Source organism: Rothia sp. HMSC064D08 (genome assembly GCF_001809525.1).
Taxonomy (GTDB): Bacteria; Actinomycetota; Actinomycetes; order Actinomycetales; family Micrococcaceae; genus Rothia; species Rothia dentocariosa.
Window position 1 is genome coordinate 145,275 of the sequence record NZ_KV797887.1, and the last position, 41,270, is coordinate 186,544.

Genomic DNA, 41,270 nt, shown 5'->3' on the forward strand with positions numbered 1-41,270 from the left:
GAGCTGCCGAATGGGGATATTATCTTCCCCACGATGGTTGAGAAGAATGACGGTCTGGAATCTAACCTGTGGCTCAACCGTCTGGTGAATACAGCTAAGACACCGGAACCCGAACAGCCGAAACCTGCTGATCCGACCACGGAACCCACCCCTGAGCCTACCAAACCCGCTGACCCTGCTCCAACCCCTGAACCGAGTAAATCAGCTGACCCGGCCCCGACGGTCCCCGCACCGGAACCGTCGAAGCCTACCGAGCCAGAGCCCAGTAAGCCTGCCGAACCTGAGCCGAGTAAACCGGCAGAGCCCGCTCAGTCGTTCTCGGATGTGCACGAAGGCGATATGTTCTACCGCGAGATTACCTGGCTCGCCGGGCAGAACATCACAACCGGCTGGGTCGATGGCACGTTCCGCCCGCACGAAAGCATCGAACGTGAGGCTATTGCGGCGTTCTTCTATCGTATGTCCGGATCGCCCGAGGTACAGCTGCCGAAGGATTCCCCCTTTACCGACGTGAAGGAAGGCGACCCCTTCTACAAGGAAATCATCTGGTTCCAGCAGCAAGGTATTACAACCGGCTGGCCCGATAAGACTTTCCGTCCTCACGACCCCGTCAGCCGCGAGGCTATGGCCGCATTCTTCTACCGTTACTCTGGGAAACCACCGGTTGAAGTGCAGAATGCGCCTTTCAAGGATGTTCCCGAACAGAACATGTTCTACCGTGAAATTGCCTGGCTGCATGACAGCAAGATTACGACCGGCTGGGATGACGGAACTTTCCGTCCCCACGAGAGCATCAGTCGTGAGGCTATGGCGGCGTTCCTGTACCGTTACGCACACCGTGGCTAATCCGTAACCGTGCGGCTCCCCGCGCACCGCATCGTTCGGTGGGTGGGGAGCTTTGCTCTGTCCGAAAACCCTAAGCGGTCATGCCATAATCTTCGCGAATGCGGCGGCGCACATCCCGGCGTTCCCGCTTGAATTTGGTGCAGGCGTCTTTGGGGTTTTCGCATTCCCACAGGTCCCATTCACTCACATCAAGCCCCATCATGGCGACTTCCAGCAGGCCCAGCATATTGAGGAACTGCGCGGTATTAATCCTAAAATCACCGGAACCCGGGCGGCTCTCGGTGGCGAAAGCATACCCTTCCAAGGGCAGCACCCGCGGCGCCCAATGCTTATACCAGGCATCGCCGTAACGGGGGCTGCAATACATATGCGTCAGCGCCAGTTTGGTGCCCTGAATCCGCTCGAAACGAAGACCAATCTCAAGCTGATCGTGCGGGAAAACCATTAGGATAGCGTTCTGCGCCGCCCGGCGTAATTCGCGAAGATTTTGCTGAAATCCGGCCTCGCCATAACGATGCTGAGCGAGCATCCGGGTGCAGGAATTTGACGCTGGGGCAACCTGCAGACAAACACGCTCGGCAATGAGCTGTTCTAAATCGCGGCGAATGGCCTCTATATTGAAGGTTTCGTGGTGTACGAGCGTTCCCGTGGACATGAGGAACTGATGATCGGCGCTAACAATATCCTCGGCGGTTGCAACGATGCGGGATGCGCTCAGGGGGTGCTGTGCCATAGGTGCTGATCCTCTCGATGGGGTGCCGCCCCGTGAAAGTGCGGGGTATTTTTCTGATACCTCGACGGTACCTGGGCACCCTGACACTTTAACCGTGCCGAGCCGCCAAGAGAGGTTTTATACAGCATATATTCCAGATAGGGAATGTAGAATATATACTCTGACAAGTTTATATACCGTTTTTGGAATATAGCTATGTGGGTTGATAAAGAGATGGAAAAACCCACATGTATTTATGGGTGCAGGGCGGCGACGAATCCAAGCTCACCTCTGAGACGCTGTGGGAAAGCCTGAAGGCGGTCAAGGAGAAGCACGCTCATAAGGTAGATTCCGATATGTTCTACCTGAACGCGGGCATTACCGCGGCCCTGGGCGTGATCGAGGAAATCGACAAAAATATCTAGTATGCGCATCACAACGACAGCACCCTTGCCCGGAATTCTCCAGGGATTCCGGGCAAGGGTGCGGTCGTACTGGTTCACAGTGTGTAGTATGCGGATGCGTTCGTTTTTCACCCCACAACGATATTCAAGGCATACTATAAAAAAGTGTGTTCTCATGGTTAATACATGCCATTAACCACGCCTTGGAGGATGTCCATGAGCACTCTAGAAGAAAAAGCGCAGCATGTTGCCGATGCGCTCAATAAAGACCACGTCAAGCAGGCGGTACGCATCACGGCAACTGCCTCTAAGACCCCGCTGCCAAAGACCGCCTCAAAATTTGGGGGCATTCCTTATGTACCTATGGGTGCTTCGGCGCCGACAAACTCCAGTGGTCAGCCCTTGGGGATGATCGCGCAGATTAACTGTGCAGAGCTGCCGCCGAATGATATCTATCCAAAAACTGGCATGGTGCAATTCTGGATAGACCCGAAGGACGAGGCGTGGGGGTTCGATGCCGCGAAGCCTGCATCTCAGGAGAACTGGCGGGTTATCTATTACAAGAACGTGGGCAGGCCAGACCCGAACACGATTCTTCCTGCCGTGGATCCCAAGGACAACTGGCCCGTTGAACCCACACAGACCGAGTTTGCGCTTTCGTTCGAGGTGATCGAGCAGGGTATTACCGGCGCCGCCAACTACTACTATGAAGATTTCGCGCGCGTGTGGAATAAGATGTACCCCGAAGCGCAGCTTGAAAGCTACCAGGAGGCGCAGGGTGCCGCCCTCACAATTGAGGAAAACGACGAATTCTCGAAGATCGGCGGATACCCCTACTTTGTGCAGAGCGACCCCCGGTTCTTCAACGAGGCTCTGCAGGGGCATACCGTGAACCTGCTGACCATTGTTTCTGAGGTGGACTGGGCAGAACCCCATGACGGTTCACCTAAGCTCATGTGGTGCGGCGGAGGCGCGGCAAACTGGCTGATAACGCCCGAACAGCTGGCGGCGGGCGACTTCTCGAACGTGATCTTTGAGTGGTCGAGCAGCTAACCGGCTCGCTCGATAATTCTTATACAGGGGGTTGTGGTGTACTCAAGCTACTTGATACACCACCAACCCCCTGAATTTTTGGGGCGCCTAGAGTCATGCTCCGAGTCATGCAGCGTGTGGCCTCCCAAAAAATACACCGTTGAATAAGCGCACGAGTGACGAAGTTTTGAGCACGGCACCGCAAAATGTGTTCTGATGGTTGTAGCACTGAACCAACCACCCGGAGGAACACATGAATACCACCGAGCAGAATGCAGCTAAAAACACCGAAGCGCAGGTGCGTCGAGTCCTCGACGTTATGAATCAGGGAAAACTCAAGCAGGCTATCAGGATTACGGCAACCCCATCGCAGCAGCCGCTGCCGAAGACCGCCTCTAAGTTCGGGGGAGTGCCGTACCTGCCTGTGGGAGAATCCGCGCCGACGAACGCATCCGGTCAGCCCCTAGGCATGATCGCGCAGATTAACTGTGCGCAGCTGCCGCAAAATAATATTTACCCGAAGAGCGGTATGCTTCAATTTTGGATTGACCCTCACGACACCGTGTGGGGGTATGACTATAACAAGCCTGCGGTTCAAGAGAACTGGCGGGTGATCTACTACGAGAGCGTGGGTGAGCCGAATCCGGATGCGCCGCTGCCGGTGATCGACTGGGACACGATCGGTTGGCCTATCGAACCGGAGAGCGTGGAATTTGCGCTCTCGTTCAGCCTAGTCGAGCAGGGAGTTACCGGTACTGCGCACTACTACTATCCCGATTTTGCACGAGTGTGGGACGAGCTGTATCCCGAGGATAAATTGCCCACGGGAGACGACGAGCGGGCGAGGATTCAGCGGACGGACGCCGTTGAGGAGCTTACTCTCCCGTATGAGGAGAGTGATGAGTACTCTCGGATTGGCGGTTACCCCTACTTTATTCAGAATGACCCGCGGGATTTCGACGAGAACCTGCAGGGGCACACGGTGAACCTGCTGACCATTGTTTCTGAGGCGGACTGGGAATCGGAGGAAGAGACCCCGGAACTTCTCTGGGGTGATGCGGGTTCCGCAAACTGGCTGATAACGCCCGAGCAACTGGCGGCGGGTGACTTCTCAAACGTGATCTTTGAGTGGTCGAGTTGCTAACCAAGAAATATATACGCTGGTGACACAATTGCTTGCATGTTCTAATTCCCCGTCATAATCCGACACAAACGACATAATGCTACGCGCACTTGGCGCATCCGGGGACCGTGGCACAGTATAGGGTTGAGTACCTCTGTTCCTCGACCTTGGCGCATCATTCGGCTGCGCTAAGCCAACCAGGAGTCATGCATGGCTGAACATACTTTCGGATTCCGCACCCGCGCACTGCACGCGGGCGGCACCCCGGACGCTGAACACGGCGCCCGCGCGGTCCCTATCTACCAGACCACCTCATTCGTTTTCAAAGACACCGACGATGCCGCCAACCTCTTCTCCCTGCAGAAATACGGCAACGTCTACTCGCGCCTATCGAACCCGACCGTTGCCGCGCTGGAAGAGCGCATCGCATCCCTAGAGGGCGGTATCGGGGCGGTGGCGACCGCATCCGGCATGGCCGCCGAGTTCATCACCTTCGCCGCGCTCTGCCAGGCGGGCGACCATATTGTGGCATCTTCCCAGCTGTACGGTGGAACAGTCACCCAGCTGGATGTCTCCCTGCGCCGGTTCGGCATCGAAACCACTTTCGTGGAAGGCACCGACCCTGCGGATTACAAGGCGGCGCTGACCGAGAACACCAAGGCAATCTACACGGAGGTTGTCGCCAACCCCTCCGGCGAGATCGCAGACCTTGAAGGGCTCGCCGCTGTAGCCCATGAGGCGGGAATCCCCCTCGTCGTAGACGCTACCATCTCAACCCCGTACCTGATTCGCCCACTGGAACACGGGGCCGACATCGTGATTCACTCCGCCACCAAATTCCTGGGCGGGCACGGAACCACCCTCGGCGGCGTGGTTGTTGAGAGCGGACGGTTCAATTGGGCGAACGGCAACTTCCCGCTCATGACCGAGCCGGTGCCTTCGTACAATAACGTCTCGTGGTGGGGAAACTTCGGCGAATACGGGTTCCTCACAAAACTGCGCTCCGAGCAGCTGCGCGACTTCGGTCCCGCACTCTCACCGCAGTCGGCATTCAACCTGCTTCAGGGTGTCGAAACCCTCCCGCAGCGCATGGATGCGCACCTCGCCAACGCGAAAAAGGTCGTGGATTGGCTGGTTGAGGATGCGCGCATCGCCTACGTAAACTACGCAGGCTTGCCGGGGCATGCGCACCACGAACGCGCGAAAAAACTGTTGCCGCTGGGCGTTGGGTCTGTGTTCTCCTTCGGGGTGAAGGGCACCGATAAGGCGAGCGGCCGCGTGGTTGGCGGCGAGTTCATTAGCGCGCTCGTGCTGGCATCGCATCTGGCGAATATTGGTGACTCGCGCACTCTGGTGCTGCATCCGGGTTCGACCACGCATCAGCAGCTTTCCAGCGAGCAGCTTGCCGCGGCGGGCGTGGGTGAAGACCTGATCCGTATTTCGGTTGGGCTTGAGGATGTTGAAGACATTATCTGGGACCTTGACCAGGCACTCACCCACGCGACTGGCCTGAACCACGCGGGTGAACGTGTGGGCGAATCCAGCGCCGATAAGCTCGTTGCGGCGCAAGAGGCTCTCGCCGCCGAAGAGGCTGACCCGCAGCAGGGCGTCGCCTGCGCACTGCCGAATAGCGCCGCAGCTTCGGGCGCCTCAGAGCCCAAGGATGCACCCGCGAAGGAGGGCAACTAATGACTGAGAAACGTACCTGGGTAGGCCCGAGCGCCCCCGAGCGGCTGAACATTCTGCGCAATACCCGCACTATCGCGATTGTGGGGATGAGCGATAAGATTTCGCGCGCCTCAAACTTTGTGGCAACTTACCTGCTGTCTTCATCGCCGTATACAGTGTATTTTGTGAACCCGATTCTTGCGGCGAAAGGCAAGCCCGTACTGGGGCAGCCGGTGTACGCCTCGCTTCAGGACCTACCAGAAGTGCCCGATCTCGTCGAGATTTTCCGCCGCAATGAAGACCTCCCGGGCGTGGTTCAGGAGGCGGTTGATTTGGGCGCGAAGACCGTGTGGATGCAGCTGGGCTCGTGGAATGAGGAAGCTGCCGCTATCGGTGAGGCAGCTGGGCTGAACGTGGTCATGGATCGATGCGTGAAGATCGAGCACGCGCGCTTCCACGGCGGCCTGCACCTTGCGGGCTTCAATACCGGCGTGATTTCCTCGAAGCGCCAGGTCACGGCGTAGTACTTCGGGTCTGCGGCTGAAAGCTGAGTTCCGGGAGCGTTTTCTTCATTCGGGAGCAGTTAAACTGCTCCCGAATGAAGAAAACGCTCCCGGTTTTTTGATAGTGTGAGCTTCCTGCTCCATAAGAGGCAGCAAAGGTATGTATCTTCCCTCTGTCGTGAATAACCTGATGCCCCCGCAGCTCATCGTATACACTGGAATACATAGTAAAAAGAATGGTTATTGCGTATAGGAGTGTTGATGATGAGCCGCAGTATCCGCGCCGAGATTACTATCCAGGCGGAACCACAGCGTGTTTGGGAAATCCTGACCCGGTTTGAAGAGTATCCCACGTGGAACCCCTTTATTATTCGGGCGCAAGGTGTGCCGCGCACCGGAGAACGCCTTACACTCACAATGAAACCGGGCAAGCGCCCTATGACCTTCCGCCCCACCGTGCTGGAAGCATCCGAAAATCAGAGTCTTGAATGGCTGGGTCGCCTTGGAATCCCGGGAATTTTTGACGGTCAGCACCGCTTTGAACTGAACCCCTTGCCCGGCGGCGGTACTCACCTGATACAGTCCGAAATCTTCAGTGGTCTGCTTGTGCCCCTCATGCCTAAACTTCTTGACAATACTCGAGAAGGTTTTCGCCGTCTGAATGAGGCACTGGCGCATCGAGCCGAAGAAAATTAATCGTCAGAAACACAAAATTATATATTTATATTGTTTCCACCCGAAAATCTAAATCGGGTTAACCACTTGACAGCTTAAAACCCTACCCTTAGGGATAGGTTTACGGGTATGCTAATACGAGTGCCTTGCGACAGGGGGCTTTCGCGGCGGTCGCAGGGTACTTTTGTGGCGGTGGGGTGCTTGGCACACATGAGCATCCCGCCGCCTTTATCGTTTCTTTCCGAACAGCGTTGAGGAACCTCTCAAGGCGGAGTAGCAGACCCGTTACTTACCGCGTTGCTCCCGTTCACGATGCAGCTGATCGCGGTACGCCTGAATCTGGTCCTCTGTAATCACATCCAGCTGATTTGTGAGCGGCGTGCCCGGTGCCCAGCCTTCGTTTTCAAGATGTTCATGGTCGCGGCGGAATACATCCAGCAGACGCGGGCGCTGAACCTTCAGCGTGGTGGGCATCGGCAGTCGCCAGTCGCGCCACCGCGCCACAATACCCAACACCGTGCAGGTGAGCACAGACATAGCGATCGCCACATGAGGGCGTTCCAGCATCCTGAAACAAATTGCCGTTTCGGCGGCGCCCACGAACGCTACCGTGGCGTAAAGCGAGTTCCCGCCGAAGATAGCGGGGATGCGGTTCACCATAATATCGCGGATAACCCCGCCGCCAACCGCCGTTGTCACCCCCAGCGCGATTGCTGGAAGCCAGTGCAGCCCCAGGGTAAGGGATTTGATGGTGCCGGTAGCCGCCCAACAGCCCATGCCCAGAAAGTCTACGACCACAAGGGCGCGGGTGGCCCAGTTCGAGCTCAAATCCAGCACATACGCCAACGCCGCCGAGGTAATAGCGCCCATCCAGTACCAGCCGTCGGTAAGCGCTATTGGAAGCCCCACATTCAGCAGGATGTCACGAATCATGCCGCCGCCCATGCTGCAGACGACCGCCAGTAGCAAGAAGCCCACCATGTCGAACCGCAGGGCGCGCGCCACTGCTCCGCCGAGCAGGCCATTAGCCACTACGGCTGCAATATCTACGATTCGGAACAGCGTCTCGGGCTCGATATTGAACACGGTCGGCCTCCTTTCGACGGCTCAGGAGTAGAGGAGTGCGGCCCGCAGTTTTAGGCGCAACGTCTGCTATCTTACCGCGTGTGCTGCCGCTACGATACCCGCAGGTTTGTGGCGTGCCGCATACGCCAGATCTGTGCGAGACAATGGAGGAAAGTAAACGCAGGTTGAAAGTGCTGAGAGGAACGCAATGGCGGTTTCACGTGAGCAGGTTTTTGAGGTTCTTCAGCGGGTGCATCCGGTGCTAGAGCAGGGCCTGCCTGGATGGTCGGTGCGCCCAAATATTACGGGAACCGGCGCGGTGGGGCTGTATCTTGACGGTCCCGAGCTGCCGCTGATGGGCGTGAATCTGGCGGGTGAGCCCGTGGCACGGCATCTGTGCGGAACGGTTCAGAGTGCCGACCGTGGGCTTCCCGACGAGCTGGGTCAGGTGCGGTATCAGTACATTCTGGGTGTGAGCGTGACCGAGCGTGACGAGGAATATCCCGAATTAACCGACCTGCCCAAGACGGGGGAGCCCAGCTGGGTTAATGCTCTGCGGGTGCTGGATCAGCAGGTTCTCGCTAAACGCCGGGATGAATTTTTCATTAGCCGCGGCGGTTATGTGCCCGGCCGTCGGGCTTTGGGGAAACGCCGTGTGGCGCTGCGGCGCGAGTTCTTCCCCGGCAAACCCTGGCTGGGTCTGGGCACGATTGACTGGTGCGCGGGTGTGCGTTCCACTCCTGTCTACGCCGGTGAGCTGGATGCGCTCGTCGCCGCCGCGGTGCGCCTCGCCTCCACCTGGGATGCGGCGCTCCGGTCGGTCTAAAATTCACCTGACAAGTGGTTTTATGCGTGACGTGCTCACGTTATACATAAGATTCACGAGTTAGGCATATTACCCACAGAGGGCAGTGGGCGAGCCTTCCAGCACCCATAACTTTCACCCACGCGAATAACCCCCCAAAGCGCCCTTAGATCCTCGGGAAGAGGGGAGTAGAATCAAAGAGGTGCCTCTCGCAGGATCTTCTCAACGTTCAGAGGAACCTCTGACAGCAAGCAAACATCACACAGACACAACCAAGAATTCAGGTTTTCGTGACAACGCATTCACAGGGTGCGGTGGAGAATCCGCGCCGCATGCTTTTTCTCTACACAACACTCAGTGCGCTCATGGCCTGCTCGGCTATCTCGACCGACCTTTACCTGCCGGGCCTGCCGAGCATCGAATCGCAGATGGGCGGCAATATCGAGCTGACGATCACGGGATTCCTCATTGGGTTCGCGATCGCGCAGCTGATTTGGGGGCCTGTCAGCGACCGCATCGGGCGTAAAATTCCGCTGATGCTGGGCATGGCGATCTTTGCCGTCGGTTCTGCCGGATGCGCGCTCGCCTCAACCACAACCGAATTGGTACTCTGGCGCCTGGTGCAGGCGGTCGGTGCGTGCGTGGGGCCCATGCTTGCGCGCGCTATCGTGCGTGATATGTACCAGGGCGTGCGTGCGGCACAGGTACTTTCTACTCTTGTGCTTATTATGGCGATTGCGCCGATTGCCGGGCCGCTTCTTGGCGGGTTCCTGGTGGTCTCGGGCGGGTGGCGGCTGACTTTCTGGGCTATTGTGACCATCAGTGCCATTATTCTGCTTTTGGTCTTTTTCCTGCCCGAGAGCCTGCCTGAGAATAAACGTGAAAGCAGTACGGTACTTGCGGCGTTTAGAAGTTATCCGCTTCTGCTGCGCCGCCGCACTTTTATGCGGTACGTGCTGTGCGTGTGTTTCTTTTACGTGGCGATTTACGCTTTTATCACGGCATCGTCGAGCGTGTATATCACGAGGTTCGGGGTTGATCCGCGCTATTACGGTCTGCTTTTCGGCGTGAATATTATCGGGGTGATGGTGCTCAGCAGTTTCAATCGACGATTTGTGCAGCGCTATAGTCTGGATTTTCTGCTGCGTATTTCGACTGCGGTTGCCGGGGCGGCTTCTATACTCGCCGTGATAACTGTTGCTGCGGATGTGGGTGGTCTGTGGGGTGTAGCGGTTCCGGTGTTCCTGGTGTTTAGTATGAACGGCATCGTTGCCGCCTGTACGAACGCCGCCGCCCTAAATTCTGTGGAACCTGCCATCGCCGGTTCCGCTGCGGCACTCTTAGGGTCGTTCCAATATGGAAGCGGTATTATTTCCTCGCTCCTGCTCGCGGTGATTCCGGGGGAGAGGACGATTCTGATGGTCTCTATTATCTGTGCGTTCGTCCTGCTCTCGGCGGTGATGGGCTTCCCGAAAGCACCCGCAGAAAAAGCCTAAGGAACAACCTCAGAGGCAGGAAGCGGCTTAGAATTTATTGTCCTACTCGCATCTGCATCTGAACTTGCGTAGGTAAAACTCTGGGTATAGCCCGGTGCCTCAGGGATTGAGAGTAAGAGGGAGCAGCTGATTCAACTGCCCCCTATTCACTTTAAGTTAAGCTGCCGCTAGCCCCTTAACAAGTAGTTCGCGGGCAACTTCAGAGGTGCTTTGTCCTCGTTGAGATGCTAGGTCTCGGATAGTATTGTTAAGGGGTATTCGGATTTTATGGTGGAAAAGGGCTTATAAATCACCCTTCTCCAAATTCTTAATAAGTGTGGAAAAATCGACACCTAAGTTGTCTGTAATGTCGTGATCATTCACTTCATACCAATTGAAAGTATCGTATAACATAGCTTTATTGAAAGCACTTGAATTAAATCGTGGCTTACGCTTTTTATGGAGCTTCTCATTGAAAAGGATTTTGGCTCGTAAGGCATCAAACGAGTAACCTCTACCCATTCGCTCTACCTGCCTAATAATGCTGTTAATTGACTCCGTATAAGCATTAGTGAGCCTTTTATCAAAGTAGTTGAATATTTCAACATGCCAGTTGTCTACGGCTCTCACGAGGTCTTTATATGCGTCTTTAGAGTTGCTGGACATACAACGGTGTCTCCATTGACTATAACGAAGATGACCTTCATCTGGATCAGGAGTATCCCATATCCAGTAAAACTCTTCTTTGAGTTCATAGGCTTCTTTTAAAGCAGGAAGATTACCTAACCAAGTATCTAAGAGGAATGATTCACGTTCATTTAGATCGTGTTTACGCTTTAGAAGGATAAACCTTTCACGCATAAGGGTACGTCTTTCTTTTTGGCTCATATGGGCTTTCAAAGACTTTCTGACGTTATCTAAGGCTTGATTAGCCATTCTAACTACATGAAACTTATCTACGACAACTTTAGCGTGTGGAAGGATAGTGTTCACTGCGTCTTTGTAGGGCTTCCACATATCCATTGTGACTTACTCAATGTAAGTCCTGTCACTGATTTCTGAAAGACGTTGGATGACTGTTTCCTTGTTACGGTTAGGCTTGATGTCATAAATAGTCCTGCGTTCAATATTAGTCAATACAAGCCGAGGTCTACGGATAATATGTATCTCGTCTATCCCAAGCCACTTAGGAGTTTCAAACTGGTATTCACGTTCTTTGAGTGCCACATAGTCCTTAAAAACGTTCCTAATGGTTTTCTCGTCAACACCAACGCTTTCTGCGACTTCTACAAAGGTCTTAGACATGGATTGCTCTTGAATGGACTTTAAAAGCCTTTTGGTCATACTACGCTTTTCATCTACAGATATTAGGCGTTCCCAGAAGGTAGATCCGCATTCACGACACTTGTATCGTCTACGGTTCAATTGTAAGCCCACTCGCTTTAAACGAATGGGCAAATCCATAATTAGTTGATTTCTTGAACTGTGTTTGTACAACTTGTCAAAACCACATTCAGGACAACGTTCAGGTGGTCCGACTGCTTCAACTTTAAACATCATATCGGTTTCATTTTCTTGTGGCGGTTCTATTGTTTTAATGTCTGGTAGGGATAATAAGTCTGACATATTATTCATCCTTTATTACTCTGCGGTGTTAAGGTATCAATTATAGATTTGATGTCGAAATCATCAGTGTTAAATTATTTTTGTGACCACAAATTCACTTAGAAAATCCCTTAAAGCATTAGCTGGTTCACTTGAATAGGGAGTTGTAAAAAAGTTCCCTTAGCCTGCACAACAAGATAATTTCGAAATATCTTTATCGAACGTAAGTGCAACTAATTTTAGCCCTTCAGCCATTGTTAAATATGGTGCTAGGGTTTCTGTTAAATCTTCTATCGTTAAGCCAAATTTAACAGCTAATGATGCTGCATAGATGACATCTCCTGCATTTTCAGATACAATATGAACCCCTAATACTTTTAGTGTTTCTGCATCTGCTACTAGTTTAAATACACCGGTTGTTTCACGGTTTACAATTGCTCTTGGAACAGCATCTAAAGGTAATACAGATGTCTTCACATCATACCCTTTCTCTTTTGCTTGTTCTTCTGTTAAACCAACCGTTGCAACCGTCGGATTCGTAAACGTAACAGCAGGAACTACCGATAAATCTATTTTTTTGTTTAATCCACCAATAGCATTATCAGTAATAATTCCACCTTCATAGGCTGCTACATATACAAATTGTGGTCCTAAAGTCACATCTCCTGCTGCATAAATCTTTTCATTACTTGTTTGACCAAAATCATTGATCAGGATTTCATTATTTTTTCCAGTTTCAACACCTGCTGCACTTAAATTTAAAGAATCCGTATTTGGTTTTCTTCCAGTGGCAACAAGTAACTGATCTGATTCAATGACTTCTCTACTGCCATTTACTGTTACGTAAACCCTTTTTATCTCTCCACTTTGTTCAACACGCTCAAAAGTTGCCCCTTTGACAAGGTTTATACCCTGTTCAATTAACGCTTTTTCAACTGACTCTGAAATCTCAGGATCATACTCCTTTAAAAGTCGCTCACTTCTTTGCATAAGCGTTATTTCTGAACCTAAATGATGAAATAGTTGTCCAAGCTCCATTCCAATGTATCCTGAACCAATTACAGTTAATCGTTTTGGTATTTTCTTTAACTCAAGAAGTGTTGTACTAGTTAAATAGTCCATTTTTTCAAGTCCTGAAATTTGGGGCAACGAAGGCGATGCACCTGTTGCAATTAAAAAGCGTTTTGCAGATAACTTTGCCCCATTGACCTCAACCGTACTAGCATCAACGAATTTTGCTTCACCTTTAATTAAATCAAAATTATATTCATCAATTAAATCCATATATTTTTGATTCCGAAGTTCGCTCACCAATTTATCCTTTTGCGTGATTAAACTAGCTAAATCCACTTCTCCAGCGGATGTTTGTAAACCTATAAACGGATTGTCTTTTGATAAATGATTGATTTCCCCTGCCCTAAGAAGAGTTTTTGACGGAACACAGCCAATATTCACACAGGTTCCCCCAACCGTTCCACGCTCAATCATTCCAACTTTTGCACCGTATTCTATAGCTTTAATTGCCGAAGAAAAGGCAGCAGCACCAGAACCAATAATAAGAAGGTCATAATTGTCTTCATTAATTAACGCCACGTTTTCTAGTGATGATACTTCTTCAATTTCTCCGGCTTGGTAATTTGCTTCATCAATCGCCTTTATTGCACTTTCAACCTCAATATCATCGGGCAGTTCAAATACTGCTTCACCACGACGATAACTAGACTCAATATTTTTAGCACCTATCTTTTCAAGTGCTGATTCTACGTGTTTTTCACAACCCGTACAAGTCATTCCTGAAATGTTTACCTTAAATTTATTCATAAAAAATCTCCTTTCGTTAATTAATCTCTCATGTTAATGTTTCTATTATTGGACACGAATGTAATTGCTTTTCATCTGGACATCGTTGTTTTAAGTCGTCTAACATAGTTTCATATCTGCAAACTCACTAATGCGATAAATCATCTTATTTCACCCCCTGAATATTATAAACCATGTACCATAGTACACGGTCAAGTAAATTGGACTATTTTATTTTTTTCCCAAAGTATCACTCGTATGTGATTGATACTTTTATATAATACTATTGATTATCCTAACATCCCACCAGAAAATCCGATTTAAACACCAGTTGTTTTTAAACTATTAAGAAAGTAATTCCACTATATATTCCGAAGACCCTTGTTAAGTTCTTCAGGCAGTCGCATATGCAGTACTGGTGAGTGTTGAGATGCTTGTTCTTTCTGCTCTGAGAGCTTGCGGCGGCCGCGAGTCATCTTAACGAGCTCTGTATAATCATCAGTTCCTGTTGCCGCTTTGAGCATTGCCAAAGCAGACTGCCGAGCTTCTTCCCCGGTGAGTAGAGTATTAGGAACGGGGGTAAATTCTCCCCTTTTGGCTGCCTCCGCATTTCTTCAAAATATTTGTCATTGTATGCAGTCATAGGTCTTAGCCCCTTCCAGTTCTGTGGTGTGTGCTAGTTTCTAGAATACATACTTTGCGAGGGTTACGCATCCGTTATCCTGCACCGGGGTGAAGCCGAAGCGCCGATAGAGCTCAATGACGGGTGTGTCCACAATATCTGTAGTGATGAACCTCTGGCGAATGCTCTCCCGGTCAAAATCGGCGAGGATCTTTCCCAGTAGAGCCGAGCCGATACCGTGGTGCTGAGCCTGCGGGTGCACCAGTAGATCCTGGACATACGCAATGGTTTGTCCATCACCTACCGCACGTACCAGACCGATAAGCCGCTCGGCTCCTTCAGTCGTGTTCTCACGCGCCACATAGAGGTACCGCGACCCATCCAGCATAGGAACCAGCCGTTCGGGTGCGCGAGTGTAGGCGCTCCATCCCACCGCATCGTACAGCTCAACGAGCTCTTCGGTGCTCGGCAGGGAATTCTCGGCGTTCAAAATACTGTACTGCATACCCACATTATCCTACGCCCGCGCACTAAAAGGCTCTTCTCCCATTAGCTTGCGTCAAAGACGCCGGTTGGTTCGGGAGAAGAGCCTTTTAGACGAGATGTCTGCGCTGTGAGGCCAACGGGGCCTGTGTGTTTAGCCCAGGGCTTCGGCCAGCTGAATACCCTGTGCCACGCCGCCCATGGTTGCCGCAATGCGGATCAGGTCGTTAACCTGCTCCTTGGAGGCACCCTCCTCGCGGATGGTGTGCTCGTGGGCAGCCACGCAGTGCGAACAACCGTTCACGGCAGAAACTGCGAGCGCCAGCATCTCAAAGTCGAGCTTGTCGATACCGCCGTTTTTACCGATGATCTGCATGCGCAGGTTTGCACGCTGATCGTCGTAGGCGCCGTCGAGGAAGCCGCGGGTGCGGTAGAAGATGTTGTTCATCCCCATGATAGTTGCCGCGCCGAGTGCCGCATCGAAGGCGGTTTCGCTCAGGTGCTCTTTCGCTTCTGCTGCGATCTCAACGATAACGGAATCAACCTTGGTTGCCGCCGCAGTGGCCAGGATTGCGCCCCAGAGCTGCTGCTCGGTGAGCGAGGTGATGCGCGGCAGCGAAGACAGGTTCAGGTTCATGTCCTTCGCGTAGGAAGGCAGCGCGTTACGCAGGTTCTCAATGCTCATTACTTCATCTCCTTGAAGGCGTCGATGGTTTCTGCACCCTTCTTCCAGTTGCAGGCGCACAGTTCGTCGGACTGGAGCGCATCCAGCTGGCGGAGTACTTCGTCGGTGTTGCGGCCGACGGAATCTGCGGTAATGGATACCGACTGGATGGTGTTGTGCGGGTCGATGATGAAGGTTGCGCGGTCTGCCACGCCGTCCTTGTTGAGGACGCCCAGGGCGCTGGTGAGCTCGCGCTTGAGGTCGGATGCCATGACGATGGGCAGATCTACGAGCTCTTCGTGGGAGCGGCGCCATGCGTAGTGGGTGTATTCGTTATCCACGGATACGCCGATAACCTGGCAGTCGCGTGCCTCGAATTCATCGGCGAGCTTGCCGAATGCGGCGATTTCGGTGGGGCAGACGAAGGTGAAGTCCTTGGGCCAGAAGAATACGACGCGCCAGGTGTCTTCGTCCAGACCCTCGGAGGAAACGGTGGTGAAGTAATCTTCGGGCTTGTTTGCCTCAATCTCGGCGAGCTTGCCGGGAACAACGCCGGTCAGCTCGTAGGCGGGGAACTGGTCGCCAATAGTTAGCACAGCCATAGTGTTCTTCTTTCCTGATCTAGGTGGGTACCTCAAGGCTGGTTCGTGTGTGACTTCAGCGGTCTTGAGGCATTCTTCTGTTCTCCTCACAAGAGGAATCCTCCCCATTTTAATATGAGTAATTCATAATAATCAACCGTCCGTCGGTATGTTACAAGTGTTTTGAGACACACAATATGGCGATTGGGGAATTGCAGGCACAGCACGCCTCACAAAACAGCGCAGAAACTGGTAATGTCATGTCATGAGAATTCCGGAACTCATCACCGAAAAATTTACCCTCAGGTCACTGCGCGAATCCGACCTTGACGAACTGGTTCATATCTGCACAGACCCCGAAACCGTGCGATGGACCACCATCCCCCTGAACTATACGCGCGACGATGCGCGAACCTTCCTCAACTTCACCCAGCGTGCCGCAGCAGCCGGGCGTGAACTCACCTGGGCCATTGACTACAGCGGGGTGCTCGCAGGGGTTGTTACCCTGCGCCTGCCCGGAGGCTCCGCAAATGCGCCCGGAACACACGCAGACTTAGGGTTTTATACGGCTCCCCAGATGCGCGGGCGCGGCATCATGACAGATGCGGTACGCACAGTCCTCGGCTTTGGCTTCGATCCGCTCGGGTTTGCCCTAGACACCATCGGATGGACGGCGTTGGCGGGGAATACGGCATCCGAACGGGTGGCGGTGAAGGCCGGATTCACGAATATTATCAATGGGATTAGCACCAGCGCGGCCCGTCCCGACAAGTACGGCAACCGGGTGGCTGTCGCCGTGCGGCAGGCGATGATGACACGCGCCCAATTCGCCGAGATCTGGCGTGATTAAGGTGTTTGCGTGTGCGTCCTGGCTTCTCGCTTTTCCGCCGCTATCACTGCGTAAAAAGGCTCTTGATGTAAATAAAGCGTTGGAAATCCCGCTTTATTCGCATTAAGAGCCTTCTGATTACTGCATATTTTCGGCAGGGCGGCGTAGGAGCACCGCCCACAGCACAACCAACACTACGAGCGCCAATGCCGGAATTGAGGTCACAAACATAACCGGCTGCTCATCCGCCGCCCGCAGAAGCAGGGTATGCGCATCCACCCCCGGATACCTGCCGGTAAACGGGTAAAAATCGACACGCCGCCAGAAGCGCACCACGAGCTTTCCCCAGTCCAGAAGCGTATTAATCAGCATGAGGGAACTCAGGGCATAGCACAGATAACACAGGATGCGCCCCGCACGAGAACGCCACCGCGCCGCTAGCGGCAAGAAATCTACCGCCGCGCACACCATAAAAATCGGCAGAATCACGGCATGATGGAACCAGCTGATTGGTGAGATAAACACCGGCACAAGAACCGCCAACGAGATCTGCGATAGATAGAGGTTGTGCTGCTCCATCTTCCGCAGGGCGTACCCCACCACCGCAATGAGCGCGATTGCCGCGATCCCGTACAGCGCCTTCAGTACGGTACCATCCTGAAAGGTCATGCGCCCTAAAATACCCTGAATCGCCACGCTATTGCTCGATATTGGGTTGCCCACGCGTGACGGATCCCAGATGACGCTGCCCCAATAGGTGAGAGACTGCTGCGGAAGCACAGCAAATCCCGCTGCAATGGTTCCCGCAAACGAAACTCCCAGTGCAATAATGGATTTCCACTCTTTACGCACTAGAAAAAGAATTCCTATGGCGAGCGGAGTAAGTTTAATGCCCGCAGCAATACCAATAAAAACGCCGCGCGGAATCCTGGTACCCGGCCGCAAAAGATCGTACAAAATAAGCGCCAGCAGATACGGATTTATTTGACCGTACAAGAAATTATTGCGCCACGGTGCCGAAAGCAATATAAGCGCAGCACACAAAACAATAAAGGAAAAAGACGAAAGATATTTCTCAAAAAGCAGCCGAGAATTGCGCTTTACCAGATAATCACGCAGAACCTTGGCGCAATAGAAGGCAATGGGCACGAAAAATGCCAGATGAAGACCGATTGCTACCCGAAGGGGCAAGAACGATGCGGGAATAAAGAGGAGAGAGGCAAACGGCGGGTAGGTAAACGCAAGCCACAGGCCGCTGTCGCCGAAAATATATCTAAAGTTTTCTGCCCGCACAGTTTCACGAAGAATATCGAGATCATAGAGCCTGCTGGGGTAATCAAGAAACCAGTTAACGCTTTTACCCCCGGCATAATAGACCAGATAATCATATGCCAGAAATTCGCGCAGGTTATAAACAATAACTCCGGCTAAGAAAAGAATGCAGGCACCGGTTATGCCCCAGCGATAGCGTGTCATCAAAGACCTTCATGAAATACGTGAATGATATGAGTGCGTAAACTATTATTCCACGTTACCGGGTGTTTGGGGCATACTGCGGGGTGCATCGGGAGCACAAAAAAGGCTCTTTATGTGAATAAAGCGTCCAAAACGCCTCTTTATTCACATAAAGAGCCTTTTTAGCAGGGCAGCAGGAGAGTGCGCTACCGGGTACCGAATCCCTTGAACGTGCCCTGCGGTTCGGTGAAAGACGCATCCACAAAGTCCACATGCCCGGCGGTATCGCCAGAATTAAGGGTCTCCAGCAGGCGCTCGCAGGATGCGCGGCTTCCCTGCGCGATCACCTTCACTCGACCGTCATCCAGGTTTTCGGCGTATCCGCTCAATCCCAGCGGCTTGGCGGCCCCGGCACACCACCATCGGAACCCCACACCCTGAACCCTGCCTTGAACGTAGGCGGTAAGCTGCGCCTCGGCGGGCTCTTCCGGGGTTTTGTCGGCGAAGAGATCGAAGAATCCCACGGGAACCTCCTGTGGTTGCTCTAAAAATACCTGGTACTTTAGGATACCGAGCGATGCGGCACCAACGGAATAGCCGCCCCGGAACTCGTCGCGAGATAATACCCGCACGCTGCGGGTAAACCTGAAATGACAAGAGAGCGGTCGGGCGCAGACACAGTGGCACGTACCAAACGCTCCGTTACCCCGGCGCGCGAGCCAACCTTGCGTGAGAGAAAAACACGCCCCGAACCCGTGAAGAGGCTCGGGGCGCATCCGCACTCAGCCGGGGCAGGCGCATCCGGCAAACCCTAGCGCAGCTGTGAGCTTGACGGTGCCTGAGCGAGAGCCTGCCGAATCTCGGTATCGCCGCCGGTGAAAGGGATGCCCTTGCCGATCGTGCTGGAATCATCGACCACCTCAGTGAGCACCCGTGCCACGGTGGCACGCGGGGTATGGGAGCTCAAATCGGAGTGGTACACCGGATCGACCCCAACGCTAATACCGCCTTCATCCTCAGTCGTGAGCATGCCGGGACCTAGAATCGTGTACTCCAACCGGGTGCCGCGAAGATGCTGGTCAGCTTCCGCCTTAGCCTCCGCATATGCGAAGAACGGGTTATCTGCGGGTACCCCGTGCTCGGTTCCGGCCCCCAAATACGAGACCATAATGTACCGTCGAAGACCTGCCTGCTGTGCCGCCTCCATAGAACGAATTGCGGCGTCACGGTCAATCGCATAGGTGCGTTCAGGGCCACCTACACCGCCCGCACCTGCGGACCACACCAGCACTTCTGTATGTAAATCCTTGAAGAGCTGCGCCATCTCCTCGGTGCTCAGGGTGGTAATATCGGCAACAACCGGGTTAGCGCCGGTCGCCATAATATCTGCCGACTGATCTTCACTACGAATAATAGCGTTCACCGTATGTCCGCGTTCACGAAGCATCGGCTCGGCCAGAAGAGCAACCTTGCCGTGCCCGCCAATGATCGTAACGTTAGCCATCGTATCCTCCTGTGTGTTGAAAAATACTTGTATATCCAGGCTAGGCTTGCTGCGCCGCAATGTCTATGGTTTTTCTGTGCTTCCTGAGAACAACAGATACCCGAGTTCCCTGTGCTGATGCGCTCAGACAGCGCCGCATGATGAGAATTCTCGTGCGGGGCTCAAGACGGCGTTATGATGAAGTGCTAGGTTTTTATTGCCCGGCGGTACCGCCGAGAAGACAAGGCAGGGGATTTATGGCAGAGCCAGCCGCATCAAAGACGCACCGCAGCGCACCATCAATGGAGCAAACCGCCGAGAAACCGTGGGTTGCCATGTGGTCACTCGTGATCGGGTTCTTTATGATCCTGCTCGATACCACTATCGTCACCGTGGCGCTGCCCCATATGCAGCATGAGCTCAACGCCTCGCTCTCCGCCGTGATTTGGGTGACCAGCGCCTACCTGCTCGCCTATGCGGTGCCGCTGCTGATTACCGGTCGCCTGGGCGATAGGTTTGGGCAGAAGCAGATGTACCTGCTCGGTATGGTGGTCTTTACCCTCTCTTCGCTGTGGTGCGGGCTCTCGACCAATGTGGAGATGCTGATCGTTGCGCGCGTGGTGCAGGGGATAGGCGCCTCAATTATGACCCCGCAAACCATGTCCATTATTACGCTCATGTTCCCGCCGCATAAACGCGGGGTGGCAATGAGCGTGTGGGGCGCGGCGGCCGGTATCGCATCGCTCGTGGGCCCTATCGCTGGCGGCCTGCTCGTGGACGGTCCCGGCTGGACGTGGATCTTCTTCATCAATATCCCTATCGGTGTGGTCGGCACCTATCTGGCGGTACGGAATATCCCGCATTTCCCCTCCAAACAGCACAACTTCGACTGGCTGGGCGTGGTTCTCTCCGCTATCGGCCTGTTTCTGATGGTCTTCGGCATTCAGGAGGGATCCACCTACGACTGGGGCACTATCACCGATTCGCTGTGGGGAACCGGAATCCCGGTGAGCGTATGGGGCATGATTATCGCGGGCATCATCGTGTTCACCCTCTTTATTGTGTGGCAGGCTGTTAACCGCAAAGAACCGTTGGTGCCGCTGGGGCTCTTCAAAGACCGCAACTTCTCGGTATCGAATATTGCTATCGCGGCAATGGGCGCGCACACCCTCACAATGGCATTCCCAACTACCATTTACTTCCAGCAGGTGCGCGGTATGAGCCCCACTCAGGCGGCACTCATGACCGCCCCGCTCGCCCTGTTCTCGGGTGCGCTCTCTCCAATCATTGGTAAGCGTTTAGGCACGTCAAACCCCAAATGGTATGCGGTCTCGGGGTTTGCCCTGCTGGTAGTCGGATTTGTTGTTCTGCGGGCTCTGATGACGGCGGATCAACCCCTCGCGCTTCTGCTCATACCCTTTGCGATCTTGGGTATCGGCAACTCTATGATTTGGGGTCCGCTAGCGGTGACCGCAACCCGCAACCTGCCGCCTCGTTTAGCCGGTGCCGGGTCGGGCGTGTATAACGAAACTCGTCAGGTTGCCGGTGTGCTCGGTTCGGCGGGTATCGCCACTCTCATGGGCGGTCTGATCGCCGACCAGATTGCGCAGACCATGCAGCGGATGCGCCCCTCAGGTACCGGCGCAGGCGGAAGCGCCATGAACACTCCCGCCGTCGGCAGTGAAGGGATGTCCGGCGGTCAGGTTCCCGACTTCCTGCGCGAACCTATCGCCACCGCGATGAACGACTCACTGATGCTGGCGCTGGTTCTGGCAGTCGTGGGCATGGTCGCGTGTCTCTTCTTCGCCAAGCCGGTGGATAAAGGTGCGTGGACATCCGGGCAGAATGCCGCTGAGCCACAAACGGAAGCTGACTCGGCACGGGACGGCTCAAACTCTTCCGGTACCGATCCTGATGCAGAGGTGACCGCCTCCACCGAGGCACGCCCCGCAGACGAGACGCAACCGATTTCTTCGGAAAAGGACGCAAAAAATCCTTCTAAGCCATAATTCCATTTGAGGAATATACTATTTGACTAGTGTATATAGCCAGTGCGGCATATAACCAGCAGGTTATATGCCGCATTGTAGTTTCATCAGGGTATTGAGGGCGGGAGCTATTGCCTCCGCAAAACACTCGCGCTCGCAGAGAACCTTTCTATCAGATTCGGCGCGATGCCGCTGCCGAGCGTAACCCCTATGCCGCTTGATCCTCGGTGAACGCATCCGGGTCTACTCGCCCGGTTTCTACGAGCACCTGTGCGATAGCGCCGAGCGCCTCCTCATTCTGAAGCGAAGAAATATCGCCCAGCTTATGCCCCTGGTAGAGCTCACCCAGCAGACGGCGGGTAATCTTCCCTGAACGAGTCTTAGGAATATCGGCGACCGCGACCACATCCTTGGGTTTAGCGATAGGGCCAATATGCTCGCGCACATGCTGGGTGAGTGCAGTCTTCAGCTCGTCTTCGGTAAGTGCCCGACCTTCGTCGGTGAGCGTCACATAGGCGACTGCCTGGTGGCCGGTTAGCTCGTCCTCCACGGGGCACACGCCAGCCTCCACCACGGCCGGGTGCGTCACGAGCGCAGACTCAATTTCGATGGTCGAAAGGCGGTGCCCAGAAATGTTGATCACATCGTCGATGCGCCCCAGGATGTACACGTTGCCCTCATCATCGACCTTCGCACCGTCACCGGCGAGGAACCAGCCGCGCGTACCGTAGTGCTTCCAATAGGAATTCAGGTAGCGTTGCGGGTCGCCCCAGACAGTGCGTGCCATGGAGGGGCCGATCTTATCGACCACAATGAAGCCCTGTTTGCCGGGCTCAACGAAGTCACCGTGCTCGTCCACCACGCGCACCGAGACTCCGGGGACTTCGCGGGTGGCGCATCCGGGAAGGGGAGTGCAGTGCGGGGTACCTTCGGGGAAGGTCCCTTCGGGCGCGAAGGCGGGGTCGTGTGGCCGTGGGGAGCAGATGGTCGAGCCGGTCTCGGACTGCCACCATGTATCGATAAACGATGCGGTACCCCCACCCACGTGCTTGCGCAGCCACTTCCACGCCTGAGGGTTAATGGACTCGCCCACAGACCCGAGCAGACGCACGGATGAGAAGTCGTATTTTCCGGGTTCGGGGCCGTCAGGAAACGCCCCCATGAGGGAACGAATCAGGGTTGGAGCGGTGTAATAGTTGGTGACGCCGTAGCGTTCGATAACCTCGAAATGACGACCGTAATGCGGAGTATTGGGGGTACCCTCGAAAATAACCTCGGTCACCCCGTTCACAAGCGGACCATAGATTTCGTAGGTGTGCGCGGTCACCCACGCGAGATCGGCGGTACACCAGTGCACAGTCGATTCAACCTTCGCCGGGTCGTTCACGGCAGACAGTTCATCGGGGCGCAGCACCCCATCGTCATCCACATAGTCCGGCAGCAGATCGTACAGCAGCGCGTGGGTGTATGCGGTCTGCACCAAATACCCCGCCATCGTGTGCACTAGGCCCTTGGGTTTGCCCGTGGTGCCGGAGGTATAGATGATAAACAGCGGGTCTTCGGCATCGTGCAGCTCGTACTCATGGGTATCGGGCTGATCGTCCACCAGGTCGTGGTACCAAATATCGCGCCCGGTCGTCCAAGGAACCTGCGCGTGTGCCACGGGGTCTGCGGCGCTTGTCCGGTCCACCACGATCACGTGCTCGATATTGTTCTCACCTGAGCATGCTTCATCGGCATTCACCTTAACGGGCACGACCTTGCCTCGGCGGTTCTGCCCGTCGGTGGTGATCAGAACCTTCGCGCCGGTGTCTTCCACCCGGAACTTCAGCGCCTCCGCCGAGAACCCGCCGAACACGAGCGAGTGAATTGCGCCGATCCGCGCGCACGCAAGCGTGAAAATAATGGTTTCGGGAATAACCGGCAGGTAGATTACTACACGGTCGCCTTTACGCACGCCGAGTTTGAGCAGGCCGTTGGCGGCGCGGGCGATGCGTCGCTGCAGTTCGGCGTAGGTGATAGCTTCACGGTCACCGGGTTCACCCTCGAAATAGAGGGCTACTTTGTCGCCGCGGCCCGCCTCCACGTGGCGGTCCACGCAGTTGTAGGCGACGTTGAGTTTGCCGCCCTCGAACCACTTAATCTCGGGTACGGAGTATTCTTCGATGCCCTCAGCATCGGTTCCGATAACCTGCGGTTTCTGGAAGGTATGCGCGTTGTCCCAAGTCTTGCCCCAGGTTAGGCGCTCGGCTTGTTTTTCCCAGAACGCTACCCGCGCCTCGTCAGATTCGTGCGCGGGGTTGGGGGTGGGTGCTAGAGGATTCGTGAATGAAAAGGGGGAGGGAAGTCCCACAGTATCTCCCATCGGTTACTGGCGTTAGCACCTTCGGCGTTATGAAGGCGCATGATGCGCCACCGCAGGCGAGGTTGCTGCGACGTCGTCGAGCCAGGTCTCTCGGTCGCTCTAGATGGATTACCAATCTAGTAAACCCTGTAGCTGGCGCAGGTGCAAAGACACCCCGTCATATTGCGCGTGTATGCGCCACGTTCGTAACATTCCGCAACATTGCACCCATGCCCACGCATCCACACCACACCCCAATACCGCGAGCAGGTAGGATTTTGTCGACAAGGTAGGATTTTCCTACCTGCTCGGGTCAAAAACCACCTGCTCGCGAACAGCACAAGAAAAACACTCCCACCGGGATGCGCCTCGTCAAGAGGATTTACCCGGCGGGAGTGCCGTTTACTCACCCAAAATTACCGATTAGTTCTGTTTTTGTGCGTTGGTTGAGCCTTTCGAGGCTCCGTTAGGGTTTTTCTGCCCGGATAACCAGTCGTTAGGATCGATCTGAATGTCGTTACGGACGGTGAAGTCGCTCTCTTGATCCTTGTTTTTCTGGTCACCCGTTGATCCCGTCGAGTTGGACTTTGACTTGTCGCTGGGGGTGCTGGGAGTGCTCGGATCTGGATTCTCAGGTTCGCCAACATGATCGATGGATGCCACAGCCTGCTGACCGGTCAGGTCAATATCGCTCTTGGGGGCACCGTTCTCAGGCTCATAGCGCAGAGTACCGTTGAGGATCGTCAAGGTGGTGGTCACACCGTAGCGTTCGAGATAGAAATCTTCAAAATGTGTACCGAACTGGCTGGCCAAGATCTGGTTGTAGACCTGAGTCCCGCCGCCGTTATGACTGGAAGCTACAACATCATGGTCAAGCGTAATATCGACGTAGCCTATCAGCTCATTGCCGTTGGCGGTCATCTCGCTGAAGTAACCGTGCATAGCACCACCGTTGAAGGCGACGAGCTGGGGATTATCGCCGTTTTCTGGTGTGGGATTGACGACGAGGGAAACCGCAAAATCGTCAGTATTTTTATTCCAGCCCGGGGGTTCTGCCCCGTCGATCTCGGCCCAGTCGGGGAAAACGAAACGGTGCTCCAAGCGCAGGCGCGCACCGGCGAGTAGGGTAGTGGTACCCGAGTAGTATGTCTGCTTACCGTCTTTAGTGGTTGCCTTGGGCGCTGAGAACCAGAAACCTGCACCGCCCCACTTTGCCTTGCCGATGCTGCCGCCGGGGGTAAACTTACCGCCACCAGCCGAGTAGAGGCCACTGGAACCTGCCGGAACGCTGGCGTGCTCGTTCTCAACCGGGCCGCTAAATGAATCTAGCCCCAGGAAACTGTTAGTGTCTAGTTCCTGGTGGGTGACGAACGCCTGGGTAAAAATACCGTAGTCAGGGCGTGTGTCATCATACGAAGCCGCATAAGCCGGAACTACAGCGGAAGAAACAATAATTGGGGTTGTCCAAGCGGCGCCCGCCAGAACACGACGGCGCGTCAGACCTCCCCGCGTAGATGCGTGGGTCACAATGACTCCTATGAGTGGTTGGGTGAATAAGTGGCGCTCGGATTACACGCCAGTAATAATTTTACGGGATATACCCCAAAAATCCTAAACAATGTAAGATACACATGAAATCTTTACGATAAAACGCTTACTCGCCCCGATCTGAGCATCCTCAAATTACGCGGAAGATATTCTGTATTCCGCGCTCATTTCGGACCTATTGTCGTGTGTATGTTCCGGCAAGTCTCTGTGTTTCACCGCCGTACGGGCGCATCATTCTGGGCTTGCGGGCTGCCGATATGAAGATTTCGTATTTACTCAACATATACATCTAAAGGACTCACTCTCATGAAGATGCGTCGCACGGCGCACCTGACGCTGGCGGTTGCCAGCCTGGTGCTGCTGAATATCCTGCCCACCTCCGCTGCCTCGGTTCCCGCCTATGACACTGATGGCGATGGTATTCCCGATTCTTGGGAGATGTACGGTTACGATGCCGATGGCGACGGCGCTATTGATGTCGATTATCCCGCGATGGGTGCGAACCCTAACCATAAGGACGTATTCGTCGAGATGGATTACATGCCCGGCGAACTCGGCAGCGACGAAGAGTTGGATCGTATCGTGCAGTCATTCGCTGCGCTCAAGATCAGTAACCCTGACCGAAAACCGGGTATTAACCTGCACCTGGATGCCGGATCTGCTCGGAGCGCTCGGTACAATTTGGGCGGCGGTAACGAGGTGTCGCATCAGGGGCTGCGGAATATGGGCGATTGGGCGCGTATTAAAGCCCATAATTTCGACCCTGCCCGTGAAGGCATTTTCCACTATATGATCTGGGGCGACTACCACGGAAACAACAGCTCATCGGGTATGGGTTACAAGCACAAGGCCGGGTTCGTTGTGACTGTCGGGAAAACCTATTGGGGCGGTGCCAGCAGTGATATTCGCGTGGGCACCTTCCTGCATGAGCTCGGGCATAATTTGGGGCTTGATCATGGAGGCAACGATGCTGAGAATAGCAAACCCCACTACTTCAGTGTGATGAACTATGATTATCAGCTCACCGGAGTTCCTATGAAAGACGGAACGTTCTATTTTGGGTACTCCCAGACAGACGCGCTAAGCCTTGATGAGTCGGCGCTCAGTGAGCGGCGCGGGTTCGGCTTCAAAGCGCGCGGATACCTCTATGAGGGCAAACCTGCAGATCGAAACATAGACTTTAATCACAACGGTAAGATTGATGATGTGCCCGTCGCCAAAGACCTCAACAACAACGGATACGAGAGCGTTCTGAGTGCACCCAGTGATCTAAAAACGATGCGGTTCCCGGCCCAAGCTGTCAGTCACGGACGTGGGATAAGCCCTGAACCTCCACCAGAGATTGAGATTAATCTCATAACGGCTGATGATGCACGAGAGCAAGGTCTTATTCGCTAGCCTTGTATGCTGCCAGCGTGCGGGAGTGGGTTATGTTGCCAGAAACCTTTACTTATTCCTGTGATATGGTCCGCTCCCAAAACTTGTTTTATGTCACAGATTTATAAAATTTTACGGTGCTAGGATGCAGGTGAAATCTTAATCTATCGGTTATTCATATACAACCGTTCATATACCACTCTCTTGCTCAAACGGCACCACAATGCCACTAATGCGCATCGTCGCATGTGGGAATCTGCCACACCATAGGTTCCCTACCATGAATACCGCTCACTCATAGAAAGATTTCCTCTCGCTCAACACAACGACACAAGGAATATCTCTCATGAAACTACGTACTATAGCGCGCCTGATGCTGGCATTCGTCAGCCTGGTGTTTCTCGTCCCTCTGAATTCCCTGCCCGCCTCGGCAGACACGTTGCCAGTCGCCCCTGGTAACCCGGGTGTCGCCCCGAAGGTGGCTTCACCTGATACGGATGGTGATGGGCTTTCCGACAGCGTGGAAATCAACGGATACGATGCTGATGGTGATGGTAGACCTGAAGTCGATTACAAGAAAATGGGTGCAAATCCCTACCACAAAGACGTATTCGTTGAGATGGATTATATGCCTGGCGAGCTTGCCAGTGAGGAAGAGCTGGACCGCATCGTGCAGTCTTTTGCTGACTTGAATGTTACTAACCCTGACGGCAGGGCAGGCGTTAATCTTCACCTAGATGCAGGTTCTGCCCGGAGTGCCAAGTATAACTTGGGAGGCGGCAACGAGGTTCCGCACCAAATGCTCACCAACAATATGAAGTCTTCTGGGGAATTGGCAAATATCAGGGCTCGTAATTTTGATTCTGCCCGCTACAACAGCGGTTTCGACTACATGATCTGGGGCGATTACTATGTGGATAATAAAACCGGAAATCGAAACTCATCAGGAGTAGGGCTTCTAGGCTCTCCCGGTTTCATGGTGACCGTTGGGAAAACCTATTGGGAAGGAGCCAACAGCGATATTCGCGTGGGCACTTTTATCCACGAGCTGGGGCACAACCTCAACCTGAAGCACGGCGGTACTGACGAATTCAACGGCAAGCCTCAGTACTACAGCGTGATGAATTACAACTATCAGCTCACCGGCATTCCCAAGGCGGACGGAACCCGATACTTCGGATACCTGCAGCAGGATATGCCGCCCCTCAAGGAGTGGGCACTGAACGAACGCGACGGCCTTGGCCCCCAAGCGAGCGAATACCTGTATACGTACAAAGATAAAAATGGGAAAGACGTTACTCAACCCGCAAATCAACCCATCGATTTCAATCGGAACGGCGTTATTGATAATTCTCCGGTCTCGGTAGATCTCAATGGCGATGGGATACTAAATGAGCTAACTGCTCTCAGTGATCTGAAGAAGCTCAACTTTGATATGACGCCTACTCAGGCTGGAGCTGGCGGTCCTGTGGCTCAGCCTGAAGCGGAAGAAAACCCGGTCACTGCGGATGACGCCCGCAACCTGGGCCTTATTCCCTAAATCATTCGGCGTTCTTCCCAAAACGGGGGCGAAGAGGTGTAGCTGCTGAGGGATGTTATTCCGAGCGTGCGAGGACATACATAACATTCCGAAGCTGGCGAGGCAATGAGTCAGATGAAACACGCTCTCGCTGCACCTCTTCGCTCCCGGGCTTTACCCCGCACAACCGTTCATATACCACTTTCTTGCTCAAACGGCATCGTGATGCCGCCCAAGATGTATTCGCATTCGAGAACCCGCAACACCCGCAGGCTCTCGCCGATGAATACCACTCACTTCACTCTCTATTTAAGATTCCCTCTCACTCAACACAACGACATAAGGAATATCTCTCATGAAATTACGTACTATAGCGCGCCTGATGCTGGCGTTTGTCAGCCTGGTGCTTGTTGCTCCTCTGAATTCTCTGCCCGTTTCTGCGGTGGAGGCGAAGCCTGCTCAACAGCCTGCACCCGCGCAGAACCAGAATATAGATCCCGTTCAGGACCCCAACTCGGGTGATCGCGACGGCGATCATATTCCCGACGAGCTGGAAAGAGACGGGTACGATATCAACAACGATGGCATACCAGAGATCGATTTCCCTAAGATGGGCGCGGATCCCAACCATAAAGACATTTTTGTCGAGATGGATTATATGCCCGGTGAGCTTGCCAGTGAGGAAGAACTGGATCGAATCGTGCAATCTTTCGCGGATATAAATATCAGCAATCCCGACGGCAGAACGGGTATTAATCTGCACTTGGATGCCGGTGCCGCCCGGGGACCTAAGTACAACTTGGGAGGAGGCGAACAGGTCAAGTGGCAAGTGCTCAGCGACGATATAGGTAACAACCCTGGGAACTGGGCCAGGTTTAAAGCTTCTCATTTTAATCAGCGTCGTGATGGACTCTTTCATTATATGGTTTGGGGCGACTACTACGTGCAACAACAAAATGGGGAGAGCGGTTCATCAGGATTGGGACAATTGGGAGGTCGTGATTTCATGGTGACTGTGGGGAAGACACACTGGAATAACAATAAAGGTAATATGAGCGATATTCGCGTGGGTACTTTTATTCACGAGCTGGGACACAACCTCGGCCTGCAGCACGGTGGTGATGCCGATGAGAAAGGCGAAAAAGGTAAACCACAGTACTTCAGCGTGATGAATTATAACTATCAGCTCACTGGCATTCCCAAGGCTGATGGAACCAAATATTTCGGATACCTTCAGCAGGATATGCCGACCCTTAACGAATGGGTCTTGGACGAACGCAAAGGCTTTGGTCCCCAAGCTCGTGGGTACCTGTATCGGCCCAATCCAGAGGCCGTACCGAGGCCAGCGGATGGACCTGTCGATCTCAACGGTAATGGCGAAATCGACCATGGAATCTACGCTCTTGATCTTAACCGTGACGGAATGAAAGGCTGGCTGACGGCACCAAGCGACCTGAAAAAATTGAGCTTTGGAGCTGTGTTTGGACGAGGTGCTGACGAGACTATCCCTGAGCCCAAGGTGGAAATAAACCCCATCACCGCGGATGATGCCCGCGAAATGGATCTCATTTCCTAAATAATTCGACGCTTTTCCTAGAACGGGATCGAAGAATTGCAGCGGGAGCGTTAAACACGCTCCCGCTGCAAACTATTGCTCCCGGAATTTACCTCGCCGAGTGTGTCCGCTTCACAGTCTTAGTGAGTGGGGTACTTCGCCTTCACCCAGCGTTCAAAAACGCCGATGAGCCCATCCGTGAGCTTGCCCAAGATGGCGAGCAGCACAATTGAAAGCAACAGCCGGTCGGTGCGCCCATTATTCTGCGAATCCGTCAGCAGATACCCCAGACCCATAGAAGCCCCCAGCAGCTCCGCCGCAACCAGGAACAGCCAGGCCTGAGCGAGCGCCAGCCGAAGCCCGGAAACCACCGACGGGAGCACGGCAGGCAGCTGAACCGTCGTGAAGAGGCGAATACCCTTGAGTCCGAATGCTTGTGCCGCCTCCACGAGTTTCACATCAACGTGCGCCAACGCAGCCGAAACGGTGGTGTACACGGGGAAGAAAGCGCCAATGGCAACCAGCGTTACCTTAGAGTTTTCGCCGATCCCCACCCACAGCAGCAGAAGCGGAACCCACGCCAGCGAAGGCACGGCGCGCAGGGCCCCAATCGTGGGTGCGGCTACAAGCCGCGCGGGTACCGAAAGCCCAATCAACGCACCCAAAACCAAGCCCAATACGGCGCCGATCAAGAATCCCAGCAGGACGCGCTGCGTCGAAATTGCTACGTGAGTTAGAAGGTCACCGCGCTGCGCTAGCTCAAAACCGGCGGCAATCACTTTCGTGGGCGAGGGCAGCTGAACCGCCGTAAACACCCCGGCGGTGCTCAGACCGTGCCAGAGAGCAATCAGCGCAACCGGCAGCAGCAGACCCACCAGCTTCTTCGGTGAAAAACGCTTTACCGACGTATTTACACGGGGTTCACGTGATTTTTTGCGGGTGCGCGTATCCGAATTTTCCGGATGCACCCCCGCAGGTGCCGCCGCTCCTTCGGCGACCGCGTCCAGCACTTGAACCTTCTGGTCTGAACTCTCCTGAACCGCTGACTCCCGTATCGAAGCCTGCCCGCCAGAACGTTTAAGAGTCACACTCATTACTTGCTCACCGCCTTCTGAACTTTCTCGACTGCGGCACGATCAGCCTTCTTCGCAAAGCTGTTATCCACAATGCTGCCCAGCGCCTGGTCCACATCGGATTGGCTGGGAACGTCGCCGGATTCCACCAGAATCGGGCCAACACCCTTGAGCACCTGCACCTGTTTATCCCCCGGAACCGGGTCAATATCCAGGTGGGTACGCTCCATCACGAGCTTGGCGGTATCGGGTTTAATACCGGATTCTTCTTCAACAATGGTGGTGGCTTCTTCCGTGTTCGCCAGCGCCCACTGCCGGGCGTATTCGTAGACGTTCACGATCGCCTGCGCCGCATCCGGGTTATCTTTGAGGAAAGATTCGGTGGCATTGAGGAACCCGTACGTGTTGAAGTCCAGGTTGCGGTAGAAGAGCACATCCTGGTTTTCGACCTCGGCGCTCGCCATGATCGGGTCAAGTCCGCTCCACGCGTTCACCTGCCCCTTATCCAGTGCGGTGCGCCCGTCGGCATGCTGGAGGTTTTGAATCGTCACCTCTTTGGCAGAAATACCTTCTTGTTTGAGCGCCTGCAGGAGCAGGAAGTAAGGGTCGGTACCCTTGGTAACCGCCACCGATTTGCCCTTCAAATCGCTGACTTTCGTGATGCCGGAATCCTTCGTTGTGACGAGTGCCGACCATTCGGGCTGCGAATACAGGTCAATAACCTTGATGGGCGAACCATTCGCGCGTGCCAGCAGGGCAGCGGATCCGGCGGTTGAGCCGACGTCGATATTCCCGGAACGCAGCGCCTCGTTGGCTTTATTAGACCCTGCTGACTTAACCCATTCGACTTTCTTGTTCTGCTCTGAGAGCACGGTCTCTAGCCAGCCCTTTTTCCTGATAATCAGCGAGAGCGGGTTATAGGTTGCGTAGTCAATGGTAACTGTGTCTTTGCTCTTGGGTGCACCTGCACCGGGTGTTCCGGCGCCTTCACCGGCGCATCCGGCAAGAACGGTGGTGAGAGCGGTAAACGCGAAGAATCCTTTGAGGGCTTCGGCGCGGGTGATGGGTTTCATGGGGGTTCCTTGGGGTAGCGTTACGACTGAATATAGAGCGATCATTCGCTCGGTAAGTGTGTAAAATCCACAAAAATTCACGGGAGGGGAGAGGCTAAGCACGCCGGATTTGCCGAAATTACTCGGGCAACCGCCAGCTTGCGGCTATAACAACGATGCGCGTGCGGTCCGCAAGACCTAGCGTTCGTTCACGCCCAGCTCGGCAAGAAGCTCGGCGCGCAGGCTCGTGAGTTTACTATCGGCGCGATCACGCGGTCGTGGTGTATCTATCGTGACGATGCGCTGGATCGTGGCGGGCGCATCGGCTGAATTCTTACCGAGTACGATCACCCGGTCCGAGAGGTACAGCGCTTCTTCTACATCGTGCGTGACGAGCAGAATCGTGGTCGGGTCTTGCCGGTGAATGTCGAGCAGTAAATCCTGCATATTGATGCGGGTCAGCGCATCGAGTGCACCGAACGGTTCATCGAGTAGCAGCACCCCGGGGTTGCGAGCCAGCGCCCGCGCCAGGGAAACACGCTGTGCCATGCCGCCGGAAATCTCGCGCGGATGGTGGGTTCCGTACTCGCTTAGCCCCACAAGATTCAGCAGGCGCTGCACATCTCTTGTGCCTTGAGATTTCGGGGTTCCCGGCGGCAGCCCGAGCGCCACATTATCGGCGACGGTGCGCCAGGGCAGTAGGCGCGGTTCCTGAAAACCGATCGCCACGCGGTCATCAAGCCCCTTCACCTCGCGTTCGCCAATGCGCACTCGCCCGCTCGTGATGCGGTTCAGTCCGGCGGCGGCACGCAGCAGCGTTGATTTGCCGCATCCTGACGAACCGATCACCGAAATAATCTCGCCTTCTGCGGCGGTAAACGATATGTCACGCAGAACTTCGTGCGTGCCTTTGCCCGGCTGTGGGAAAGACTGGCCTACGGACTCGAAGGCGATAGGTTGTGCCGTGGTGTTCTGTGCCGCGGTGAGTACGGCTGCATGTGTTTGCGTCATCTCACGTCCATCGTTCCTGGCGTTAGCACCCGCACTCGGGTTGCTGCGATGTCGTGGAGCCAGGTCTCTCAATCGCTCTGGATGGGTAATACCCTTCAACGGTAGGGCAGAGCGCCCGCGGTGCGCCAAGAATATGTCGCAAGATGTCTTTACGTTGCGTTTGTGGTGCGTAACATTACGGGCGACAGTCACAAACATTAATATTCGTCATAATATCGCACCAACCACGACACCCCTTATACACTCAAAAACAAGGATTATGAGTCCCGGCGTAAAGCTCTGGCTAGCCGGGCGGCAACCCTCTCCCGTAGCGGGGTGCTCCAGATGATGATCTGGCTTCAAGGGACACGAAGCAAGTACGGCGCGAATGCGCCACCTGCACGACTTGGAACACCAAGAAGGTCACCACTTATAAAGGAGGCGGCGCGCGGGGTGCAGGAATACCCGAACATTCGCGAAAGGAACGTAGATGGCTGAGCAGAAGAAGCGCATCGCAGTTAACGCATTCGACATGACCTGTGTGGGTCACCAGAGCTTCGACCTCTGGCGCCACCCCCGCTCCCGCGCTACCGAGTACAACACCATCAAATACTGGACCGACCTGGCACAGATCCTTGAGAAGGGCTTCTTCGACGGCGTATTCTTAGCCGATGTTGTGGGCATCTACGATATTTACAAGAACTCCGCCGCACCCGCTATCGAAGGTGGCGCGCAGGTGCCCGTGAACGATCCGTTCATGCAGATCTCCGCAATGGCTGCCGTAACTGAGCACCTAGGCTTTGGCGTGACCTCAGCCGTCACCTACGAGCAGCCCTATACGCTCGCACGCAAGTACGCTTCCCTTGACCACCTCACCAACGGGCGCGTGGGCTTTAACGTGGTGACCTCATACCTGCCCTCCGCCGCCGAATGCCAGGGCCTCGAAACCCAGATTGAGCACGATACCCGATACGAACTCGCCGAAGAATTCTTGGATGTCTGCTACAAACTCTGGGAAGGCTCCTGGGAAGACGGCGCGGTCGTCAAAGACCGCGAGAAGGGCATCTACGCCGACCCCGCCAAGGTGCACCCGATTCAGCACAAGGGCAAGTACTTCAGCGTGCCTGGTGCGGGTCTAACCGAACCCAGCCCCCAACGCACCCCCGTGATTTTCCAGGCGGGCGCATCCAGCCGCGGGCAGAAGTTCTCGGGCAAGCATGCCGAAGTTGTGTTTATCGGTGCGCTCCGCCCCGATCTGACCCGCATTATTACCGACCGTATCCGTGACCGTGCCGAAGAGAACGGCCGCGGCCGCGACGAAATCAAGGTTTTCGCGATGCTCTCCATCATTGTGGACGAAACCGAAGAGAAGGCGAAGGCAAAGTACGAAGAGTACCGCAAGTACGTGAACCTGGAATCTTCGCAGGCCATTATCGGCGGCTGGTCCGGCGTGGATCTTTCCCAGTTCGACGAAGACGAGGTACTCAACTATGTGAAGACCGAGTCGATTCAGTCCTTCCTCACCCCCTTCACCCTGCAGGCCAAGGATAAGCAGTGGACGCGTAAGGATATTGCCGAGCACTGCACTATTGGCGGTATGGGCGAGGTTATTGTGGGCGACCCGCAGCAGGTGGCCGACGAGCTTGAACGCTGGATTGATGAAGGTGGCCTGGACGGTATTAACCTGGCATACCACGTTTCGCCCGGCTCCTTCGAGGACTTCATCGAGTTCGTGGTTCCCGAGCTGCAAAAGCGCGGGCGCTACCGCACCTCCTATGAGGGTGAGACCCTGCGCGAAAGCCTGTTCGGCAAGGGACAGACTAAGGTTGCAGACTCCCACCCGGCCGCGAAGTACCGCGGCGCCTACGTGGGTAAGCCCTCCACAGCAGACACCCCGGCACGCGCGATCGCGAACTAACCAACTCTGCTTCGTTTCCTCCACAATATATTGAAAACAGTGCAGAACCCGCCCCTCTCCGGTTTGACCGCCGGGATGGCGGGTTCTCGCATGCCCGAACCTGGTAGCCCTTTAGAATGGGGTGCATGAGCGAAACAACCCTATATGATCCTCAAACCCGCTGCCCCTGCACAAGTGGCGAGGTATACGGTGCCTGCTGCGGGCGGTACCTGGGCGAGTTTGCCGCATCCGGAACCCTGAACGCGCCCACGCCGCTGGCTCTGATGCGCTCGCGATTTACCGCCTTCGCCCTGCACGATGCGCCCTACCTGCTGGCAAGCTGGCACCCGCACACGCGCCCCGCCGAGCTAACGCTGGATGAAACGCTGCGCTGGTACCGGCTGGATATTCTGGGCTCTTCGGGCGGTCCCTTCGATGCGGCGGGCACGGTCGAGTTCGCGGCGTACTACCGCTCAGTTCCCGGCACGCCCGCCGAAGAACGTGTGAAAGGTGCCATGCACGAAAAATCCCGCTTCGAGAAAGTAAACGGCACCTGGTACTACCTAGATGGCGAGGTCAGCTAAGCGTTTCCCCATCGTGCGGCATGGCAGAAATATTCCTCTTGTGGTATGTTTTTGCCATGATATCGGTCGCGGAATATGCCCAGCACGCCGGGGTGAGCCCCCGAAGCGTGCGTGCACGCCTTGAACGAGGATCTTTGAGTGGACAAAAAATCGCCGGGCGGTGGATGGTTTCAGATAACCCGCACGAGCATCACTCCGCACATGGGCGCAAAATCTCGATGTCATCCTTCAATCAACTTGCCGCCTATCTTGACGGTAACAGTGCATCCCTTACCCCCGATGCACGCCGCCGTGCCAAAGAACGTGCACATAACCTCTCCGAACGTGGGGTAGAAGCTCTTAGGCAGTATGCAGTGCGTGCAGATGCGAAACTTCAATTCTATGCTGTGCCTTCTGCTGACCTGCATGACTTGATGGACGAACGAACATTAGCGCTTACGGGTGTCAGCCACGAATATTCGGAAATTTACGGGGCTACCGTAGAAGCATATGTGACTCCCCACAATCTCGAATCCCTGAAATTTATCTACGCACTGCGTGAAGTTCCGGCACAGGATGCCAACGTTATTCTTCGCGCAGTCAAAGAGTTGCCTAAGATTCGTCCCTTGCACGTTGCGGTTGACCTCCTAGTTTCCAAAGACCCGAGAAGCGAGCGGGAAGCGGAACGCCTGATGAAAGAACTCATAAACCGTGCATGACCAGAAAACGATGAAAATCCCAGCCCAGGGCGCAGAACTTGAATCCTGGCTTGGGTTGGCAGACATTTCCGATCTAGTTCCTCAGGGTTGGTCCCTCGCCGGTGGAAGCATGATGAGGTTGCTCGCGTGTGAGCGTGGATATGAGGGCTCTCGGGCAACCCGAGATATTGACGTTGTTCTTAATATTCGCGCTCGACGTCGGCTTATTGGGGAATTCGTCCACGCACTCAAGAGCACAGGATTCGTCATTGATGGGTATAACGCTTCCGGGCAAAACCACCGATGGGTGCGAGGCTTAGCTCAAATTGATATTTTGGTACCTTCGGGACAATCCGAGAAAACCCTGTCCTATGACTTTTCCGGGCTGGGAAAAGTCCTGATGACTCGTGGTGCCCAATTTGGCATAGACCGCACATCGTCAGTTGCTGTGGAATGCGCGGGTCGCACGTTCTTGGTGAATCGCCCCGATGCCCTGGGGGCACTCTACGAAAAATGCTCAGCCCTTTTGAATAATGGCGACACACATAAACAACGCCATCTTCATGACATTTTGGTGCTTGTATGCCTGCTTTCAACCTCTGAACGCCGAGACCTGATAGGACTTAGCGGCAAACAAAGGTCAAGACTGGCATGGGGGCTGCGCAGAGCTTTAGCGGAACCCGGTATTGGCCGTCCTCGTGAGCGTGAGATGGCACAGGATATTGTGAGCTTCCTTGATGAAAGTCTCAAAAACTAGTCCTGTGTTTGCTATGTTTATGCCATGAGTGACGTTATCTCGCAGGAATCTTTCGACGCGCTCGCCCTCTATTTCAACGGGGGAGGGCACCTGCTTACCCCGGATGCGCGCCGCATCGCCGCCGAACGCGCCCGCATCCTCTGCACTTGCGGGCTCGATGCACTCCGGCAGTACACGCACCGCACCGGGATGACTGCGCACTACTACGTGGCACCCTACGATACGAGCGACTTGCTGCGAACGGGTGCGGATGCGCTCGCGCTCACCGGGGCTCGGCACGAACTTTCGGGGATGAAAACCCCTCTGATAGACGCCTACATTCTGCCCAGGGACCTCACAAAGTTTGCCCCGAATTGGGGTTTGGAACCTGCCCCTCCCGCGCGGGCGAACGTGATTCTGCGCAAGGTTTTTACCCTTCCGCGGGTGCTGCGCCTGCACGTGGCGGCAGACCTGCTGCACGCCTGCGATATTGGCGTGGTGGATGAGCGTGCACAAGAGGGGGCCGAGCGCATTATGAAAGAATTATGCCGCCCAAGCGAACGGTAGAATTCTCGATTAATCTGAGCCAGCCCGCGCCGTCTCTGAGCAAGAGGGCGCGGGCTGGCTCGCATTCAAACGCGTTGTCTGCGTGTATAGGTGCGCTGAATTGGGTTTACCTGAAAGTAAACCTATGCGAAGAATACCAGGAAAAACAGGTGAAGTTGTATACCTGCAGCCGTGAAATTTCTGACGTTTTCGAGTGCATATCCACACCCCCGTAGGTGTATAAAAAGGCTCTTTTTGAATAAAGCGTAGTTTTCCGCCGCTTCTCTTCAAAAAGAGCCTTTTTATACCCGATATATACCCGGGATTTCAGCCAACGCTAGTGCGTGAGACCGTTGATAATACCCATGCCGAAGTAGATAACGAACACCGCCGACACCACGTACATGAGCCAGTGCACCTCGCGCCCGCGACCCTGAACCAGGCGGATAAAGGCGTAGGAGACGAACCCTGCACCAATACCGTTAGCGATCGAGTATGACAGCGGCATGAAAATAATGGTCATGAACGCCGGGATACCCAGGCCCCAATCTTGCCAGTCGATATGCACGGCCTGGCGCACCATCAGGAACCCAACAACTACCAGAGCGGGGGCGACCGCCTCAAAGGGAACGATCGTCACCAGCGGCGAGGCGATAATCGCCACCAGGAACAGCACACCGGTTACGATATTCGCCAGACCTGTGCGGGCACCCTCACCAATACCGGTTGCCGACTCCACAAAAATCTGGTTCGCAGAGCCGGATGCGCCGCCGCCGACCACGGAACCGACCGCATCCACGAGCAGCACCTCGTTAATGTTCTCGACCTTGCCGTCCTTATCGATGGTGCCCGCTTCGGTTGCTAAGCCTACCGAAACGCCCATGGCGTCAAAGAAGACCGAGAGCAGAATAGCGAACACCAGCAGGGATGCGCCCAGCACGCCGATAGCGCCGAACGCGCCGAATCGTGCAGACCCGATAAGCGAGAAATCGGGGGCTGAGAAGGAAAAATTATTGAGCGCGGGAACGTTGAGCGACCAGCCGGTCGGGTTTCCTTTGCCGCTGCCGATATGGAAAACCGCCTCTAGGATGATAGACAGCGCGGTAGATGCCACTACGCCAATGAGGATAGCGCCGCGCACATTGCGGATAAACAGGGCGATGGTGAGGAAAAGACCGAAAATAAACACGAGAGTAGGCCAGCCAAGTAGGTGACCACCCACGCCGAACGAGACGGGAACGGTGGTTCCTGCGGCATCCGGCATGCGGCGGATAATCCCGGAATCAACCAGTCCGATAAAGGCGATAAAGAAGCCGATTCCCGCCACGATTGCGGTTTTGAGGCTCTCGGGGACCGCCTCGAAAACGGCGGTGCGGAAGCCGGTGAGGACCAGCACGGTCATAATAAGACCGGCGATAATCACCAAGCCCATAATATCTGCCCATGTCAGCCCGGGGGTGGTTGCGATCGTGGACGCCAGCAGCGCGTTGACGCCCAGTCCCGCCGCCATCGCGAAAGGCTGTTTAGCAATAACACCCATGAGGATAGTCATCACGCCGGCGACGAGCGCGGTGACCGCGGCGACCTGCGGCACGCCAAGGGTATTTCCCGCCGAGTCTGCGCCGGTGCCGATCACCAGGGGGTTGAGGACGACGATGTAACTCATAGCGAAGAACGCGGCGAGACCGCCACGAATCTCGGCTGAAATAGATGAGCCTCGTTCAGTGATTTTGAAGTAACGGTCCAGTGCGCCGCCCGATGCGTTGGGCTTGTGTGCCTGGGGAGCCGCGGTGTTCTCAGAAGACATTCGTGAAAATCCGTAGATACTCTCGTAGGATGCGCGCGCGGGTTTGCGCCGCAATAAGAAAAGCGTCCAACCCTCATGGCGGGTGTGACGCTTTTGTTACCACATTATTCTATGACGTTTAACCCTCAACGCGCTACTGACAGGAAGTTCCCAGGTCTTTAGCGGGGTGTGGGGACGTATTTCTGCCTTAAGCGGTAAAAATGGGTGATAAAAAGAGCCTTGATCGTGACTGAAGTTTTCACGATCAAGGCTCTTTTTATGGGGGAGGGAAAAGAGATGCTCTAACGCATCCACCCCTCAATCAGGCCCATTCCGAAATGCACCGCAAAAACTGCCGAAACCACGTACATGAGCCAGTGCACCTCGCGTCCGCGACCGGTCGCCACACGGATAACCGTGTACGAAATAAACCCGGCACCAATACCGTGCGCAATCGAATACGACAGCGGCATGATGACGATCGTCAAGAAGGCCGAAATTCCCAGGGCAAGATCGTTCCAATCAACATTAACCGCTTGGCGCACCATCAGGAACCCGACGAACACCATTGCGGGGGCGACCGCCTCAAAGGGGACAATCGTCACCAGGGGAGAGAGGAAAATAGCGCCCAGGAAGAGCGCACCCGTCACCACATTTGCCAGGCCCGTGCGGGCACCCGCGCCAATACCGGTTGCCGACTCCACGAATACCTGGTTGGTTGAGGTTGAGGTGCCGCCACCGGCGACCGCGCCCAGCGCATCTACCAGAAGCAGACGGTCAATGTCTTCGATCTTGCCGTTTTCATCAATAGAACCGGCTTCGACCGCCATACCCATGATAGAGCCCATAACATCGAAAAACGCCGAAATGAGGATGGTAAACACCAGCAGAATTGAGGCCATCGCGCCCAAAGAACTGAAGGCACCGAAAAGATCTGCGGAGAACAGAAGCGAAAAATCAGGCAGACCAAAACCGCTGCCGTCCCAGGTGGGCACGTTGAGCGACCAGCCAAGCGGGTTAGCCTGCACGCTGCCGGAGGGGGCTACCGCCTCCAGAATAAGCGAAAGTGCCGTGGATGCGAGCATGCCGTAGAGAATAGCACCGCGCACCTGACGAACATACAGAATAATGGTCAGGAATAGCCCCACAATGAACACGAGAGTGGGCCAGCCAAGCAGATGCCCGTGAACACCGAACACGACAGGGGTTGAGCCGGTATCTGCACGGCGAATAATTCCGGCGTTCACCAGCCCAACAAAGGCGATAAAGAGCCCGATACCCACCACGATTGCGGTTTTGAGGCTTTCGGGCACGGCGTCGAAAACGGCGGTGCGGAAACCGGTCAGCACGAGGGCGGTCATGAGCACGCCCGCCCATACGACCAACCCCATAATCTGCGGCCAGGTGAGGTTAGGAGTCGTGGCTATCGTGGTCGCCAACAGCGCGTTCACGCCCAGTCCCGCCGCCATCGCAAAGGGGTGTTTGGCGTAAACGCCTAGAAGAATGGTCATCACGCCTGCAACAAGCGCGGTCATGGCGGCAACCTGCGGCACGCCGAGGGAACGTCCGGATGAATCGGGCGTGAGGCCGAGAATAAGCGGGTTGAGCACCACAATATAACTCATGGCGAAGAAGGTCGCTAAACCGCCGCGAATTTCGGTGCTGATAGTTGAGCCACGCTCGGTAATGTTGAAGTAACGGTCCAGTGTGCCGCCCGAACTGCTGGGTTTAGGCGTCTGGGGAGCCGCGGTGTTCTCAGAAGACATTC

Annotated in this window: 36 protein-coding genes, 2 pseudogenes and 3 riboswitches (1 of these 41 only partly in view); of the genes and pseudogenes, 20 read left to right on the forward strand and 18 right to left on the reverse strand. The window is 54.8% G+C overall.

Going from position 1 to position 41,270, the window contains the following annotated elements; all coding sequences use genetic code 11:
- A protein-coding gene (locus HMPREF2625_RS00740; protein ID WP_070520559.1) for an HtaA domain-containing protein crosses the window boundary here: on the forward strand, window positions 1-846 show its 3' portion. 1,704 nt of this gene lie to the left of the window's left edge; the window shows 846 of its 2,550 coding nt (coding positions 1,705-2,550); its start codon lies beyond the left edge, outside the window; it ends in the stop codon at window positions 844-846.
- Window positions 847-916: 70 nt separating this feature from the next.
- On the opposite strand, the gene HMPREF2625_RS00745 is transcribed toward HMPREF2625_RS00740, so the two are convergent.
- Window positions 917-1,579 (reverse strand): hypothetical protein, encoded by a 663-nt coding sequence (locus HMPREF2625_RS00745; RefSeq protein WP_070520562.1) that lies wholly within the window; start codon window positions 1,577-1,579, stop codon window positions 917-919.
- Window positions 1,580-1,806: 227 nt separating this feature from the next.
- Here HMPREF2625_RS00745 and HMPREF2625_RS10650 point away from each other — a divergent pair, with 227 nt between their 5' ends.
- The 6 genes from HMPREF2625_RS10650 to HMPREF2625_RS00770 all read left to right on the forward strand — a co-directional run bounded on the left by HMPREF2625_RS10650 (window position 1,807) and on the right by HMPREF2625_RS00770 (window position 6,984).
- Entirely contained in the window at window positions 1,807-1,983 is a 177-nt protein-coding gene (locus tag HMPREF2625_RS10650; RefSeq protein ID WP_246825863.1) for a hypothetical protein, read from the forward strand.
- 195 nt (window positions 1,984-2,178) lie between these two features.
- Entirely contained in the window at window positions 2,179-3,015 is an 837-nt protein-coding gene (locus tag HMPREF2625_RS00750) for a YwqG family protein (RefSeq protein WP_070520565.1), read from the forward strand.
- A 232-nt stretch (window positions 3,016-3,247) separates the two neighbouring features.
- Window positions 3,248-4,138: a YwqG family protein gene (locus HMPREF2625_RS00755; RefSeq protein WP_070520568.1), complete on the forward strand. Its 891-nt coding sequence runs from the start codon at window positions 3,248-3,250 to the stop codon at window positions 4,136-4,138.
- A 189-nt stretch (window positions 4,139-4,327) separates the two neighbouring features.
- The gene (locus HMPREF2625_RS00760; protein WP_070520571.1) at window positions 4,328-5,806 is read left to right on the forward strand and encodes an O-acetylhomoserine aminocarboxypropyltransferase/cysteine synthase family protein; all 1,479 of its coding nucleotides are present in this window, start codon (window positions 4,328-4,330) and stop codon (window positions 5,804-5,806) included.
- On the forward strand, window positions 5,806-6,309 hold the full coding sequence (locus tag HMPREF2625_RS00765) for a CoA-binding protein (protein WP_004006480.1): 504 nt from the start codon (window positions 5,806-5,808) through the stop codon (window positions 6,307-6,309). The genes HMPREF2625_RS00760 and HMPREF2625_RS00765 overlap by 1 nt, the downstream gene beginning before the upstream one ends.
- A gap of 243 nt (window positions 6,310-6,552) precedes the next feature.
- The gene (locus HMPREF2625_RS00770) at window positions 6,553-6,984 is read left to right on the forward strand and encodes an SRPBCC domain-containing protein (protein WP_246826564.1); all 432 of its coding nucleotides are present in this window, start codon (window positions 6,553-6,555) and stop codon (window positions 6,982-6,984) included.
- 264 nt (window positions 6,985-7,248) lie between these two features.
- Here the strand turns inward: HMPREF2625_RS00770 and HMPREF2625_RS00775 are convergent, their stop codons facing one another.
- A complete protein-coding gene (locus tag HMPREF2625_RS00775) occupies window positions 7,249-8,049 on the reverse strand; it encodes a trimeric intracellular cation channel family protein (protein WP_070520577.1) in 801 nt (266 codons plus the stop codon).
- Between the two features lie 187 nt (window positions 8,050-8,236).
- Between HMPREF2625_RS00775 and HMPREF2625_RS00780 the strand changes: the two genes are divergently transcribed.
- A complete protein-coding gene (locus HMPREF2625_RS00780; RefSeq protein ID WP_070520580.1) occupies window positions 8,237-8,854 on the forward strand; it encodes an L-alanine-DL-glutamate epimerase in 618 nt (205 codons plus the stop codon).
- A gap of 269 nt (window positions 8,855-9,123) precedes the next feature.
- Entirely contained in the window at window positions 9,124-10,329 is a 1,206-nt protein-coding gene (locus HMPREF2625_RS00785) for a multidrug effflux MFS transporter (protein ID WP_246826565.1), read from the forward strand.
- Window positions 10,330-10,611: 282 nt separating this feature from the next.
- Here the strand turns inward: HMPREF2625_RS00785 and HMPREF2625_RS11155 are convergent.
- From HMPREF2625_RS11155 to HMPREF2625_RS00810, 6 genes and pseudogenes are all read right to left on the reverse strand, one after another.
- A pseudogene (locus tag HMPREF2625_RS11155) lies at window positions 10,612-11,934 on the reverse strand (ISL3 family transposase).
- Between the two features lie 159 nt (window positions 11,935-12,093).
- Window positions 12,094-13,734, reverse strand: a complete 1,641-nt coding sequence (gene merA / locus HMPREF2625_RS00795) for a mercury(II) reductase (protein ID WP_001031935.1) — start codon at window positions 13,732-13,734, stop codon at window positions 12,094-12,096.
- 28 nt (window positions 13,735-13,762) lie between these two features.
- A pseudogene (locus HMPREF2625_RS10655) lies at window positions 13,763-13,852 on the reverse strand (Hg(II)-responsive transcriptional regulator); the annotation flags it as partial.
- Between the two features lie 544 nt (window positions 13,853-14,396).
- The gene (locus tag HMPREF2625_RS00800; RefSeq protein WP_070520583.1) at window positions 14,397-14,840 is read right to left on the reverse strand and encodes a GNAT family N-acetyltransferase; all 444 of its coding nucleotides are present in this window, start codon (window positions 14,838-14,840) and stop codon (window positions 14,397-14,399) included.
- 132 nt (window positions 14,841-14,972) lie between these two features.
- Window positions 14,973-15,503 (reverse strand): alkylhydroperoxidase, AhpD family, encoded by a 531-nt coding sequence (locus HMPREF2625_RS00805; protein ID WP_013398369.1) that lies wholly within the window; start codon window positions 15,501-15,503, stop codon window positions 14,973-14,975.
- Window positions 15,503-16,084 (reverse strand): peroxiredoxin, encoded by a 582-nt coding sequence (locus HMPREF2625_RS00810; protein ID WP_004006488.1) that lies wholly within the window; start codon window positions 16,082-16,084, stop codon window positions 15,503-15,505. The genes HMPREF2625_RS00805 and HMPREF2625_RS00810 overlap by 1 nt, the downstream gene beginning before the upstream one ends.
- Window positions 16,085-16,328: 244 nt before the next feature.
- Here HMPREF2625_RS00810 and HMPREF2625_RS00815 point away from each other — a divergent pair, with 244 nt between their 5' ends.
- Window positions 16,329-16,913, forward strand: coding sequence for a GNAT family N-acetyltransferase (locus HMPREF2625_RS00815; RefSeq protein WP_048752315.1), 585 nt, complete (start codon window positions 16,329-16,331; stop codon window positions 16,911-16,913).
- 117 nt (window positions 16,914-17,030) lie between these two features.
- On the opposite strand, the gene HMPREF2625_RS00820 is transcribed toward HMPREF2625_RS00815, so the two are convergent.
- On the reverse strand, window positions 17,031-18,368 hold the full coding sequence (locus HMPREF2625_RS00820; RefSeq protein ID WP_070520587.1) for a glycosyltransferase 87 family protein: 1,338 nt from the start codon (window positions 18,366-18,368) through the stop codon (window positions 17,031-17,033).
- 185 nt (window positions 18,369-18,553) lie between these two features.
- Window positions 18,554-18,979, reverse strand: a complete 426-nt coding sequence (locus HMPREF2625_RS00825; RefSeq protein WP_246826566.1) for an acylphosphatase — start codon at window positions 18,977-18,979, stop codon at window positions 18,554-18,556.
- Between the two features lie 48 nt (window positions 18,980-19,027).
- Between HMPREF2625_RS00825 and HMPREF2625_RS11125 the strand changes: the two genes are divergently transcribed.
- Window positions 19,028-19,162 (forward strand): hypothetical protein, encoded by a 135-nt coding sequence (locus HMPREF2625_RS11125; protein WP_256387814.1) that lies wholly within the window; start codon window positions 19,028-19,030, stop codon window positions 19,160-19,162.
- Here the strand turns inward: HMPREF2625_RS11125 and HMPREF2625_RS00830 are convergent.
- The gene (locus tag HMPREF2625_RS00830; RefSeq protein ID WP_070520594.1) at window positions 19,159-19,851 is read right to left on the reverse strand and encodes an SDR family oxidoreductase; all 693 of its coding nucleotides are present in this window, start codon (window positions 19,849-19,851) and stop codon (window positions 19,159-19,161) included. The genes HMPREF2625_RS11125 and HMPREF2625_RS00830 overlap by 4 nt on opposite strands.
- A gap of 236 nt (window positions 19,852-20,087) precedes the next feature.
- Here HMPREF2625_RS00830 and HMPREF2625_RS00835 point away from each other — a divergent pair, with 236 nt between their 5' ends.
- A complete protein-coding gene (locus HMPREF2625_RS00835; RefSeq protein WP_070520597.1) occupies window positions 20,088-21,839 on the forward strand; it encodes an MFS transporter in 1,752 nt (583 codons plus the stop codon).
- 187 nt (window positions 21,840-22,026) lie between these two features.
- On the opposite strand, the gene HMPREF2625_RS00840 is transcribed toward HMPREF2625_RS00835, so the two are convergent.
- Complete coding sequence (locus tag HMPREF2625_RS00840) at window positions 22,027-24,171, reverse strand: AMP-binding protein (RefSeq protein ID WP_070520889.1); 2,145 nt, start codon at window positions 24,169-24,171, stop codon at window positions 22,027-22,029.
- A gap of 5 nt (window positions 24,172-24,176) precedes the next feature.
- Window positions 24,177-24,293: riboswitch (SAM riboswitch) on the reverse strand.
- A 292-nt stretch (window positions 24,294-24,585) separates the two neighbouring features.
- Window positions 24,586-25,689, reverse strand: a complete 1,104-nt coding sequence (locus tag HMPREF2625_RS00845) for a hypothetical protein (protein WP_070520600.1) — start codon at window positions 25,687-25,689, stop codon at window positions 24,586-24,588.
- Between the two features lie 327 nt (window positions 25,690-26,016).
- Here HMPREF2625_RS00845 and HMPREF2625_RS00850 point away from each other — a divergent pair, with 327 nt between their 5' ends.
- The 3 genes from HMPREF2625_RS00850 (at window position 26,017) to HMPREF2625_RS00860 (ending at window position 30,182) form a co-directional block, all read left to right on the forward strand.
- Complete coding sequence (locus tag HMPREF2625_RS00850; RefSeq protein ID WP_070520603.1) at window positions 26,017-27,108, forward strand: C4-dicarboxylate ABC transporter substrate-binding protein; 1,092 nt, start codon at window positions 26,017-26,019, stop codon at window positions 27,106-27,108.
- Window positions 27,109-27,433: 325 nt separating this feature from the next.
- Window positions 27,434-28,627, forward strand: a complete 1,194-nt coding sequence (locus HMPREF2625_RS00855; protein ID WP_070520606.1) for a C4-dicarboxylate ABC transporter substrate-binding protein — start codon at window positions 27,434-27,436, stop codon at window positions 28,625-28,627.
- Window positions 28,628-28,961: 334 nt separating this feature from the next.
- Window positions 28,962-30,182, forward strand: a complete 1,221-nt coding sequence (locus HMPREF2625_RS00860) for a zinc-dependent metalloprotease family protein (RefSeq protein WP_070520609.1) — start codon at window positions 28,962-28,964, stop codon at window positions 30,180-30,182.
- 119 nt (window positions 30,183-30,301) lie between these two features.
- Here the strand turns inward: HMPREF2625_RS00860 and HMPREF2625_RS00865 are convergent, their stop codons facing one another.
- The 3 genes from HMPREF2625_RS00865 to HMPREF2625_RS00875 form a co-directional block, all read right to left on the reverse strand.
- On the reverse strand, window positions 30,302-31,255 hold the full coding sequence (locus HMPREF2625_RS00865; protein WP_070520612.1) for an ABC transporter permease: 954 nt from the start codon (window positions 31,253-31,255) through the stop codon (window positions 30,302-30,304).
- Window positions 31,255-32,307 (reverse strand): aliphatic sulfonate ABC transporter substrate-binding protein, encoded by a 1,053-nt coding sequence (locus HMPREF2625_RS00870; RefSeq protein ID WP_070520615.1) that lies wholly within the window; start codon window positions 32,305-32,307, stop codon window positions 31,255-31,257. Before HMPREF2625_RS00870 ends, HMPREF2625_RS00865 begins: the two co-directional genes overlap by 1 nt.
- 177 nt (window positions 32,308-32,484) lie before the next feature.
- On the reverse strand, window positions 32,485-33,297 hold the full coding sequence (locus HMPREF2625_RS00875; RefSeq protein WP_070520618.1) for an ABC transporter ATP-binding protein: 813 nt from the start codon (window positions 33,295-33,297) through the stop codon (window positions 32,485-32,487).
- A gap of 4 nt (window positions 33,298-33,301) precedes the next feature.
- Window positions 33,302-33,385, reverse strand: a riboswitch (SAM riboswitch).
- A gap of 167 nt (window positions 33,386-33,552) precedes the next feature.
- Window positions 33,553-33,662, forward strand: a riboswitch (SAM riboswitch).
- Window positions 33,663-33,766: 104 nt separating this feature from the next.
- Here HMPREF2625_RS00875 and HMPREF2625_RS00880 point away from each other — a divergent pair.
- The 5 genes from HMPREF2625_RS00880 (at window position 33,767) to HMPREF2625_RS00900 (ending at window position 37,737) form a co-directional block, all read left to right on the forward strand.
- On the forward strand, window positions 33,767-35,194 hold the full coding sequence (locus tag HMPREF2625_RS00880) for an LLM class flavin-dependent oxidoreductase (RefSeq protein ID WP_004006498.1): 1,428 nt from the start codon (window positions 33,767-33,769) through the stop codon (window positions 35,192-35,194).
- A 125-nt stretch (window positions 35,195-35,319) separates the two neighbouring features.
- Complete coding sequence (locus tag HMPREF2625_RS00885) at window positions 35,320-35,757, forward strand: YchJ family protein (protein ID WP_141745398.1); 438 nt, start codon at window positions 35,320-35,322, stop codon at window positions 35,755-35,757.
- Window positions 35,758-35,795: 38 nt separating this feature from the next.
- Complete coding sequence (locus tag HMPREF2625_RS00890) at window positions 35,796-36,455, forward strand: hypothetical protein (RefSeq protein ID WP_246826567.1); 660 nt, start codon at window positions 35,796-35,798, stop codon at window positions 36,453-36,455.
- On the forward strand, window positions 36,448-37,191 hold the full coding sequence (locus HMPREF2625_RS00895; protein ID WP_070520628.1) for a hypothetical protein: 744 nt from the start codon (window positions 36,448-36,450) through the stop codon (window positions 37,189-37,191). The genes HMPREF2625_RS00890 and HMPREF2625_RS00895 overlap by 8 nt, the downstream gene beginning before the upstream one ends.
- A 24-nt stretch (window positions 37,192-37,215) precedes the next feature.
- The gene (locus HMPREF2625_RS00900) at window positions 37,216-37,737 is read left to right on the forward strand and encodes a hypothetical protein (RefSeq protein ID WP_070520630.1); all 522 of its coding nucleotides are present in this window, start codon (window positions 37,216-37,218) and stop codon (window positions 37,735-37,737) included.
- Between the two features lie 316 nt (window positions 37,738-38,053).
- Here the strand turns inward: HMPREF2625_RS00900 and HMPREF2625_RS00905 are convergent, their stop codons facing one another.
- Both HMPREF2625_RS00905 and HMPREF2625_RS00910 read right to left on the reverse strand, forming a co-directional pair.
- The gene (locus HMPREF2625_RS00905) at window positions 38,054-39,523 is read right to left on the reverse strand and encodes an NCS2 family permease (protein ID WP_004006503.1); all 1,470 of its coding nucleotides are present in this window, start codon (window positions 39,521-39,523) and stop codon (window positions 38,054-38,056) included.
- A 281-nt stretch (window positions 39,524-39,804) separates the two neighbouring features.
- The gene (locus HMPREF2625_RS00910) at window positions 39,805-41,268 is read right to left on the reverse strand and encodes an NCS2 family permease (RefSeq protein ID WP_070520634.1); all 1,464 of its coding nucleotides are present in this window, start codon (window positions 41,266-41,268) and stop codon (window positions 39,805-39,807) included.
- Window positions 41,269-41,270 lie beyond the last annotated feature (2 nt).

Coding starts and splice junctions, on each gene's coding strand:
- merA (WP_001031935.1), bottom strand. CDS start 13,734: ATGAATAAATTTAAGGTAAACATTTCAGGAATGACTTGTACGGGTTGT.
- HMPREF2625_RS00800 (WP_070520583.1), bottom strand. CDS start 14,840: ATGCAGTACAGTATTTTGAACGCCGAGAATTCCCTGCCGAGCACCGAA.
- HMPREF2625_RS00835 (WP_070520597.1), top strand. CDS start 20,088: ATGGCAGAGCCAGCCGCATCAAAGACGCACCGCAGCGCACCATCAATG.
- HMPREF2625_RS00880 (WP_004006498.1), top strand. CDS start 33,767: ATGGCTGAGCAGAAGAAGCGCATCGCAGTTAACGCATTCGACATGACC.
- HMPREF2625_RS00780 (WP_070520580.1), top strand. CDS start 8,237: ATGGCGGTTTCACGTGAGCAGGTTTTTGAGGTTCTTCAGCGGGTGCAT.
- HMPREF2625_RS00755 (WP_070520568.1), top strand. CDS start 3,248: ATGAATACCACCGAGCAGAATGCAGCTAAAAACACCGAAGCGCAGGTG.
- HMPREF2625_RS00820 (WP_070520587.1), bottom strand. CDS start 18,368: ATGACACGCTATCGCTGGGGCATAACCGGTGCCTGCATTCTTTTCTTA.
- HMPREF2625_RS00830 (WP_070520594.1), bottom strand. CDS start 19,851: ATGGCTAACGTTACGATCATTGGCGGGCACGGCAAGGTTGCTCTTCTG.
- HMPREF2625_RS00885 (WP_141745398.1), top strand. CDS start 35,320: ATGAGCGAAACAACCCTATATGATCCTCAAACCCGCTGCCCCTGCACA.
- HMPREF2625_RS00910 (WP_070520634.1), bottom strand. CDS start 41,268: ATGTCTTCTGAGAACACCGCGGCTCCCCAGACGCCTAAACCCAGCAGT.
- HMPREF2625_RS00875 (WP_070520618.1), bottom strand. CDS start 33,297: ATGACGCAAACACATGCAGCCGTACTCACCGCGGCACAGAACACCACG.
- HMPREF2625_RS00870 (WP_070520615.1), bottom strand. CDS start 32,307: ATGAAACCCATCACCCGCGCCGAAGCCCTCAAAGGATTCTTCGCGTTT.
- HMPREF2625_RS00770 (WP_246826564.1), top strand. CDS start 6,553: ATGAGCCGCAGTATCCGCGCCGAGATTACTATCCAGGCGGAACCACAG.
- HMPREF2625_RS00850 (WP_070520603.1), top strand. CDS start 26,017: ATGAAGATGCGTCGCACGGCGCACCTGACGCTGGCGGTTGCCAGCCTG.
- HMPREF2625_RS00860 (WP_070520609.1), top strand. CDS start 28,962: ATGAAATTACGTACTATAGCGCGCCTGATGCTGGCGTTTGTCAGCCTG.
- HMPREF2625_RS00765 (WP_004006480.1), top strand. CDS start 5,806: ATGACTGAGAAACGTACCTGGGTAGGCCCGAGCGCCCCCGAGCGGCTG.
- HMPREF2625_RS00760 (WP_070520571.1), top strand. CDS start 4,328: ATGGCTGAACATACTTTCGGATTCCGCACCCGCGCACTGCACGCGGGC.
- HMPREF2625_RS00805 (WP_013398369.1), bottom strand. CDS start 15,503: ATGAGCATTGAGAACCTGCGTAACGCGCTGCCTTCCTACGCGAAGGAC.
- HMPREF2625_RS00900 (WP_070520630.1), top strand. CDS start 37,216: ATGAGTGACGTTATCTCGCAGGAATCTTTCGACGCGCTCGCCCTCTAT.
- HMPREF2625_RS00855 (WP_070520606.1), top strand. CDS start 27,434: ATGAAACTACGTACTATAGCGCGCCTGATGCTGGCATTCGTCAGCCTG.
- HMPREF2625_RS10650 (WP_246825863.1), top strand. CDS start 1,807: ATGTATTTATGGGTGCAGGGCGGCGACGAATCCAAGCTCACCTCTGAG.
- HMPREF2625_RS00865 (WP_070520612.1), bottom strand. CDS start 31,255: ATGAGTGTGACTCTTAAACGTTCTGGCGGGCAGGCTTCGATACGGGAG.
- HMPREF2625_RS00905 (WP_004006503.1), bottom strand. CDS start 39,523: ATGTCTTCTGAGAACACCGCGGCTCCCCAGGCACACAAGCCCAACGCA.
- HMPREF2625_RS00815 (WP_048752315.1), top strand. CDS start 16,329: ATGAGAATTCCGGAACTCATCACCGAAAAATTTACCCTCAGGTCACTG.
- HMPREF2625_RS00750 (WP_070520565.1), top strand. CDS start 2,179: ATGAGCACTCTAGAAGAAAAAGCGCAGCATGTTGCCGATGCGCTCAAT.
- HMPREF2625_RS00745 (WP_070520562.1), bottom strand. CDS start 1,579: ATGGCACAGCACCCCCTGAGCGCATCCCGCATCGTTGCAACCGCCGAG.
- HMPREF2625_RS00810 (WP_004006488.1), bottom strand. CDS start 16,084: ATGGCTGTGCTAACTATTGGCGACCAGTTCCCCGCCTACGAGCTGACC.